Origin of the sequence: Bradyrhizobium sp. (assembly GCF_036735945.1) — a bacterium.
Lineage (GTDB): Bacteria > Pseudomonadota > Alphaproteobacteria > Rhizobiales > Xanthobacteraceae > Bradyrhizobium.
Genome location: NZ_DAINNI010000006.1, coordinates 57,672 through 105,421 on the forward strand (window position 1 = coordinate 57,672; position 47,750 = coordinate 105,421).

At 63.3% G+C, this 47,750-nt stretch carries 43 protein-coding genes (1 of these 43 only partly in view); 25 read left to right on the forward strand and 18 right to left on the reverse strand.

The features are described from left to right. Window positions 1–5 carry the 3' end of an acyltransferase gene (locus V7E26_RS03860; RefSeq protein ID WP_324413669.1) on the forward strand. Its footprint begins 577 nt before the window's first position, so only the last 5 of its 582 coding nucleotides appear in the window; the start codon falls outside the window, past its left edge; it ends in the stop codon at window positions 3–5. Window positions 6–12: 7 nt separating this feature from the next. After that, the gene (locus V7E26_RS03865; protein WP_324413671.1) at window positions 13–1,533 is read left to right on the forward strand and encodes a hypothetical protein; all 1,521 of its coding nucleotides are present in this window, start codon (window positions 13–15) and stop codon (window positions 1,531–1,533) included. Here V7E26_RS03865 and rfbA read toward each other — a convergent pair. Beyond that, window positions 1,530–2,408: a glucose-1-phosphate thymidylyltransferase RfbA gene (gene rfbA, locus V7E26_RS03870; protein WP_324413673.1), complete on the reverse strand. Its 879-nt coding sequence runs from the start codon at window positions 2,406–2,408 to the stop codon at window positions 1,530–1,532. The genes V7E26_RS03865 and rfbA overlap by 4 nt on opposite strands. 222 nt (window positions 2,409–2,630) lie before the next feature. On the opposite strand from rfbA, the gene V7E26_RS03875 reads away from it, so the two are divergent. The 4 genes from V7E26_RS03875 to V7E26_RS03890 are packed head-to-tail and all read left to right on the forward strand — an operon-like array spanning window position 2,631 to window position 6,448. Continuing rightward, window positions 2,631–3,641 (forward strand): hypothetical protein, encoded by a 1,011-nt coding sequence (locus tag V7E26_RS03875; protein WP_324413675.1) that lies wholly within the window; start codon window positions 2,631–2,633, stop codon window positions 3,639–3,641. 30 nt (window positions 3,642–3,671) lie between these two features. Next, window positions 3,672–4,643, forward strand: a complete 972-nt coding sequence (locus tag V7E26_RS03880; protein WP_324413677.1) for a Gfo/Idh/MocA family protein — start codon at window positions 3,672–3,674, stop codon at window positions 4,641–4,643. A gap of 6 nt (window positions 4,644–4,649) precedes the next feature. After that, entirely contained in the window at window positions 4,650–5,750 is a 1,101-nt protein-coding gene (locus V7E26_RS03885) for a DegT/DnrJ/EryC1/StrS family aminotransferase (RefSeq protein WP_324413680.1), read from the forward strand. After that, window positions 5,750–6,448 carry an NDP-hexose 2,3-dehydratase family protein gene (locus V7E26_RS03890; RefSeq protein WP_324413682.1) on the forward strand — a complete coding sequence of 233 codons (699 nt, stop codon included), beginning with the start codon at window positions 5,750–5,752 and terminating at the stop codon, window positions 6,446–6,448. Before V7E26_RS03885 ends, V7E26_RS03890 begins: the two co-directional genes overlap by 1 nt. Before the next feature lie 18 nt (window positions 6,449–6,466). Here V7E26_RS03890 and V7E26_RS03895 read toward each other — a convergent pair whose 3' ends face one another. The 6 genes from V7E26_RS03895 to V7E26_RS03920 form a co-directional block, all read right to left on the reverse strand. After that, on the reverse strand, window positions 6,467–7,264 hold the full coding sequence (locus V7E26_RS03895; protein ID WP_324413684.1) for a class I SAM-dependent methyltransferase: 798 nt from the start codon (window positions 7,262–7,264) through the stop codon (window positions 6,467–6,469). Then, the gene (locus tag V7E26_RS03900; protein WP_324413686.1) at window positions 7,261–8,454 is read right to left on the reverse strand and encodes a CgeB family protein; all 1,194 of its coding nucleotides are present in this window, start codon (window positions 8,452–8,454) and stop codon (window positions 7,261–7,263) included. The genes V7E26_RS03895 and V7E26_RS03900 overlap by 4 nt, the downstream gene beginning before the upstream one ends. 6 nt (window positions 8,455–8,460) lie before the next feature. Next, window positions 8,461–9,573 (reverse strand): dTDP-glucose 4,6-dehydratase, encoded by a 1,113-nt coding sequence (rfbB, locus tag V7E26_RS03905; protein ID WP_324413688.1) that lies wholly within the window; start codon window positions 9,571–9,573, stop codon window positions 8,461–8,463. 65 nt (window positions 9,574–9,638) lie between these two features. Continuing rightward, a complete protein-coding gene (locus tag V7E26_RS03910) occupies window positions 9,639–10,958 on the reverse strand; it encodes a hypothetical protein (protein WP_324413690.1) in 1,320 nt (439 codons plus the stop codon). Between the two features lie 189 nt (window positions 10,959–11,147). Then, window positions 11,148–12,104 carry an NAD-dependent epimerase/dehydratase family protein gene (locus tag V7E26_RS03915; RefSeq protein ID WP_324413692.1) on the reverse strand — a complete coding sequence of 319 codons (957 nt, stop codon included), beginning with the start codon at window positions 12,102–12,104 and terminating at the stop codon, window positions 11,148–11,150. Continuing rightward, window positions 12,094–12,615 carry a D-glycero-alpha-D-manno-heptose-1,7-bisphosphate 7-phosphatase gene (locus tag V7E26_RS03920; RefSeq protein ID WP_324413694.1) on the reverse strand — a complete coding sequence of 174 codons (522 nt, stop codon included), beginning with the start codon at window positions 12,613–12,615 and terminating at the stop codon, window positions 12,094–12,096. Before V7E26_RS03920 ends, V7E26_RS03915 begins: the two co-directional genes overlap by 11 nt. 280 nt (window positions 12,616–12,895) lie before the next feature. Here V7E26_RS03920 and V7E26_RS03925 point away from each other — a divergent pair, with 280 nt between their 5' ends. Genes V7E26_RS03925 through V7E26_RS03935 form a run of 3 tightly spaced genes read left to right on the forward strand, consistent with a single transcriptional unit; the run spans window position 12,896 to window position 15,531 of the window. Next, window positions 12,896–13,957, forward strand: coding sequence for a Gfo/Idh/MocA family protein (locus V7E26_RS03925; protein ID WP_324413696.1), 1,062 nt, complete (start codon window positions 12,896–12,898; stop codon window positions 13,955–13,957). Beyond that, on the forward strand, window positions 13,954–14,421 hold the full coding sequence (locus V7E26_RS03930; RefSeq protein WP_324413698.1) for an acyltransferase: 468 nt from the start codon (window positions 13,954–13,956) through the stop codon (window positions 14,419–14,421). Before V7E26_RS03925 ends, V7E26_RS03930 begins: the two co-directional genes overlap by 4 nt. Before the next feature lie 12 nt (window positions 14,422–14,433). Beyond that, complete coding sequence (locus V7E26_RS03935) at window positions 14,434–15,531, forward strand: DegT/DnrJ/EryC1/StrS family aminotransferase (RefSeq protein ID WP_324413700.1); 1,098 nt, start codon at window positions 14,434–14,436, stop codon at window positions 15,529–15,531. A 61-nt stretch (window positions 15,532–15,592) separates the two neighbouring features. On the opposite strand, the gene V7E26_RS03940 is transcribed toward V7E26_RS03935, so the two are convergent. Together V7E26_RS03940 and V7E26_RS03945 are read right to left on the reverse strand one after the other, a co-directional pair. Then, the gene (locus V7E26_RS03940) at window positions 15,593–17,254 is read right to left on the reverse strand and encodes a hypothetical protein (protein WP_324413701.1); all 1,662 of its coding nucleotides are present in this window, start codon (window positions 17,252–17,254) and stop codon (window positions 15,593–15,595) included. A 378-nt stretch (window positions 17,255–17,632) separates the two neighbouring features. Further along, on the reverse strand, window positions 17,633–18,859 hold the full coding sequence (locus tag V7E26_RS03945; protein WP_324413704.1) for a phenylacetate--CoA ligase family protein: 1,227 nt from the start codon (window positions 18,857–18,859) through the stop codon (window positions 17,633–17,635). 95 nt (window positions 18,860–18,954) lie between these two features. Here V7E26_RS03945 and V7E26_RS03950 point away from each other — a divergent pair, with 95 nt between their 5' ends. Next, window positions 18,955–20,115, forward strand: a complete 1,161-nt coding sequence (locus V7E26_RS03950; RefSeq protein WP_324413706.1) for an AGE family epimerase/isomerase — start codon at window positions 18,955–18,957, stop codon at window positions 20,113–20,115. Window positions 20,116–20,137: 22 nt separating this feature from the next. On the opposite strand, the gene V7E26_RS03955 is transcribed toward V7E26_RS03950, so the two are convergent. The 6 genes from V7E26_RS03955 to V7E26_RS03980 form a co-directional block, all read right to left on the reverse strand. Beyond that, complete coding sequence (locus V7E26_RS03955; RefSeq protein ID WP_324413708.1) at window positions 20,138–20,977, reverse strand: ABC transporter ATP-binding protein; 840 nt, start codon at window positions 20,975–20,977, stop codon at window positions 20,138–20,140. 188 nt (window positions 20,978–21,165) lie between these two features. Then, a complete protein-coding gene (locus tag V7E26_RS03960) occupies window positions 21,166–22,446 on the reverse strand; it encodes an ABC transporter substrate-binding protein (RefSeq protein ID WP_324413710.1) in 1,281 nt (426 codons plus the stop codon). Window positions 22,447–22,503: 57 nt separating this feature from the next. Beyond that, complete coding sequence (locus V7E26_RS03965; protein WP_324413712.1) at window positions 22,504–23,577, reverse strand: branched-chain amino acid ABC transporter permease; 1,074 nt, start codon at window positions 23,575–23,577, stop codon at window positions 22,504–22,506. 6 nt (window positions 23,578–23,583) lie between these two features. Beyond that, window positions 23,584–24,477, reverse strand: a complete 894-nt coding sequence (locus V7E26_RS03970; RefSeq protein ID WP_324413714.1) for a branched-chain amino acid ABC transporter permease — start codon at window positions 24,475–24,477, stop codon at window positions 23,584–23,586. A 70-nt stretch (window positions 24,478–24,547) separates the two neighbouring features. Further along, window positions 24,548–26,479, reverse strand: coding sequence for a long-chain fatty acid--CoA ligase (locus tag V7E26_RS03975; protein WP_324413716.1), 1,932 nt, complete (start codon window positions 26,477–26,479; stop codon window positions 24,548–24,550). After that, the gene (locus tag V7E26_RS03980; protein WP_324413718.1) at window positions 26,476–27,297 is read right to left on the reverse strand and encodes an ABC transporter ATP-binding protein; all 822 of its coding nucleotides are present in this window, start codon (window positions 27,295–27,297) and stop codon (window positions 26,476–26,478) included. The genes V7E26_RS03975 and V7E26_RS03980 overlap by 4 nt, the downstream gene beginning before the upstream one ends. A gap of 300 nt (window positions 27,298–27,597) precedes the next feature. Between V7E26_RS03980 and V7E26_RS03985 the strand changes: the two genes are divergently transcribed. From V7E26_RS03985 to V7E26_RS04005, 5 genes are all read left to right on the forward strand, one after another. Next, entirely contained in the window at window positions 27,598–28,272 is a 675-nt protein-coding gene (locus V7E26_RS03985; RefSeq protein WP_324413753.1) for a Crp/Fnr family transcriptional regulator, read from the forward strand. A 94-nt stretch (window positions 28,273–28,366) separates the two neighbouring features. Beyond that, window positions 28,367–29,452 (forward strand): GDP-mannose 4,6-dehydratase, encoded by a 1,086-nt coding sequence (gmd, locus tag V7E26_RS03990; RefSeq protein ID WP_324413720.1) that lies wholly within the window; start codon window positions 28,367–28,369, stop codon window positions 29,450–29,452. Next, a complete protein-coding gene (gene fcl / locus V7E26_RS03995) occupies window positions 29,433–30,386 on the forward strand; it encodes a GDP-L-fucose synthase (protein WP_324413722.1) in 954 nt (317 codons plus the stop codon). Before gmd ends, fcl begins: the two co-directional genes overlap by 20 nt. A 135-nt stretch (window positions 30,387–30,521) precedes the next feature. Then, on the forward strand, window positions 30,522–31,499 hold the full coding sequence (locus tag V7E26_RS04000; RefSeq protein WP_324413724.1) for a Bug family tripartite tricarboxylate transporter substrate binding protein: 978 nt from the start codon (window positions 30,522–30,524) through the stop codon (window positions 31,497–31,499). 493 nt (window positions 31,500–31,992) lie between these two features. Then, window positions 31,993–33,621 (forward strand): PQQ-dependent sugar dehydrogenase, encoded by a 1,629-nt coding sequence (locus tag V7E26_RS04005; RefSeq protein ID WP_324413726.1) that lies wholly within the window; start codon window positions 31,993–31,995, stop codon window positions 33,619–33,621. A 77-nt stretch (window positions 33,622–33,698) separates the two neighbouring features. Here the strand turns inward: V7E26_RS04005 and V7E26_RS04010 are convergent, their stop codons facing one another. Continuing rightward, window positions 33,699–34,544, reverse strand: a complete 846-nt coding sequence (locus tag V7E26_RS04010) for a uroporphyrinogen-III synthase (RefSeq protein ID WP_324413728.1) — start codon at window positions 34,542–34,544, stop codon at window positions 33,699–33,701. 140 nt (window positions 34,545–34,684) lie between these two features. Between V7E26_RS04010 and purU the strand changes: the two genes are divergently transcribed. Continuing rightward, entirely contained in the window at window positions 34,685–35,548 is an 864-nt protein-coding gene (purU, locus tag V7E26_RS04015; protein WP_324413730.1) for a formyltetrahydrofolate deformylase, read from the forward strand. A 17-nt stretch (window positions 35,549–35,565) separates the two neighbouring features. Here purU and V7E26_RS04020 read toward each other — a convergent pair whose 3' ends face one another. Continuing rightward, window positions 35,566–35,844, reverse strand: coding sequence for a hypothetical protein (locus V7E26_RS04020; protein WP_324413732.1), 279 nt, complete (start codon window positions 35,842–35,844; stop codon window positions 35,566–35,568). 367 nt (window positions 35,845–36,211) lie between these two features. On the opposite strand from V7E26_RS04020, the gene V7E26_RS04025 reads away from it, so the two are divergent. The 6 genes from V7E26_RS04025 to V7E26_RS04050 all read left to right on the forward strand — a co-directional run bounded on the left by V7E26_RS04025 (window position 36,212) and on the right by V7E26_RS04050 (window position 42,106). Further along, entirely contained in the window at window positions 36,212–37,384 is a 1,173-nt protein-coding gene (locus V7E26_RS04025) for an ABC transporter substrate-binding protein (RefSeq protein ID WP_324413734.1), read from the forward strand. A gap of 201 nt (window positions 37,385–37,585) precedes the next feature. Further along, window positions 37,586–38,455 carry a branched-chain amino acid ABC transporter permease gene (locus V7E26_RS04030; protein WP_324413736.1) on the forward strand — a complete coding sequence of 290 codons (870 nt, stop codon included), beginning with the start codon at window positions 37,586–37,588 and terminating at the stop codon, window positions 38,453–38,455. A 7-nt stretch (window positions 38,456–38,462) separates the two neighbouring features. Further along, window positions 38,463–39,494, forward strand: a complete 1,032-nt coding sequence (locus V7E26_RS04035; protein WP_324413738.1) for a branched-chain amino acid ABC transporter permease — start codon at window positions 38,463–38,465, stop codon at window positions 39,492–39,494. Beyond that, window positions 39,491–40,243: an ABC transporter ATP-binding protein gene (locus V7E26_RS04040; protein WP_324413741.1), complete on the forward strand. Its 753-nt coding sequence runs from the start codon at window positions 39,491–39,493 to the stop codon at window positions 40,241–40,243. Before V7E26_RS04035 ends, V7E26_RS04040 begins: the two co-directional genes overlap by 4 nt. Then, window positions 40,236–40,952 carry an ABC transporter ATP-binding protein gene (locus V7E26_RS04045; protein WP_324413743.1) on the forward strand — a complete coding sequence of 239 codons (717 nt, stop codon included), beginning with the start codon at window positions 40,236–40,238 and terminating at the stop codon, window positions 40,950–40,952. The genes V7E26_RS04040 and V7E26_RS04045 overlap by 8 nt, the downstream gene beginning before the upstream one ends. A gap of 35 nt (window positions 40,953–40,987) precedes the next feature. Then, a complete protein-coding gene (locus tag V7E26_RS04050; protein ID WP_324413745.1) occupies window positions 40,988–42,106 on the forward strand; it encodes a cobalamin-independent methionine synthase II family protein in 1,119 nt (372 codons plus the stop codon). 64 nt (window positions 42,107–42,170) lie between these two features. Here the strand turns inward: V7E26_RS04050 and V7E26_RS04055 are convergent, their stop codons facing one another. After that, entirely contained in the window at window positions 42,171–43,907 is a 1,737-nt protein-coding gene (locus V7E26_RS04055; protein ID WP_324413747.1) for a caspase family protein, read from the reverse strand. Window positions 43,908–44,094: 187 nt separating this feature from the next. Here V7E26_RS04055 and V7E26_RS04060 point away from each other — a divergent pair, with 187 nt between their 5' ends. The 3 genes from V7E26_RS04060 to V7E26_RS04070 form a co-directional block, all read left to right on the forward strand. Beyond that, window positions 44,095–45,447 carry a hypothetical protein gene (locus V7E26_RS04060; protein ID WP_324413754.1) on the forward strand — a complete coding sequence of 451 codons (1,353 nt, stop codon included), beginning with the start codon at window positions 44,095–44,097 and terminating at the stop codon, window positions 45,445–45,447. Between the two features lie 58 nt (window positions 45,448–45,505). Continuing rightward, window positions 45,506–46,702, forward strand: a complete 1,197-nt coding sequence (gene metK, locus V7E26_RS04065) for a methionine adenosyltransferase (protein ID WP_324413749.1) — start codon at window positions 45,506–45,508, stop codon at window positions 46,700–46,702. Window positions 46,703–46,903: 201 nt separating this feature from the next. Beyond that, window positions 46,904–47,750: adenosylhomocysteinase (locus V7E26_RS04070; RefSeq protein WP_324413751.1), on the forward strand; the 847-nt coding region annotated here is incomplete at its 3' end.

Consider the following 47,750-nt stretch of genomic DNA (forward strand, 5'->3'; position numbering starts at 1 on the left):
GATAGCGCAGCGATGGGTTCGGCCGCCAGCCGCGCAGGCAGACTTCTCGCCGGATGGTCGGCGAATTCCGTTCAACTGATATTGGGACTGGTCCAGCAGGTCGCGCTGGTGCCGGTCTTTCTGCATTTCTGGACCGGCGAGGTCCTGGCTGCCTGGCTCGTCATCTATGCCGTCGGCAGCCTCGTGCTGATCGCCGATGGCGGTCTGCAGTTTCGCGCGATCAACCGTTTCCTCGGCTTCAAGTCGGGCGCGGATGCCGACGGCCGGACGGCGCAATTCTACGCCGCGCTGCTGCGGGTCTACGTTTGCCTCGCTGTCGTCCTTGCCGTGCTCGTGCTGGCAGTCACCCGGCTGGTGTCGCCATCCGTCGTGCTGCGCTTTCAGGGAATTGCCGATTTCGACACCGCCTTTGTCGTGATGGCGGCTGGCATTGTGCTGACGCTGCCGTCGAATCTCGTGGTGGGTCTCTATCGTGCACGAGGCCTCTATGGCCGCGCGGTGTGGCTGCAGAATTGGGGCACGCTGGTCGGGCAAGTCGCGCAACTGGCCGCAATTGTCCTGACCGGAAGCCTTCTTGCCGTCGTCGTCGTTTACGTCGCGACGCAAATGCTGATCGCGGTTTACCTTGTGGCGTTTGATGCACGGCGCCAGTTTCCGTTCCTGCGGCGCGCAGGAGAAACTCCTTCCCCACGCTGGGCGATCAGGCAGTTCCGCCAGGGCGCGCCGTTCGGCATTGCTGCAGCCACGGAACTGGCGCTGCTCAATCTGCCGGTGCTGCTGGTGAGTGCGCTGGTGTCGGATCGCGTCGCCGTCGCGCAATGGGGCCTCACCCGGGTCGCTGCCGGGCTGCTGCGCGGCGTTTGCCTGCAGGCGACGCTTCCGCTTGCCGCCGAACTCGGTCATGACCACGCCGTCGGAGCGACCGACCGGTTGCGCGATCTCTACGCCCGCGGTTCGGTGTTCGTCGCCGTGCTGGCGAGCGTCATGGTGTCGGGCCTTCTGCCGTTCTGGCGGGATTTCTTCGAACTGTGGACCCACGGCGCCATTCCCCACGATCCGGCGCTGGCAATGACCCTTTTGCTCGGCACCGCTGCGGTCGCGCCGGCGATCCTGGCATTGAGCTACGCCAGCTACAGCAATCGTGGCGGCCTTCTGATCCGGGCGAAGGGCCTGCAACTTGGCGTCTTCCTGATCCTGTCGATGCTGCTGATCCCGCCGCTGGGGCCGCTCGGCGCCGCGATCGCCATCGTGGCGAGCGACCTGTCGATCCAGATCGGTTTTCTGACCTCCGTCGTCATGCGGCAGACGCTGCGGCATCCGCTGCGGCATGCGGTGTTCCTGGCGGCGCTGATGACCGCGACGGTGTTGTCCGGCTGTGCGATCGCGATCATCATACGCTCGCTGTTGCCGTGGACCGGTTTGGCGCGATTTTTTGCCGAATGTGCGTTGTGGCTGATCGTTGCCGCGCTGGCGGCAAGTCCGCTTGCCGTCGGGAGCATACGCGAGAGATTGATTGCGGCGATCCCGCGCTAGCCCGGCATCGCCGCCTGCCGGATCAGATACTGCCCGTAGGCGGTGTTCTTCATCGGCTCGGCCAGCCGCAGCAACTGCTCGGCGTCGATGAAGCCCTGGCTGAACGCGATCTCCTCGGGGCAGGCGATCTTCAATCCCTGGCGCTTTTCCACGACATGGATGAACTGCGACGCCTCGAGCAGCGATTCATGCGTGCCGGCGTCGAGCCAGGCGTAGCCGCGGCCGAAACGCTCGGCGTGAAGTTCTCCGCGTTCGAGATACCACTGGTTGACGTCGGTGATCTCGAGCTCGCCGCGCGGCGACGGCTTCATCTCCCGCACGACGTCGACGACGCGGTCGTCGTAGAAGTAGAGCCCGGTCACAGCGTAGTTGGATTTCGGTGCCTTCGGCTTTTCGACGATCCGCAGCGGCCGGTGAGCGGAATCGAACTCGATGACGCCGTAGCGCTCGGGGTCGTCGACCCAGCAGGCGAACACCGTCGCACCGCGGCTCTGCTGCGCGGAGCTGCGCAACAGCGCCCGCAGATTGTCGCCGTAGAAGATATTGTCGCCGAGGATCAGCGCAGACGATCCGCCGGCGAGAAAGTCCTGGCCGATCAGGAACGCTTCAGCGATGCCGCCGGGATGATCCTGGATGGCATAGGAAAGCTCGATCCCCCATTGGCGTCCGTCCCCGAGCAGGCGTCTGAACTGGTCGGTCTCTTCCGGGGTGGTGATGATCAGGAGCTCGCGCAGGCCGGCCATCATCAGCGTGGTCAGGGAATAATAGATCAGCGGCTTGTCGTAGATCGGCAATAGCTGCTTCGAGGTCGCGAGCGTCAGCGGATAGAGCCGCGTTCCACGGCCTCCTGCCAGTATGATTCCCTTGCGGTTCATGCGCCGAGCTCTTCGCGGTTGGCGGGGATTTTGCAGCCTCGTTAGCACGCGCCAAGCGGCCCTCAAAGCGACTTCCGCCTTTATAGCGGAAATATTTCAATGGCTTACGCCGGGCATGGCCGCGTTGCGCCGGCCATGCGGGTGCGATAGGAATGACGCCACGGCGGTTGACAACGCTCTGTCGACGACATCAAGCGCCATTTGCGACCTGCGACGGGGATCATGGCCAGCCGCGTTTACTGCACCTATTTCGATCACAATTATCTGCCGCGCGGGCTGGCGCTGTACCACTCGCTGCAGCAGCACGCGCCGGGCGCCGAACTTTGGGTGCTTTGCCTCAGCGAGGCCTGCCATCGCGCCCTGCTGCAGCTCACGCTTCCGCACCTCGTCCCGGTGCGGCTGGCGGATTTCGAAGCCGCCAATCCCGACGTCGCGGCGACCCGGCCATCCCGCAGCCAGATCGAGTATTACTTCACATGCTCGCCGGCCTGGCTTCTCTTCGTGCTGGAGAGCAATGCGGATGCCGAGTGGGCGACCTATCTCGACAGCGACCTGTTCTTCTTTGCATCGCCCGATCCGATCTATGAGGAAATGAAGGATGCGGCGTTTGGCATCATTCCGCACCGTTTCGCGCGTGGTCTGGAAGACCAGCGCCGGTTCGGAATCTACAATGTCGGCTGGGTGAGCGCGCGCAAGCGCGGAGACGGCATCGCCGCGCTGCGCTGGTGGCGCGAACGCTGCATCGAATGGTGCTACGACCGGGTCGAGGGCGATCGTTTCGCCGACCAGCGCTACCTCGACCGGATGCCCGAAGCGTTCAGCGGCGTTCACGTGATATCGCATCTCGGCGCCAACCTCGCGCCCTGGAACGTTGCCGGTTGCCGGCTGGAATGGAACGACGGCAGGGTCGAGATCGAACGACGCTATCCGCTGCTGTTCTTCCACTTTTACGGGGTCAAGCGCAGCGGTGATTACTACTTCAACAGCCACCGGGTCTATCACGCGCCATTTTCCGGCCTGATCAAGAAAAGACTGTACATGCCTTACGCGGCCGCGCTCGCCGAGGCCGAGCGGCTTTCGGTCTCTCTTTTGCCGGGGCAGCAGCCCGAAACGATCCGAAAGCCGGTGGCCGGCAATCTCGTTGACCGCCTGTTGAATGCGGTGCGCAAGGGGCGGATAACGGTCTACCGCTGGCTTGATATCGTCACCGGCCGCGCCATTGCCGTCCGCTAGCCTGATCGCCGCCTCGGGAGATCCTTGCGAATGCGACTTCTGATCCTCGGTTACTCCTCGATCGTCGAACGGCGCGTGCTGCCGGCCGCCGCGGAGGTCGGGCGCATCGAGACGATTTCGATTGCAAGCAAGAGCCGTCCCAGACCGGAGAACTGGCCGAAGCAGGGGCTGTTCTTCGACGACTATGAGGCCGCATTGCGCGGCAGCGACTGCGATCTCGTCTACCTGTCGCTGCCCAACGCGATGCATGAGCGCTGGGCCATGGCGGCACTGGCAGCCGCCAAGCATGTCATCGTCGACAAGCCGGCGATGATGACATTGGCGGCGAGCGAACGTGCCGTCGAGGAGGCGCGGCGGGTCAATCGCCTCGTCGCGGAGGCCACGGTGTTCGGCTATCACCCGCAGTTCGCAACGCTCGCCGAATTTGTCGCCGAAACCGGCCCAATGACGCAGGCCGCGGCGCAGTTCATCATTCCGCCGCTGCCGATCGGCAATTTTCGCAGCCATGCCGAATTCGGCGGCGGCTGCCTGCTCGATATGGGACCTTACGCCGCCGCCACGATGCGCATTCTCGGCGGCGACGGCATATCCGATGTGACGGCGCTGGCCGGCGGCCGGCATCCCGAAACCGGTGTCGATATGGGCTTTTCGATGCTCGCCCGGCTCGGCAATGGCGGCACGTTTTCCGGCCATTTCAGCTTCGAGGGCGAGTATCAGAATCGCTTGCTCGTTGTCGGCCGTTCCGGGTCCGTGTTAATAGAGCGCGTCTTCACTCCGCCCGCCGATCATCATGTCGAATGGCGCCGGCGCATCCGCAATGTCGATGATATCGTGACATTCGAACCCGCCGACGGCTTTGCCAATTTCCTGGAGGCGGTGACGTCGGCGATCGCCGGCGGCGACCACGAGCGCTTCCATCGCGATCTCGTCAGCGACGCCCGGTGCCGGGATATGATCGCGAAGGCGCTCGCATCAAGCAATCCGCCGCATCAGTCCGTGTGAGAGACAATGCCGATCAACGTGTGGGACTACCTGCGGGAATACGACGAACTGCGTGACGAGATACTCGGCGCGGTCGACAGGGTGTTTCGCTCGGGGCGGCTGGTGCTCGGGCAGGAGGGCGTCAAGTTCGAGCGCGAGATGGCCTTCTATCTCGGCGTTGCGGGTGGCGTCGGCGTCAACAGCGGCACCGATGCGATCTACATCGCGCTGGCCGCGCTGGGGGTCAAGGCCGGCGACGAGGTCATCACGGTGCCCAATACGGCGGTGCCGACGGTCTCGGCGATCCGTACGCTCGGGGCGACACCGGTCTTTGTCGACGTGCGCGAGGACGATTTCCTGATGGACGTCGGGCAGGTCGAGGCGGCGATCACGCCGCGAACGAGAGCGATCGTTCCGGTACATCTGTACGGCCAGTGCGTCGATCTCGATCCGCTGATGGCGATTGCCGAGCGGCACGGGCTGAAGGTGATGGAGGACTGCGCGCAGTCGCAGGGCGCGCTCTACAGGAATCATCAATCCGGCAGCGTCGGGCATGCCTCGGCGTTCTCGTTCTATCCGACCAAGGTGCTGGGCGCCTATGGCGACGGCGGCATGGTGTTGAGCAATGACGAGGCTGTGATCAAGCTGGCGCGCAGCCTGCGCTTCTACGGCATGGAGACCCAGTATTATTCCGAGCGCCACGGCTACAATTCGCGGCTCGACGAGGTGCAGGCCGCGATCCTGTCGCTCAAGCTGCCGCGCATCGAGGCCTGGATCGATCGGCGGCGGGAGATCGCGGCGCGGTACGATCGGGGTCTTGCCGGAACTGGCCTCGTGACGCCGCGCGAGAACGCCCATGGCCGTCACGCCTATTATGTCTACGTGGTGGAGCACCCGACCGACCGCGACGGCGTGCTGGAGCGGCTCGCTAAGCGCGACATCAACTGCAATGTTTCCTACCGCTGGCCGATCCACACCATGCGCGGCAGCGCCGACCTCGGCTATCGCGAGGGCCAGTTCCCGGTCGCGGAGCGCAAGGCGCAGCGGATTTTCTCGCTGCCGATGTATCCGCACCTGAAGGACGAGGAAGTCGACACCGTGATCGACGTGCTCAGGGATGTGATCTGATGGCCGAGCGCGCGCATCTCGACTGGTTTCGCGGCCGGCTCGCAGCCTCGGTTGCGATCGAGCCGAAGGATCCGGCGCCGATCCTGGCCTGGCGGGAGGAGCGTTGCCGCACGGTCCGGTTCAAGGCCGAGTTGATCGGGCTCGACGATGTCCGTGGCTGGTCGCGCGATGCCCACGGCAATGTGCGGCACCAGACCGGGCAGTTTTTCGGAGTCGAGGGCGTGCGCGTCGAAAGCGGCGCCCTGCGCGAGGTCGCCGCGTGGGACCAGCCGATCTACACCCAGCCGGAAGGCGGCGTTCTCGGCCTCGTCGCCCGCGAGACGGCGGCGAACGGCGTCCAGTTCCTGCTGTACGCCAAGGCCGAGCCGGGCAATATCGGCGTGCTCCAGCTCTCGCCCTCCGTTCAAAGCACATGGTCGAACATCCGCCGCGCACACGGCGGCAAGCTGTCGCCGATGCTCGAAGTGCTGACGGCCACGTCCGGCGTCCGCACCATCTATCGTGCCGAGCACAATGAAGAGGGCGGGCGGTTCTGGCGCAAGTCGAACGAGAATATCATCGTCTTCGTCGACGACGAGGGCGTGATCCAGTCCGACATGGCGATGTTCTGCTGGGCAAGCCTGAGCCAGATCAGGGAGCTCGCACTGATCGACAATTTGCTCAGCCCGTTCGTGAAGACGATCATCGCGCCGCTGTGAGGCGTGGCTTCCCGCCGATCAGCGGGCGGTATCCTTCGAAAACAGATAGGTCTCGGTCCGCGAGCGATGGCCCGTCACCTCGGAGACGTCGTAGGGGATGCAGGGCCATGCGCGCTGCAGCCGAAGCCCGGCGTCCCGGCACAGCGACATCAACTCGCGCTTGCCGAACACGATCTCGACGACGGGCGCGCCGTAGGCATATTTGCTCAGATAAGTTGTCTGATGATCGTCGAACACCGGCACGGTGTGCAGGATGCAGTACCGCCCGGCGACGCGCGCGGCTTCCCGGATTGCCGCCTGATGGTCGACGATATGCATCAGCGACACGCCGTTGAAGACGATGTCGAAGGCGTTGTCCGGGTAGGGCAGCCGGGTCGCGTCCGCGACCTCAAATGTCACGGATGGATAATTTGAACGGGCACACGCGATCATCGCGTCCGAATAGTCGATCCCGGCATAGTTGACGCCGGCGGACACGAGATCGGCAAAGACTTCCGAGTAATAGCCGCTGCCGCAGCCGACATCGAGCAGGCGCGGCGAGGCGATGCCGGTGGCGGCCACGGCCTCTGCGGCGACGGTGAAGTCGAGCCGCGGCTTGCCGTGCTTCATGTCGGCGATCAAGGCCTGATAGGCACGTTCCTGGCGGGCCACGGTCCGCGCCGCCAGCCAGCCATCGGACGACGCAGCCGCATGGCGCGCCGCCTCTACGCCGTCGAGCACCTTGTAGTCGGTCGAGGTCAGGATGTGTCGACGCAGGAGCGGCACGGCCTTGACGGCGCGCTTGCCGATCCGCCTGACGAAGCGCGGCAGCTTCATCGCGAGGACTTCAAGGTTTCGACAAAGCCAAGAATCTCGGCGGCGCGATGACGATAGGTATGCTGCGCCATGGTCCTGGCCTGTCCCGCAGCCGCTATGCCGGCGCGGCTGGCGGCGTCGCCGAGCGCGCGGCCGATCGCTTCAAGACAATCGTCGACCGAGCGCCACACCGCGACCTCGCGGTCCGGCGCGAACAGGGTGTGCAGATTGTCCTTGAAGTCGGTCAGCAGGAAAGCGCCGACGCCGGTTGCCTCGAACAGGCGCATGTTGCCGGCTTCCCGCCCGGCCATGTCGATATGCGAATTGAGCGTGATCTTCGAACGCCGCAGCGTCTGGTACATGTCGGCGCCCCACACTTCGCCCTGGAAGCAGCGATGCAGCGGCGAAGAGGCCGACAGAGCCTGCGGCGGGTTGCCGAACAGTTTCAGATCGTAACGCTCGGCAACGGTTTCGAGCAGCGCCATCCGCTGCTTGTGATCCGGCGACACCGTGCCGACAAAGGAGACGTCGATGTCCGTCGCGGGCGGCGGCGGCAGCGCTTCGAGAAGCGTGGGCTCGAACGCGAGATGATTGACTTCCGCGCGCACGCCGAGGCGGCGGAAGAACTCCACATTCGCCGAGAGTTGCGACATCATGAGGTCATAGACTGGCCAGTCGACGCCACGGGACGGCTCGATCCCGATCTGCCCGACCAGGATGGGATTGCCGATCGCCTTGATCCGCCGCATCAACCGCGGGTCGACGTGAAAGGTGTCCTGGTTGATCACGACGTCGGGCCTGAAATCCTCGATCTGGGCCAGCAGGATCGTCTCGGCCTGCGGGTCGAGGCTGGGGCTGAGGCCGACCTTGCGGGCGAGCGGGCGCAGCATCGGCTTCAGCGGGGCGACGGCACGCTGCAGCCAGCCCGGCAACGTGGTGCTCCCGCTGGTGGTTTCAGGCCCCGCCGCCTTGACTGCCATGCCGCGCTCGCGCGCCCACGCCGTCTGCAGCCAGGCATTGTTGACATGGATCTCCGCCGCCGAATGGCCGAGTGCCGAAAAATTCCGCGAATAGAAATCGGCGACGCCGAACAGGCTGGCGTTTCGCGCCGCCATCTGCGCCGCGTAGCCGGCGCTGCCAAGCCCGGGCTGGCGGCGGTACAGCCAGTTGAGGAAGCGTGGATAGTCCGCATTGAGGACGAGGATGCGCATGAATGGCTAGACCGCTCGCCGGAATCCGTAATTCTGTTCGATCCATGCCTTGTAGGCGCCGCTGGTGACATCGCGCCACCACGGCTCGTGGTCGAGATACCACTGCACGGTCTGCGGCAGTCCGGTCTCAAAGCCGACATCGAAATTGCGGCCGAACTCGCGAACGAACTTGGAAGCGTCGATCGCATAGCGGTGGTCGTGGCCGGGGCGATCCGTCACATAGCTGATGAGCGTCCGGCAGGAACTGGCCGCAGCGGCGGGGCAGGACGGAAAGCGCGTGGCGAGGGCAGGGTCGGCCGCGAAGGCGGCATCGATCGCATCGCAGATCAGGCTCACCACGTAGCGGTTGGTGCGCTCGTTACGGCCGCCGACATTGTAGGTTTCGCCGGTGCGGCCGTGCTCGATCACGTGCATCAGGGCGCTGCAGTGATCGGAAACGTGCAGCCAGTCGCGGATATTGGAGCCGTCGCCATAGATCGGAAGCGGCTTGCCTTCCAGCGCATGGATTATCATCAGCGGGATGAGCTTCTCGGGATGCTGATAGGGACCGTAATTGTTGGAGCAATTCGTAATCAGCGCCGGCATGCCGTAGGTCGCGACGAAGGCGCGGACCAGATGGTCGCTCGAGGCCTTGCTCGCCGCGTAGGGTGAGTTCGGACGATAGGGCGAGGATTCCGTGAAGGCCGGATCAGCCGGGCCGAGCGAGCCGTAGACCTCGTCGGTCGAGACGTGGAGGAACCGCGCGGTGTCGAGCTTCGCCGCCGCGCGCCAGTGATCGAGGGCCGTCTTCAGGAGCGTGAATGTGCCAAGCACGTTGGTTTGCAGGAAGGCCTCGGGATCGCTGATCGAACGGTCGACGTGGGATTCGGCGGCGAGGTGCGCCACGCGCGAAAATTTGTGCTGGTCGAACAGGCGCTGCATCAGCGCGGCGTCGCCAATGTCGCCCTTCACGAACCCAATGCTGCGATCGGCGATCAGCGGCTCCAGGCTGCGGACATTGGCCGCATAGGTCATGGCGTCAAGCACGGTGAGGCGGTCGGTCGGCCGCGCCGCTCTCCACGCATGGACCAGGTTCTGGCCGATAAAGCCCGCGCCACCCGTGATCAGAACGCTCTGCATCGACTATCCCGGTTCCCTGGCAGCTCAAACTGCGCGCAGCGCGATGCACCGGTCATGAGGGCACGTCACGAGGAGGTTGAAACGCGCTCGAATATCGAACGCGGCGTAACATACCATAGCAAGAAGAGGATACCGGCGCCATTGGTCAGCAGGGTCGTCGTGAGAGGGACGTTCAGCAAAATCTGGGGGAGGATGCCTCCGGACAACAGGATAAACTGTGGCGGCAGGCCGGACGAGAGGCGGTTGCCGACAGCGATCACCAAGCCGCATGCCAGTGCGGAAAGTGGCGCCAACCATAGGCCAACTGAGGCAATGCCTTCCGTCGCAAACAGCGACGCGTTGAATGCGCCTTGATCGTAGACCTTCATGAGAATCGATAGGGGTTCATTATAAGGGCAGTCGATAACGAGCTTCAGTACGTTGATCTGACAAAAATGCGTCAACGGGTGCGTCGAAAAGAAATTGTTGTACACTTCGAGCGCGACCGACGGCATGGCGACCATCCGGGTATTGACCAGGCCGAAGTATTGCGCTGCCCATTCAATGGGAATTATGTCTGCCTTGGCGAGGAATAGCGTTGCTACGCCGACCGATGTCGGTAACAACAACGACAAGATGACTGTGCTCCTCGCTTCAAACGTCCTGCACAAGAAGGCGAGAAACAGGAGCCAGAGCGGCGCAAAGAGCGCTAGTTTGCTTAGTGTTATGGGATAGAGCAGCAGCATCAGTAGAAGTGCGATGCCCGCCTGAAGAAATTTTCCACGCAGAATGAGGCCGGCAAATGCAAACGGCAATAGCGCGTTCGACGTCATGCCAATGGCATATCGCACCGCCGCGGGAAATGCGAGTTCTGCGCGAAGCCGGTACATCTCCGAAAAGCTGGCAAACCTGAAATTGTAGGAGGCGGCGGCCGCGATGAGAATTGCAGCGAAGATCAAGATGGCGGAAAGTAGCAGATCAAATCCTCTAACCGACAAGTCCAGCCGCGTCTTGATCGGTGCCGTGATAAACAGCGCTGGCGCGAGAAATGCCAGTGCAGATGCAAGGATGGAACCGATCGCCAGCGAATGATTGTACGAAAGCACTGAAAACTCAACCAGCCAAAGATACCCGAAGATCATCGTGTAGAAATAAAATCCAGCGAAATAGCCAAAGCTGAATCGACTGACTATGAAAACGGCTGATACGGCGATGATCGGTAGCGTGCGTAGTATTGCTATCGGGACGTTTGCCTTCTCAAACTCGATAATTCCAGGAAAGGAGGCCGCGGCGTAGCTCAGGGAAACGGCGCACGCCGCGATGTGCCAGCAAAGGAGCAAGGCCTGTCTGAGCCAGCGCTCCGGGCGTGAGGATATCGTCGTGAGATGGGCGTCCGAACCGCTCATGATGTGTTCTTGAAACTCGGCTGACCTCGATATGGGTTTCTGATGGCCTTTGGCGATGCTCCGCGGACTGGATGCGCTGAACGAGCCTCAAGGTTACGATTGGTCACTAGTTCGAGCCAGCCATTCGGCTGGCAACAGCATAGCGCGATTCGGCGAGATGATGGTCGGGAGCGCCTATCAGATGCAATCTCAGGACGGCTTCCACCCCAGCGCAAGCAGCTTGCTTGGTCGGGCGATGAGCGGCTTGCCGACCCGGTACCAGGTGTCACCCAGTCCGAAAGCCGCAAAGGATAGTTCGACCCACCGTTCGGGGACCGGCACCAGCCAGGGCGAGCGGCCCAGTACGGCGCGGCGTCGGGAAATGAGATCGGAAACGGTGAGCGGCGTGGGATCGGACACGATGAATGTCTCACCCTGCGCGCGAGGATCGGTCAGCACCATCACGACGGCCGAGCAAAAATTGTCGATCGAGAGCACCGATCTTTGCGCCTTCAGCGCGCCGAACGGCAATGGTATGGGGAGGCCGGCGATACGATGTATGATCGAGACGTTGCCCTTTTCGCCTTGTCCGTAGATCACGACGGGACGCAGGATCGTGAAACGGACGCCGGATGCGCGGACGGCTTGCTCGGCGGCCAATTTGGACCGGCCATAGGAATTGGCCGGCCTGGGGGGAGCCTCTTCCGTCAGCTCCTGTTCCGAGAAGGGGCCGCTCTGCGCGGCGATCGACGAAACGAAAACCAGGTGCTTGTGCTGGCGGCAAGCAGCTTTCGCCAGCGCGTCGGTGGCGCGGTGGTTGACCAGGTTGTATTGCTCGTCGTCGGAAAACCGGTGCGCGATACCGGCCAGATGGACGATGGCATCACATCGTTCCAGCAAGGCCTGCCAATCGAACGGCAAAGCCAGGTCGGGAAGAGGGGCTGCGACGACATTGGGATGATCGGGAGCAGAAGCGGTTCTGGAAGCCGCAATGACCCCATAACCTCGTGATGCGAGAAAGGCGACGAGATTGCGACCGATGAAACCATCGGCGCCGGTCACGAGCACGGTAGCAGCCATGAAACTCACCGAAGCGAAGCAACTGAACGCCCCTTTAAGTACACGCCAACTCGCGGTGCAAGGAAAATGGGGCGCGTCAGTCGCCAATGCTGCTGCGTGGCTGCAATGCCGATTTCACGAGATGGGCGAGGTTGCCCCCCGCGAACAGAATGCCTTGCACGCCGGCCGCCCGCGCAGCCTCCAGATCGGAGGCCTTGTCTCCGATGAGAATGCTGCGGCTGAGATCTACCGGGAAGCGCGCCAGCAGGTCGGTGATCATTCCGGGAGCCGGCTTTCGTCGAGGGCTGACCTTGCGATAGCGCTCGATCACGGCGTCGGGGTGATCGGGGCAATATTCGAAGGCGTCGATACGAGCGCCGATCGTGGCCAGATCCGCGGCCATCCAGGCGTGGAGGGCCTGCACATGCTGCTCCTCGAAAAAGCCGCGCGCCACACCTGACTGGTTGGTGACGACGAAGACCAGATATCCGGCATCGTTCGCAGCCTTCACGGCTTCGCGCGCGCCATCGATCCATTTCAGCCTGGTGATTTCGTAGACGTAACCGTCGTCTTCGTTGAGTACGCCGTCCCGGTCAAAGAAAATCGCTGGTCTCTTCATTCGTCGCCTGAAAGCACATCGTGGTCTGGAGTAAACTTGTCTTGCTCACGCCCGGCCGCTGCTTGAACATGCGCCTCGATTTCCGCTCATTTTCGGCCATTTCGCTTGATCCCGGCGCTTCACGGCCGCGCCGCCGCAGCTCATCGAGGGGTCTTGTCAACGCCTCCGGAAGGGGCGAAACCTAGCAGCCCGGCCGCGGATTTGGAAGGCTGCCTGCCTGAGGGTTGGCTGCGGGTGGCCGGGCGGTTAACGTGCCAGACGACAAGTTGAAGGGCGATCCATGATCAGATTCGGCCTGCTCGGATGCGGGCGTATCGCAAAGCGTCACGCCGACCTGCTGGGTGGCAATCATGTCGAAGGAGCCAGGCTGGTCGCGGTATGCGACCCTGTTCGCAAGCGTGCCGACGCGATCGCCTCGAAATTCGGGGTCCCCGCGGACTACGACATGGATGCGTTCCTCGCCCGCAACGACATCGACGCGGTGGCGGTGCTGACGCCGAGCGGGATGCATCCTGCCCATGTCATCGCCTGTGCGAGACACGGAAAGCACGCGGTCGTCGAAAAGCCGATGGCGCTGCGGCTTCAGGACGCCGATGACATGGTCCGCGCCTGTGACGAAGCCGGCGTCAAGCTGTTCGTCGTCAAGCAGAACCGGTTCAATGTCCCCGTGGTGAAGGCGCGCCAGGCGCTGGAGGCGGGGCGCTTCGGACGTCTCGTCCTCGGTACTGTCCGCGTGCGCTGGTGCCGCGATCAGGCCTATTACGACCAGGACGCCTGGCGCGGCACCTGGGCCTATGACGGCGGCGTGCTCTCCAACCAGGCCAGTCACCACATCGACATGCTGGAATGGTTTTTCGGCGACGTCGTCAGCGTGCATGCCCGTGCCGTCACGGCGCTGGCGAAGATCGAGGCCGAGGACACTGCGGTCGCAACGCTGAAATTTCGCAACGGCGCGCTTGGCATCATCGAGGCGACAACCGCGGCGCGCCCGACCGACCTCGAAGGCTCGCTGTCGATTCTGGGCGAGAAGGGAACCGTCGAGATCGCCGGCTTCGCCGTCAACCAGATCAGGCACTGGCGCTTTGTCGATGAACTTCCCTCGGACAAGGACGTGATCGAGAAGTTCTCGGTCAATCCGCCGAACGTCTACGGCTTCGGCCATCAGGCCTATTATCAGCATGTGATCGACTGTTTGGTGAACCAGCGCTCGGCGCTGGTTGATGGTCTCGAGGGGCGCAAGAGCCTGGAATTGATTTCGGCGCTCTATGAATCGATCGAGACCGGCGCGGAGGTGCCGCTGCGCTTTACGCCCCGGCTTGGCCGGCTGGGCGTCGTCTCGTGAACCGGCCCGAGATATTTCAGGCCCGCGTTCGCGACGTTGATTTCGGCACGGGCGTCAGGATCGTCGAGCCCTGCAATCTGTACGGCTGCAGGATCGGCGACGATTGCTTCGTCGGGCCGTTCACCGAAATCCAGAAGGACGTCGTGATCGGCGCTCGCACGCGGGTGCAGTCCCACAGCTTTATCTGCGAACTGGTCACGATCGGCGACGATTGTTTTGTCGGCCACGGCGTGATGTTCGTGAACGATACGTTTTCGACCGGCGGTCCGGCGCGGGGTAACCGGGATTTGTGGCGCAAGACTGTGATCGGCAGCCGCGTCTCGATCGGCTCGAACGCCACGATCATGCCGGTCAGCATCGTCGATGATGTCGTGATCGGCGCGGGGGCGGTGGTGACGAAGAACATCACGGTGCCGGGCAAATATGCCGGAAATCCGGCGCGCCGGTTGCCGGCGGACAGGTAGGAAGAGACGACGATGCCGGTGCCTTTTGCCGATCTGCAATTGCAGTATCAGACCATCAAGAGCGAGATCGACGGCGCGATATCTGACGTCATCCGTGACAACGCCTTCATTCGCGGAAGCTATGTCGAGGCCTTCGAACGGCAGTTCGCCGCGGCCGCTGACGTCGGGCATTGCGTGTCCTGCGCCAACGGCACCGACGCGCTGTATCTGGCCATGGCCGCGCTGAAGGTAAAACCCGGTGACGAGGTGATCACCACGGCGCATTCGTGGATCAGCACCTCGGCAATGATCACGCATGCCGGCGCCACCGTGGTGTTCTGCGATACCGATGGCTCCACGTTCACGATCGATCCGGCGGCGATCGAGGCCGCGATCACGCCGCGCACCGTGGGCATCATCCCGGTGCATCTGTATGGCCAGCCGGCGGACATGGACGCGATCATGGCGATCGCGCGCAGGCACAAGCTCTGGGTGATCGAGGACTGCGCGCAGGCGCACCTGGCGCGCTACAAGGGCCGGCAGGTCGGAACGTTCGGCGCAGCCGCGACCTATTCATTCTATCCCGGCAAGAATCTCGGCGCGATGGGCGACGCCGGCGCGGTCGTCACCAGCGACGGATCGCTCGCCGAACACATGACCATGCTGGCGCGGCACGGCGGCCTCGTGAAGCACCAGCATCACATCGAGGGCATCAACAGCCGGCTCGACGGCATGCAGGCGGCGATCCTGTCGGCCAAGCTGCCGCATTTGCCGGCCTGGACCGAGGCGCGCCAGAACGCGGCGAAGGTCTACGATGCCGGCCTCAACCAGGTCGAGGAGGTGACCGTGCCGCAGGTCGCGCCGGGCCGCAGCCACGTCTATCATCTCTATACGATCAGGCATCCGCGCCGTGACGCACTGGCCGCACATCTGAATGCCAATGGCGTGCAGACCGCGATCAACTACCCGACGGCGCTACCGTTCCTTGCGGCCTACCAGCGGTTCGGCCACCGCCCCGAGCAGTTTCCACATGCGTTCGGCGACCAGAGGAAAATCCTGTCGCTCCCGATGTTCGCGGAGATCACGAGGCAGCAGCAGGAAGAGGTGATCGGTCTCGTTCGCGACTTTTGAGGTAAAGCGTCAGGCGCGCAGCCCGCCGGCTCACGCTGGCGGGCCCACTTTCCTTGCCATGTTAGACGACGATCGTGAACGAATCCCATGCACTCCAGGCGGTGCCATCGAACGCGCGCACATACATGGTGTCGGTGCCAGGGACTGTGCCGCCCCGGATCCAGACGTTTGCAAGATCTGCGGCGTTGACATCAATTGCGGTGCCGGCGGCCCAGTGAGAATTTTCCGGTGTCCAGAAATAGCCGCTGTTGGCCGCGGAGTTTCCGTCCCAGAACTGGTACTGCGTAATGGCATCGCCATCGGCGTCGGAGGCTGCCGTCCAGTTCACGACCTTCGCCCACTCCGCGGCACCCAGCGTATGATTGTCGATCGTCGCGACCGGTGCCGTATTCGTAGATGAAAATGTGAAACTATCCCAACTGCTCCAAGCGGAGCCGTCGAAAGCCCGCACGTACATGGTTTCAGAACCTGTCGCCGAGCCCCCGCGAATCCAGAAATTACCCAGATCGGAGGCCGAGACGTCGATGGCAGTGCCGGACGCCCAATGCGAGTTGGCAGGAGACCAGAAGTATCCGCTGTTTGCACCGGAGCCTCCATCCCAGAACTGGTAGCTTACAATCGCATCGCCTTCGGCATCCGTGGTGCTGAGCCAGTTCTGCGGCTGGGCCCATTGATTTACGTGCACACTTTGGTCCGCGATGGTTGCGACCGGCGCGGTGTTCACCGTCGTCGTCAGGGTGAATGAATCCCAACTGCTCCACTCAAAGCCGTCGAATGCGCGCACCCATAGCGTCTCGGAGCCGACTGCGGAGCCGCCCCTGAGCCAGACGTCCGCGAGCTCGGAGGCGGACACGTCGAGAAGGGTATTCGCGGCCCAATGTGAGTTGGTTGGGGTCCAGAAATAGCCGCTGGTGGCCGAAGTGCCGCCGTCCCAGAACTGATAGCGCGTGATTGTATCGCCGTTCGCGTCGGACGCACTTATCCAACTGTCGAGTTGAGTCCATTGATCAAGGTGCGATGAATGATCGGCAATGGTGGCAACGGGCGTTGCGTTTGCCGTCGTCAAGGTGAAGCTATCCCAATTTCCCCAATTCGTTCCGTCGAAGGCGCGCACCCACAGCGTTTCGCTACCGGTCGCGCTGCCGCCCCGCACCCAGACGTTGGCGAGATCTTCCGCCGAAACTTCGACGGTCGTATTGGCGGACCAATGGGTGTTGTCGGGGGTCCAGAAATAGCCGCTGTTCGCGCCCGTACCGCCGTCCCAGAACTGATACTTGGTGGCAACGTCTCCGTTGGCATCCGAGTAGCTCAGCCAATTCGAGACCTGCGCCCATGTGTTGTTGTGGAGTGTCTGGTCATTAATCGTGGCAACGGGCGGGGTATTGGGTACCGTGGTGAAGGTGAATGAATCCCAATTGCTCCAGTCTGTACCGTCAAACGCGCGAACCCACAGCGTCTCGGAACCTCCGGCTGAACCTGCACGAAGCCACACATCGGAGATGTCCGCAGCTGCGACTTCAATCGTGGTGTTGGCAGCCCAATGCGTATTGGTTGAGGTCCAGAAATAGCCGCTGGATGCGCCTGTTCCGCCGTCCCAGAATTGGTACTTTACCGCTGGATTGCCGTCAGCATCGGTATAGCTGATCCAAGGCTGGACGCGCTGCCACTGATCGTGCAGCAGGCTGTGATCCGCGATGGAAACAATAGGCGCGTTGTTTGCCATGATATTTGCTCGCCAGTTGAAAAACAGAGGGTACCAATGATCAGCAGTGAAGTTCGCCAGCCTGTTGCAGTGTTGTTTGGTTGGAGACTAGAAATTTGAGGCCGCAATAATCGTGTACTTCGTCACATTCGTTGTGAGCAGGGTAGTGGGCGCTTTGTTTCAGGATCGTGTCGTCGCGCGCGGAAAAGGACTTCGTCGGCCGCAGCAGATTTGCAGACACACCGCGGATACGGTGTTGATCTTCAGGAGAGCTAAAAATCATCTAAATAATTGATTTTAATGATTAATTTGTAGATCGTCCGAAGACGAAAAGTCACGTCAGGACTGGCAATTGAGGCGATTTGGCAGAACGAACCCGAGGGCTCGCCGCGCAGGCCACTAGTTTCGCTCGTCCGCAATCACCTTGCCGTCATTCGGTAGCGAGCCGGCGGCGACCAGTTCGACATTGCCGCCGAGCTTCGTCACCGCGCGCAGGCTTGCCGCGAGTTCGTCCTGCAGCGTCGCGCCGGCCGACGCCGTTTCCGCCTTCAGCGTCATCAGGTCGCTCTCGCCGGATCGCGTGACGACGAGGCGTAGCCGTCCGAGGCCGGGATGGCGCTTGCCGATCTCGGCGATCTGCTCGGGCCGAACGAACATGCCCTTGACCTTGGTGGTCTGGTCGGCGCGGCCCATCCAGCCCTTGATGCGCATGTTGGTGCGGCCGCAGGGGCTCGCGCCGGGCAGCGCGGCGGTGAGATCGCCGAGCGCGAGCCTGATCCAGGGATGCTGCGGGTCGAGCGAGGTGACCACGATCTCGCCGACGTCGCCCGGCGCCACCGGATCGCCGGTGCCGGGGCGCACGATCTCCATGATCAGATCCTCGTTCACGACCATGCCCTCGCGGGCCGGGGTCTCGAACGCGACCATGCCGAGGTCGGCAGTGCCGAACGCCTGATAGGCGTCGACGCCGCGCGCCTTCACCTCGTCCTGCAGCGATTTCGGGAAAGCCGCGCCCGACACCAGCGCCCGCCTGATCGAGGAAACGTCGCGGCCTGCGCTCTCCGCGGCATCGAGCAGGATCTTGAGGAAGTCCGGCGTGCCGCTATAGCCGACCGGCCGATAGGCCTCGATCAGCTCGAACTGCTGCTCGGTATTGCCGGGCCCGGCCGGGATCACCGCGCAGCCGAGCGCCCGAGCCGAGGCATCGAAGATGAAGCCGCCCGGGGTCAAATGGTAGCTGAAGGTGTTGAGCACGACGTCGCCGGGCCGGAAGCCCGCCGCGAACAGCGCCCGGGCGCCGCGCCAGGGGTCGGCGCGAACAGGCTCGGGCTCGAAGATCGGCCCCGGCGAGGTGAACAAACGCCCGAACGACCCCAGGGGGCCCGCCACGAAGCCGCCAAAGGGCGGCGCGGCCTTGTGCAGGGCAGGGAGTTCCGACTTGCGCAGCACCGGCAGGCTCGCCAGCGCGCTCCGGCTGGTCACGGAGGCGGGATCGATGCCCTTCAGCCGCTCGGCATAGGCCGGCGCCGCCAGCGCCTTGCGCAGCACGTCCGGCAGCCGGGAAAACAGCTCAGCCTCGCGCTTGCCCGGCTCGCGCGTTTCAAGGTCGTCGTAGTGGTCGGTCATGGCTGAGCGTTCCGCGGATTGGGGCCGATTGCGCGTCGCCGGTGACGTGCTATCAGACGGCTTCTATCGGTGTTGTTCGTGTTCCAGGGGACGCAATGGCTGAAGGACATCCTGCTGCGGCCGAAGACGCTGCCGTTCCGGCTGACATCGTCGCCAGGCTGAAGCTCCGCATGATCGACCATTGCCTGCCGTTGTGGTCGACCGAGGGCTGGGACGACAAGGCGGGTGGCTTCGTCGACCGGCTCGGTCCCGATGGCCGTGCCGATGCGATGGCGCCACGCCGGGTTTTCGTGCAGGCGCGGCAGATCTACTGCTTCGCCAAGGCAGCGCAGATGGGCTGGTATCCCGAGGGTCGTGCGATCGCGCTGAAGGCGCTGGAGCATCTGCTGGCCAAGGCCAAGGCGCCCGATGGCAAACCAGGCTTCGTCCACGTGCTGGCCCCTGATGGCGCGGTGCTGGACCCGCAGCGGGATTCCTACGACCACGCCTTCGTCCTGCTCGCGCTTGCGACCGTCCATTGCCTCGATCGCGACGCGCAGGTCCGCGCCGAGATCGATGCGCTGTGCCACTTCATCGAGACCGACCTGCGCTCGCCGCACGGCGGGGTTCACGAAGGATTGCCGCCCTCGATGCCGCGGCGGCAGAACCCGCAGATGCATCTGTTCGAGGCAATGGTTGCCGCGTTCGACGCGACGCATGACCTCGTGTTCCAGAACCGGGCTGGCAATTTCTTCAGCCTGTTTCTGGCCAACCTCTACGACAAGCAGCGCCAGGTGCTGACCGAGTATTTCGAGGAGGACTGGTCGAAGATCGAGCCGGTCAGCGTGGAGCCGGGGCACCAGGCGGAGTGGGTGTGGCTCCTGAGGGGATTTGAGCGCATCACCGGCTGCCCAACGGGGCGCTACCGCGGCGAATTGCTGGCGACCGCGCTGCGCTACCGCGACGCGGCGACCGGCTGCCTGGTCGACGAGGGCGATGCGAACGGCAACATCCGGCGCCATACCCGCCGGCTGTGGCCGCAGACCGAAATGGCCAAGGCGTGGATCGCGCAGGCCGAGTCGGGCGAGGCGGAAGCGGCGGATGAGGCGCGCGCGGCGCTGGCGCGGCTCGAACGGCACTACCTCAGCCATCCCGTCGCAGGCGGCTGGCACGACCAGTTCGACCGCGACGGCAACTCGCTGGTTGCCACCATTCCTGCGTCCTCGTTCTATCATGTGCTCTGCGCGGTCACGGAAGCGGAGCAGGTGATCGGGTGACAGGGTGAGCATTTGAATTGGCTCACAGCCACCGCTTTCGCCGCTTGAAGCTCTTCAGGTTCTTGAAGCTCTTGCGCTGGTCGCCGGCGCCGCCGAGGTAGAATTCCTTGACGTCCTCATTGTCGCGCAACTCGTCGGCGGTGCCGTCAAGCACCACCTTGCCCTGTTCCATGATATAGCCGTGGCTCGCGACCGACAACGCGGCACGCGCGTTCTGCTCCACCAGCAAAATGGTGACGCCGAGGTCGCGGTTGATCTCCTTGATGATGGAGAACACTTCCTTGACCAGCAGCGGCGACAGGCCCATCGAGGGCTCGTCCATCAGGATCATCTTCGGGCGCGCCATCAGCGCGCGGCCGATCGCCAGCATCTGCTGCTCGCCGCCGGAGAGATAGCCGGCGAGCCCGGTGCGCTCCTTCAGTCGCGGGAAATACCTGAACACCATGTCGATGTCGGCGCCGATCTCGTTGTCGGTGCGGGTAAAGGCGCCGAGCTTCAGGTTCTCGATCGACGTCATGTCGGCGATGATGCGGCGCCCCTCCATCACCTGGAAGATGCCGCGGCGGACGATCTTGTCGGGATCGATGCCGTTGATGCGTTCGCCGTCAAACAGGATCTCGCCGCGGATGACGTCGCCGTCCTCGGTCTTGAGCAGGCCGGAGATCGCCTTCAGTGTCGTCGACTTGCCGGCGCCGTTGGCGCCCAGCAGCGCCACGATCGCGCCTTTCGGCACGTCGAGGCTGAGCCCGCGCAGCACCAGGATGACCTTGTCGTAGACGACCTCGATGTTGCGCACGCTGAGCAGCGGGGCGGCTTGCGTCGCCGATGACGCTGGACGGTTGATTGTGGTTGCTTCGGTCATGTTTCCGATCCTGGCGCTGTTGGTGGGGCGGGTCATCCGCTCCACCCACCGCCGTCATCACCCGCGAATGCGGGTGATCCAGTATTCCAGAGGCATCTGCGATCAATCGAGAAGCCGCGGCGTACTGGATCCCCGCTTTCGCGGGGATGACAGTTGAGTGTTGAGACGCCTACCGACGTCTCCAATCCTCACCAGCCCAGCCACTCGGGCTTGCGCGGCAGGTCGACGGTCTTCACCTTCTCGAGCTTGATGGTGCCGTTCTTGACGAGATCGTTGAGCGGGGCGTCGGTCGCGCCGGCAACCTTCATCCGGTAGAGATCGACCTTGAGCGTGCCGCGGTGATCCTTGTCGGTCCAGGTCGACGGATTGCAGACGCCGTCCATGCCGGCCGGCACCCAATCCTTCTTCTGGTAGAAGCCCTTCTTGACGTTCTCGCCGGTTGCACCGCCGTTCTTGGCGGCCCATTCGACGGCTTCCTTCATGTAGAGCGCGGTGCAGACGCCGGCGATGTAGTGCACGGGACGGTAGGCCGTGCCGGCGGCGTCCGACATCTTGGAGATATCGGTGACGGTCTTCATGCCGGGTGCGTTGCCGCCCCATGCGACCGCGGTACGGAGCGGAAACACCACGCCGTCGGCGGCGGCGCCGGCGGCCTTGGCGGCGTTCTCGTCCATGCCCCAGACGTTGCCGAGGAACTGCACGTCGACGCCCGCCGCCTTGCAGGCGTTGAGCACGGAGATGTTGGAGCCCGCGGTGTTGCCGAGATAGGCATAGTTCGCACCCGAGCTCTTCAGCGTCAGGCACTGCGCGCTGTAATCGCCTGGCGTCAGCGCGAACACGATCGGCGGCAGGACCTCGAAGCCGAGTTCATTGGCCATGGCTTCGCCGGCGGCCTTCGGCGCGTTCGGATAGGGATGGTTCGCGCCCATGTGGACGAACTTCGGCTTGCCGGGCTTACCCTTCGCCTTCCAGTCCTCGGCGGCCCAGGTCAGCATGGCGCGAACGGCATCCGAGTAGCTCGGACCGTAGAAGAAGTTGTAGGGCGCAGGCTTGGCCTTGCCGCCGGCACCGGTCGGGTCGGAGAGCGCCGCGGCGTAGGAGCCGGAGATATCCGGGATCTTGTCCTCGGCGAGGAAGCCGGTCAGCGCCTCGGTGTCGGCGGTGCCCCAGCCAAGGATGGCGGAGACCTTGTCGGCGCCCGACCATTTCTTGTACTGCGCGATGGCGCGCGGCACCTGATAGCCGTAATCGACGGTGTCGACATTGACCTTGGCGCCATTGATGCCGCCGTTCTTGTTGACCCATGCATAAGCGTCCGCGACGCCCTGTCCGAACGGCGTTCCGACGTCAGACGTGGCGCCGGAATAGTCGGCAAGGTGCCCGAGCGAGATCGGCGCCTGGGCCAGTGCCGCCGTGCTGCCCAGCAGCAGGGCAAGCGAAGCGGAGCTCAATAGAGTCTTCATCGTCATGGACATAATCCTCCGGTCGTTTCTCGAGGTCTTCTTGTTGTCCGTCCCGTTCCGACCTCAATGCGAGAACGGGTAGAGTTTCCAGTACGCCTTGATCTGGCGCCAGCGATGCGCAAGCCCGTCCGGCTCGAACACCAGAAACACGATGATGATGAGACCGATGGCCATCTCGCGCAGGAATGCGATGTTGTTCTTCAATGCCAGCATCTGATCGATCGGGCTGCCGCGCAATGCGACGCTGAGCCACTCCATCGATTCCGGCAGCAGCACCATGAACGCGGTGCCCATCAGCGTGCCCATGACCGAGCCGAGCCCGCCGATGATGATCATGGCCAGGAAGATGATCGAACGATCGATGCCGAAACCTTCGTTGGAGACTACCTGGTTGTAGTGCGCATAGAGCGCGCCGCCGACGCCGGCGAAGAACGCGGCGAGGCCGAACGACAGCGTGCGGTATTTGGTCAGGTTGATGCCCATGATCTCGGCGGACAAATAGTGATCGCGCACCGCGATCAGCGCGCGGCCGTCGCGCGAACGGATCAGGTTGGTCACCAGCAGGTAGCAGACCACGACATAGGCCAGCACGACGTAGAAGTACTTTTTGTCGCCGCGCATCGAATAGCCGAAGATCGAGAACGGCTCGGCGCTGGCCGGAACGCTGCCGCCGGTGAACCATTCGGCCCGCGCAAAGAAGTCGAGCAGGATGTACTGCGCCGCCAGCGTGGCGATCGCCAGATAAAGCCCCTTCAGCCGCGCGGCCGGCAGGCCGAAGATCAGGCCGACCGCGGCGGTCACGACGCCCGCCAGCGGAATGCAGAAGAAGACGGGAATGCCGAACCGGTTCGACAGATAGGCCGAGGTGAAGGCGCCGAAGCCGAAGAATGCGGCGTGGCCGATCGAGATCTGGCCGGTGAAGCCGACAACGATATTGAGGCCGAGGGCGGCGATGCCGAAGATGCCGATCTGGATCAGCAGGCTGAGGACGTAGGCGTTGACGACGTAAGGCGCAAAACACACCAGCACGATGCCCGCAATCATCGCGTTGCGGCTGGTCGCGGTCGGAAACACGGTGGTGTCAGCCGCATAGGTGGTGCGGAAATCGCCGGCGGGGATGAGGGTCTGGCCTGCCATGATTGCTTACACCCGCTCGATGTCTTTGGTGCCGAACAGGCCGTACGGCTTGATCATGAGGATGATGATGAGCGCATAGAATGGCGCGATCTCGTAGAGATTGCCCCAGTGCAGATATTCGCTGTCGAGAAAATGCGCGACGTTTTCCAGGAGTCCGATGATGATGCCGCCGAGCACGGCGCCGCCGACGCTGTCGAGGCCGCCGAGGATCGCCGCCGGAAACACTTTCACGCCATAGGCGGAGAGGCCGGCCGAGACGCCGTTGACGACGGCCACCACCACGCCTGCGACGGCGGAGACGGTCGCCGAGATCGCCCAGGCCATCGCGAACACGCTCTTTACGGAGATGCCGAGCGACTGCGCCACCTGCTGGTTGAAGGCGGTGGCGCGCATCGCGAGGCCGTATTTGGAGAGGCGGAAGAACCACGCCATGCCGATCATCATCGCGACCGAGACCGCAAGGCTCATCAGGTAAACCGTCTGCACCTGCAGGCCGAGGATGTCGACGTTCTGGGTCTGGAAGATGCGCGGGAACGGCTGCAGGTTGACGCCGAATATCCATTTCATCAGCGCCGAAAACACCGTCGACAGCGCGATCGTCACCATGATCACGGAAATGATCGGCTCGCCGATCATCGGCCGCAGGATGACGATCTGGATCGCAATGCCGAACAGGAACATGAAGACCAGCGTGATCGGCATGCCCAGATAGAACGGCACCTGGTATTTGGTGAGCAGCCACCAGCACACCCAGGCGCCGATCAGCAGCAATTCGCCCTGGGCGAAGTTCACCACCTGCGTCGCCTTGTAGATCAGCACAAACGACATCGCGACCACGCCGTACAGCGTGCCGACCACGAGGCCGTTGACGAGGAGCTGGATCAGAAGCTGGCTGTTCATGCGGCCCTCTCTCCCTGTCCCACACGAGGAGAGGGCGCATCAATGCGCGCCTTGTGTGACTGTATCGCCATCATTCCGCGGCCTCCGCCAGCGATGCTGACGCGCCGAGATCGACGACCCGCAGCGTGGTTCGGATGCGCTGGGTGGTGCCGTCCTGGAAGCGAATCACGGTGTCGACGGGGATGTCGCTGTTGCCGGCATAGATCGCGTCGATGATATCGGCGTATTTCTCGTTGATGACGCTGCGGCGGACCTTCCGGGTGCGGGTCAGTTCGCCGTCGTCGGCGTCGAGTTCCTTGTAGAGCAGGAGGAAGCGGGAGATGCGCTGTGCCGGCGGCAGCGACGCGTTGACGCTCTCGACCTCCTTGCGCAGGAGCGCATAGACTTCGGGGCGCGAGGACAGGTCGGTATAGGTCGTGAACGAGATGCGGTTTTTCTCCGCCCATTTCGAGATGATCGAGTAGCGGATGCAGATCATCGCCGCCAGCGTGTCGCGGCCGGCGCCGAGCACGACGGCCTCGGCGACATAGGGCGAGAACTTCAGCTTGTTTTCGAGGTATTGCGGCGAGAAACGCTCGCCGCGCGAAGTCTCCGCGAGGTCCTTGATGCGGTCGATGACAACGAGCTGGCCTTGACTGTTGAAATAGCCGGCGTCGCCGGAATGCATCCAGCCATCCTTGATGTCGGCGACCGAAGCCTCCGGATTCTTGTAGTAGCCGAGGAACGCATTGGGGTGGCGGACGACGATCTCGCCGACGCCGTTGACGTCGGGGTTGTCGATGCGGATTTCGATGTCATCGGCCATCGGCACGCCGGTGGTATCCGGATCGACCTTGCCTGTGGGATGCAGCGTATAGGCGCCGAGCAGTTCGGTCTGGCCATAGAGCGTGCGCAGCGGCACGCCCATCGCCTGGAAGAACTTGAAGGTATCGGGCCCGAGGGCTGCGCCGCCGGTCGCGGCCGAACGCAGCCGCGTGAAGCCGAGGCGGTCGCGCAGCGCGCGGAACAGGAGCTGATCGGCAAGCAGCGAACGCTTGCCCTCTGCCAGCGCCGAAAGTCCCGTCTTCATGCCGACGTCGAACAGCTTCTGCTTCAGCGGCGAGGAGTCCATCACGCCGGCGCGGACATCGGCGGCGATCGATTCCCAGAGCCGCGGCGCGAACAGCACGAAGGTCGGCGCGATCTCGCGGAAATCGTGCATCATGGTCTCGGGCTCTTCGACGAAGTTGACCTTCATCCGGCACAGCAGCCCTTTGCCGAGCGCATAGACCTGCTCCATGATCCATGGCAGCGGCAGCACCGAGACATATTCGTCGTCTGGCCCCTTCGGATCGAATGCCAGATAAGTCGCGCAATGTTTCAGGACCCGGCCGGCCGCCAGCATCGCCAGCTTGGGGTTCGCCGTGGTGCCTGACGTCGTGCAGAGGATCGCGACGTCCTCGCCGCCGGTGGCGTCGACCAGGCGGTCGTAGAGGCCGGGCTCGCGCGCGGCGCGCTCGCGCCCCATCGCGGCGAGCTTTTCCGCTTCCATCAGTCGCGGATCGTCGTATTTCCGCATGCCGCGCGGATCGGAATAGACGATGTGCTTGAGATTGGGCGCGCGATCGGCGAGCGCCAGCAGTTTGTCGACCTGCTCCTCATCCTCGGCGAATACCAGTCTGGCCTCGCCGTAGCTCAGGAGATAGGCCGCTTCCTCGTCCAGCACATCGCGATAGAGGCCGAGGCTCATGGCGCCGATGGCGTGGGCAGCGATTTCGGCCGCCACCCAGTCGGGACGGTTGTCGCCGATGATGCTGACAACGTCGCCGCGCCCGAGGCCGAGTTCGACCATGCCGAGCGCGAAATCATGCGTGCGCGTCTGGTAGTCGTTCCAGGTGAAGACGCGCCACAGCCCGAGATCCTTTTCGCGCAGGGCGATCTCGCCGCCATGCTCCTTCGCATTGAGGCGCAACAGTTTTGGAAAAGTATCCGCCTTGGCGGCGCGGCCGGCGTAATCCATCATGCCGCGCTCTCCCGCGGTGCCGGCGCATCGTCGGGATCGACCAGCGCCTCGTCCTCTTCGCCGAGATAGGCGCGTTTGACATGGGGGTCGGCGAGCACGGAAGCCGGATCGCCCTCGGCGATCTTGCGGCCGAAATCCAGCACCATGACGCGGTGGGAAATGTCCATCACCACGCCCATGTCATGCTCGATCATCATCACGGTCATGCCGAACTCTTCGTTGAGATCGACGATGTAGCGCGCCATGTCCTCCTTTTCCTCGAAGTTCATGCCGGCCATCGGCTCGTCGAGCAGGATCAGCTGCGGTTCCAGCGCCATCGCGCGGGCGAGTTCGACGCGCTTGCGCAGGCCGTAGGGCAGGGTGCCGGCAGTCGCCTTGCGCACCGACTGCAGGTCGAGGAAGTCGATGATCTCCTCCACCTTGTGGCGGTGTTCGAGTTCCTCGCGGCGCGCGCCGGTCAGCCAGTAGAGCGAGCCCGTAAGGAAGTTGTTCTTGAGCAGGTGGTGCCGCCCGACCATGATGTTGTCGAGCACGCTCATGTGGTGGAACAGCGCGAGATTCTGGAAGGTGCGGCCGATGCCGAGCCGGGGCCGCGCGTTCGGATTGAGCCCGGTGATGTCCTTGCCGCGATAGAACAGCTTTCCTTCGGTCGGCTTGTAGCGGCCCGAAATGCAATTGACGATCGAGGTCTTGCCGGCGCCGTTCGGGCCGATGATCGAGAACAATTCGCCCTCGTTCACGCCGAACGAGACTTCGGTCAGTGCCCGGACGCCGCCGAAGCGCAGCGACACGCCGCGCACTTCCAAGGTATGAGCCACTCATTCCCTCCAGATATGGCGCTTGAGCGGCGCTCTTTATCTATCGTTTGCAATGCGCGATCCTACATCGGCGATGCCGGGCAGGCCATCCGACTATGGATGCCAGCCGATGCTCCGCCGCACGCGCGGTAGTGTCGCACCTCGCCGCTGCGCACAGTTCGCGCGTGCCGAGGTGGCCCTCCTTAGGGCAATGCGATAGTTTGAAATGTCTTTTCCCTGACAATTGGTCGGGAAATTTTATCTGACGGCAATCTTGCTGCAGCGCAGCACGGGGTCGTGGAGACGACGGTCAATGCGGTCATGATTGCTGCGGAATACCTCAAGCGCATCGCGGCCTGGTCGCGCCAACTGAACGAGCGGGAGATCGAGGCCGCGCGTGCCGGCATAGTGGAGAAATCCTACCGCGCCAACGAATTCATTTTCATGCGTGGCGACGCCTTCGACTACTGGACCGGCATCGTGACGGGGCTGGCGCGGATGGGCACGGTGTCGAGCGGCGGCAAGGCTGCGACGTTCGCCGGCCTCACGGCAGGAGCCTGGTTTGGCGAAGGCTCGATGCTGAAGAGCGAACCGCGTCGCTACGATATGGTTGCGATCCGGGACACCAGGCTGGCGCTGATGGATCGGGCCACATTCTTCTGGCTGTTCGAGAACAGCGTCGCGTTCAACCGCTTTCTGGTCCGGCAACTTAACGAACGGCTCGGCCAGTTCATCGGTGCGGTGGAACATGGCCGCACGCTCGACGCCACCAGCCGCGTCGCGCGTTCCATCGCCTCGCTGTTCAACCCGATCCTCTATCCCGACATGACGCGCCATCTTGAGATCACGCAGGAAGAAATCGGAGCGCTGTCCGGTATTTCGCGGCAAAACGCCAACCAGTGCCTGAAGCGACTGGAGAAGGAGGGCCTGCTGCGGCTCGAATATGGCGGCGTCACCATTGTCGAACTCGAAAGGCTACGCAACCACGGCGACTAGCCTTCTAAGGGCCTGATTTCAAACGGCTTTGGCGATAGACTTGGCACTGGCGCGATGCTAATGGCCCTGCGCGGCGGCAGCGTTTGGAGAAGTTATGGCGGGTCAGGACTCTAAGCGGCGCGTGGCGCTGATCACCGGCGTCACCGGCCAGGACGGCGCTTATCTCGCCGAATATCTGCTCGGCCTCGGCTACGAGGTCCACGGCATCAAGCGCCGGTCGTCCTCGTTCAATACCGCCCGCATCGATCACCTGTACCAGGACCCGCACGCCCGCACCCGGCCGTTCCTGCTGCACTACGGCGACATGACGGACTCGACCAATTTGATCCGGCTGATGCAGCAGATCAGACCGACCGAGATCTATAACCTCGCCGCCCAGAGCCATGTCGGCGTCAGCTTCGAGAGCCCGGAATATACCGCCAATGCCGACGCCATCGGCGTGCTGCGGCTTCTGGAAGCGATCCGCATTCTCGGCATGGAGAAGCAGACGCGGTTCTATCAGGCCTCGACCTCCGAGCTCTATGGCCTGGCGCAGGAGGTGCCGCAGAAGGAGACCACGCCGTTCTACCCGCGTTCGCCCTACGGCGTCGCAAAACTCTACGGCTACTGGATCACGGTGAACTACCGCGAGGCCTACGGCATGTTTGCCTCGAACGGCATCCTGTTCAACCATGAGAGCCCGATCCGCGGCGAGACGTTCGTCACCCGCAAGATCACCCGCGGCGTCGCCCGCATCGAGGTCGGCCTCGACGAGGCGCTCTATCTCGGCAATCTCGAAGCCAGGCGCGACTGGGGCCATGCGCGGGATTATGTCGAGGGCATGCACATGATCCTGCAGGCCGACAAGCCCGATGATTTCGTGCTGGCGACCGGCGAGGCGCGTTCGGTCCGCGAACTGGTCGAACTGGCCTTTGCGGAAGTCGGGCGCAGCATCGAATGGCGCGGCAAGGGTGTCGACGAGACCGGGCTCGACAAGGCATCCGGCAAAACGCTGGTCAGGATCGATCCTGAGTATTTTCGCCCGACGGAAGTCGATCTTCTTGTCGGCGATGCCAGCAAGGCGCGCGAGCAACTGGGCTGGAAGCCCAAGACCTCCTTCAACAAGATGATCAAGGAGATGGTTGCGAACGACATCGAAGACGCACGGCGGGAGGCGGCGGGTGGCAGGCATTCCATTTGAGCTGAAAGGCAAGACCGTCTACGTCGCCGGCCATCGCGGCATGGTCGGCTCCGCGCTGGTGCGCCGGCTGGCGCGCGAAGATGTCGAACTGCTCACGGCCGCCCGCGACGAGGTCGATCTGCGCGATCAGGCCGCGGTCATCAAATGGTTCGCGGCCAGGCGACCGCAGGTGGTATTCCTCGCCGCCGCCAGGGTCGGCGGCATCGTCGCCAACAACACGCTGCGCGCCGAATTCCTCTACGACAATCTGGCGATTGCGACAAACGTGATCCATGCCGCACATGTCAATGCTGCCGAGAAGCTGATGTTTCTCGGCTCGTCCTGCATCTATCCCAGGCTGGCGCCGCAGCCGCTGCGCGAGGACTCGATGTTGACGGGGCCGCTGGAGCCGACCAACGAGCCCTATGCGATTGCGAAGATCGCCGGCATCAAGATGGTGGAGGCCTATCGCAGCCAGTACGGCGCCGACTTCATCAACGTGATGCCCACCAATCTCTACGGCCGCGGCGACAATTACCATCCCGAATACAGCCACGTCGTCGCCGCGCTGATCCGCCGCTTCCACGAGGCGAAACATTCCGGTGCAGGGCAGGTCGCGGTCTGGGGTACCGGCACGCCGCGGCGCGAATTCCTCTATGTCGACGACCTCGCGGATGCCTGTATCCATTTGATGAAGACCTATTCGGATCACGAACTGGTCAATATCGGCACCGGCGAGGACATCACGATCGCCGAATTCGCCCGCGTGGTGGCGGCGGCTGTCGGCTACAGCGGCGAGATCAGCTTCGATACCTCGCGCCCGGACGGCACGCCGCGCAAGCTGCTCGATGTCAGCCGGCTGGCGAAGCTCGGCTGGCGCGCCAGCACCGGGCTCGAGGACGGCATCCGGCTTGCCTATCAGGCGTTCCTGAGCGAGCAGGCGGCCAAGGCCTAGCTCAGCCCCGGCGAGTTTGCCGCGGCAACGTTTGCGTGGCTTGCGGCGAAAACCGGTACACATTTTTCTCCATCATGCTCTAGGATATCGGCGCCGAGCGGCCACAAGAGCCGCCGGCACAGCAGAGGAAGCATGATGAAATATCAGCGTCGCCAATTCCTGCAGCTCGTCGCGGGCGCGGCCGCAGTCCCGGCCATGTCCACCACCGCAAGCGCGCAGGCCTATCCCTTGCGTCCGGTTCGCCTCGTGATCGGCTATACGCCCGGCGGCTCGGCGGACCTCACCGCGCGCCTGATGGGGCAGTGGCTGTCGGAAAAGCTCGGACAGTCCTTCGTCATCGAGAACCGTCCCGGCGGCGGCACCAACATCGCGACCGAGCAGGTGCTGCGCGCCACGCCTGACGGCTACACGCTGCTGCTGGTCGCGCCGGCGAACGCGATCAACGCCACGCTCTACGACAAGCTGCCGTTCGATTTCATCAAGGAGATGGAGCCGATCGCGGGCATCATCCGCTTCCCCAACGTCGTGGTGGTGCATCCGTCGCTGCCGATCAAGACGATCCCCGAACTGATCGCCTACGCGAAGGCCAATCCGGGCAAGCTCAACATGGCATCATCAGGCAACGGGTCGACGATCCACATGTCGGGCGAGCTGTTCAAGATGACCACCGGCATCAACATGGTGCATGTGCCGTACCGCGGCGGCGCGCCGGCGCTGACCGACATGCTCTCCGGTCAGATGCAGGTCATGTTCGACAACATTCCGACCTGCGCCGAGCACGTCAAATCCGGCAAGCTGCGCGGGCTCGCGGTCACCAGCACGGTTCGTTCGGAAGTGCTGCCGGACCTGCCGCTGGTCGCCGACTTCCTGCCGGGCTATGAGGCGAGTGCCTGGTACGGGCTTGCCGCGCCAAAGGGCACGCCCGCCGACATCGTCGACCGGCTGAACAAGGCGGTGAATGAAATCCTCGCCGATCCCAAGGCCAAGGCGCGCTTTACCGAACTCGGCGCGATGCTGCTGCCGGGCTCCGCCGCCGACTTCGGCAAGCTGGTGGCGGATGAAACCGAGAAGTGGGGCAAGGTGGTCAAGTTCGCGGGCGCCAAGGTGGAGTAGAGGCCGGGATCAATCGAGCTGACGACAAGACAAGACTTTGCCCGCAGCTCCACTTGTGGGCAAAGGCGGACGTGGCTCGGCCGACTTGATATCTGCAACCGAACCTGCGTGCCGGCATTGCGCATACAATCGTTCTAGTCGTGGCCGATGAGACGGCTCGGTCGCGCCGGTGATTAGGTGATTGGCTTTGCACCGCACTGCGGGATCGAGGTGCAACGCGGTGCACCTCGATCCCGCGAGCAAAAGGTTGATCCGAGCTTGCATCATCCACGAGTCGAACCTGAGCAGGTTTCCGTCGCGGCGCCCCCGCTGCGCCGAAGGTTGATGAACGACGAATTTATCCACGCGATCCACATTGGGAATGGGAAATCCTGGCCTATTAAGCTTGCTAAGTTAGGTTAATTAAATACTCTCCTTGCCCCGCGGGCCAATTGCAAGTGTTGAGTTGTTCTAGCTATATTATTCCAAGTAATGGGGTAGCGAGGTGAGAGGTTTGAAATTTACCGCTTTGCGGAACGCGTTAGCTTTGCTCCTTTTTGCATTCGTTGTTTTCGAACTTGGCCTCGCCGCTCGCAAATACGATCCGTTCCCGTACCCACAACTTCGGTCCTTGATAAACAGCTTCGCTCGCAGCGAGTCCGTGGGTGTCCTTGCGAGCCAATATTCCAGTAACTCCAAGCAAGTGATGATGGACAGAAACATTGAGAGTGCACTTTTGCCTCTCAAGGTTAGGGGCTTGCGGGTCAGTGATCATTTCCCCGTCGCAAAGGCTGCTGGCGGCATCACGGCGATCGGAGGCAGCGTTGTCGTCCTCGACAGACTTGGCCACCTCTTCTTGAGTGCGCCCGACGGAACACATCTCGATCGACTAGAGTTTCCGGCGCTTCCCAACAACATCGCAGACTACCTGAAAACGCCGGGCGCCGTGATCGATGAAAAGCGATTCCGCGCCTATGACGTCGAGTATCTGCCGTCTTCGAAAATGCTCGCAGTATCGCACGAATATTTCGATCGTGAGTTGCGCAAGACGAGGATGGCGGTGTCCGTGGTAACAATAGATGCGATGGCTATCCGGCCGACCGCGCCGTGGAAGACCATTTTTCTGAGCGATCCGGAGCCTGATGGTTCGAACGAAGAATCGGGCGGCAGATTGGCTGTCGGCCCGTCTGATAAATTGTACCTGACCATCGGCAGCTACTTCGCAGACACGGCGAAGGTTTCTCAAGATCCAGCGTCTTCATTCGGGAAGATCATCGAAATCAACATCGGCGGCGGTAGCCACAAGGTCGTCAGCCTCGGGCACCGGAACCCCCAAGGCTTGACTGTTACAAGGAATGGCGCGCTTTTCGCGACGGAACATGGCCCAAAGGGCGGTGACGAACTCAATTTGATTACCGAGGGATCCAACTACGGCTGGCCAAACGTCTCGCTGGGTACCGCATACGAGGGGTACGACAGCGAATACCAAGTGAATGCGGGAGAACACACGAGTTACCAGAGTCCTGTGTTTGCGTGGGTGCCTTCGATAGGGCCATCGAATTTGATTGAGGTCCGGGGATTCGACAAAAGGTGGGATGGCGATCTGCTCGTGGCCTCGCTGAAGGCAAATTCGCTCTTTCGAATGCGGTTGGAAGGCACGAGAGTCGTGTATGCCGAACCTATCCCGTTAGGTCAGCGCATCCGAGACATTCTGCAGTTGAGAGACGGGACTATCGTGCTGTGGACTGACGATACGCAGCTATTGTTTGTCTCCGTCGATCGTGAGCGACTTGCTGGAAACGTACGGCTAACGAGGAAAGTAAACGAAAGCCTTCATGCTGCGTGCATGTATTGCCACCATTTTGGACCCACGACCCCTGCCGACTTCGCTCCGACTCTCAGTAATATCTTCTCGCGAAAGATAGGTTCGGACAATTTCCATTATTCGGAGGCACTGAGGAGCAAGGAAGGGCGCTGGACCGATAAATCACTTAAGGAATTTCTTTCCAATCCTGCGAACTTCGCGAATGGCACCGCCATGCCGCCTCTCAACATAAATCCTGAAACAATCAAGGAAATAGTCGAGGTCCTCGTGCAAATCGAGCACGCGTCAAATTCCTTTGCTCCGGAAGAGCGGCGATAAACGGCCGCTCGCCACATAGCCCGCTCGCCCCTTTCAGGGGCATGGCAGGCGTGGCGTTCGTTCGGTCGTCGCATTTCTCAGATGCCCGCGGCCGCGCGCGGCGGATTCCTTCCAAGCGTCGTCGCCATCGCCGATATCAGCGGCCGCATGAAGAACGCGTCTTCGGCGGGATAGATATCGGTGCGCAGGCCGTGGGACTTCAATTCCTCCGACACCGCCGGTCCGACCGACGCGATCGGGGTCCGGTCGAGCCCTTGCCGTAACCGGTCCTCGCAGCCGCGCGCGCGCGCGACCTCGATCAGCCGGCGGATCTGACCGAGATTGGTCAGCGCGATGGCGTCGATGCGGCCTTCCGCCATCTCGTCGATCGCCTTGATGATGTTGCCGTCAGCGGCCTGCGCGTCATAGGCGTAGGGCAGTACGGTATCCACCTCGGCGCCTTGCGCCTTGATCGCGCCGATCAGGGTGCCGTGATCCTTGTCCGGATAAAGCTGCAGGCCGAGGCGATGGCCCCTGAGGTCGAGGCGCGACAGCATCTCGGCGACGCCTTCGGAGGTCGGCTTCTCCGTCGTGATCTGCGGCTCCAGGCCGATTTCGCGCAGCGCTTTTCCGGGTTTGGGTCCACGGGTGAATTTGCGCGCCTTGCCGAATGAGGCCACGAAGGCCTGCTCGACGTCGAGCCGCCGCGCCACCTTCATCAGCCGGCGCAGGCCTTCGCCCGTCAGCAGCACGACGTCGTCGAACGGCGTTTCGATCGACCGCCTGATCCAGGCCTCGACCGGTGCCGGCTCGACCGCGTCGTGGATGGTGAACATCGGACATTGCAGCACGTCGGCGCCCTGCTCAGTGAGCAGGCGGGAAAACTGCGCTTTCTCGCGCGTTTCCAGGATCAGGATGCGGTAACCGTTCAATCTGTCGGCCATGTCGTCGCTCCAACGCAGATGCCGCGTGCTTTGTTCATCCTTCCCCCGGTTTCGGGATTGGCGCAAGCGCGGGCGCGGTGATAGAGCAGGGCCGAAAACAACCGCTTCGCCCTTTTGCCTGAATTGTAGTCAGCTTCGCCATGCCGCATCACCAATTCGTCCTGACCCTTTCCTGCCCCGATCGCCCCGGAATCGTTTCGGCGGTGTCGACCTTCCTGGCCCATAACGGTCAGAACATTCTGGACGCCCAGCAGTTCGACGATGTCGAGACCCAAAAGTTCTTCATGCGGGTGGTGTTCACCGCCGCCGATCTCGCCGTCGAATTGCAGGCATTGCAGACCGGCTTCACCGCGATTGCCGACCGATTCAGCATGGAATGGCAGATGCGCGACCGCGCCAACCACCGCCGGGTGATGCTGCTGGTCTCCAAATCGGATCATTGCCTCGTCGATATCCTCTATCGCTGGCGCACCGGCGAACTCGAGATGATCCCGACGGCCATTGTCTCCAACCATCCGCGCGAGACCTACGGCTCGCTCGATTTCGGCGAGATCCCGTTTCACTGTCTGCCGGTCACCAAGGAAACCAAGCACGAGCAGGAAGAGGCGGTCTGGAAGCTGGTGCAGGACACCAGGACCGATCTCGTGGTGCTGGCGCGCTACATGCAGATTCTCTCGGACGAGATGTCGGCGAAACTGTCGGGGCGCTGCATCAACATCCACCACTCGTTCCTGCCGGGCTTCAAGGGCGCGCGTCCCTACCACCAGGCTCATGAGCGCGGCGTCAAGCTGATCGGCGCCACCGCGCATTACGTCACACGCGACCTCGATGAAGGCCCGATCATCGACCAGGACGTCGAGCGCATCAGCCACCGCGATACGCCGGAAGATCTTTCCCGCAAGGGCCGCGACATCGAGCGCCGCGTGCTGGCCCGCGCCATGCGCCATCACCTCGAGGATCGCGTCATCCTGAACGGCCGCAAGACCGTGGTGTTCATGGATTGATAGCTATCGGCCCAGCGTCAGCGAGGCTGCGCCTGCGATGAAGTCCCGGGCTTTGCTTCCTCGCCGCGTTCGGCTGCCGGCAACAGGCGCTTCCGCTCGCGCTCCCTCATGTACTCGTCGTATTTCGCCGTCCCCGGACGGGGCGGCGCATCGGCAGGCAGCCCGCCGGCCCACGCCGGGATGGCGTCGCTGACACCGCCTGCGACTTTGTCATTGATGGTTCCGCAACCCGCCAGGCCGCCGCCGGCGAGGGCAACGGTGAGGATCGTGGCAATGTGGCGCGCGCTGATCGACATGGGCTGGAGGTTACAAGCTCACCCTTTCGGATGGATTTAGGGCGGCGCACGCCCAGGAACCAGTGCTGGGAACCAGTGCTGACGCTTCTTTGTTGACAGGACCATTTGATTTGTACAATCGTACAAATCACCGATCGATCGAAGACTTTGGTTCAGCCAACGTTGGATCTTATTATAGTACCGCATGGCTTTTTGCGATCCTGGCGTGTGTGAGGGGTCTTCACTGCGCCATTGGTCCGATTGACAACAGGGCGGCCAAGGACGCCATGTTGCCGCGCTACCTGGCCGAAAAACCGGGTTATGGTGAGAGATCAGGGGCCGGGGACTCGGCTCGAGACACAAGGCCGATCAGGGGGAGAGGATGCTCATGTCTATTCGCAGTCAATTGTTGCTGGCCGCAGGTTCCGTCGCCGCGATGCTGGCGTTTGCGCCGGCGCACGCCCAGGAGACCGTCAAGATCGGCCTGATCCTGCCGATGACCGGCGGTCAGGCCTCGACCGGCAAGCAGATCGACAACGCGGTCAAGCTCTACATGCAACAGAACGGCGACACCGTCGCCGGCAAGAAGATCGAGGTCATCCTCAAGGACGACGCGGCGGTTCCCGACAACACCAAGCGCCTGGCGCAGGAACTGATCGTCAACGACAAGGTCAATTTCATCGCCGGCTTCGGCGTGACCCCGGCTGCGCTTGCCGCCGCCCCGCTGGCGACGCAAGGCAAGGTTCCGGAAATCGTGATGGCGGCGGGCACCTCGATCATCACCGAGCGCTCGCCCTATATCGTGCGCACCTCGTTCACGCTGGCGCAGTCCTCGACCATCATCGGTGACTGGGCTGCCAAGAACGGCATCAAGAAGGTCGCGACGCTGACCTCCGACTATGCGCCCGGCAACGATGCGCTGACCTTCTTCAAGCAGAACTTCACCGCCGGTGGCGGGGAGATCGTCGAAGAGGTGAAGGTGCCGCTGCAAAATCCTGATTTCGCTCCATTTCTGCAGCGCATGAAGGACGCCAAGCCCGACGCCGTGTTCGTTTTCGTGCCGGCCGGGCAGGGCGGCAACTTCATGAAGCAATATGCCGAACGCGGCCTCGACAAGGCCGGCATCAAGGTGATCGGCCCCGGCGACGTGATGGACGACGACCTGCTCAACGGCATGGGCGATGCCGCGCTCGGCACGGTGACGGCGCATCTCTATTCCGCCGCGCATCCCTCGGCGGCCAACAAGGAATTCGTCGCCGCCTACAAGAAGGCGTTCGGGCAGCGCCCGGGCTTCATGGCGGTCGGCGGCTATGACGGCATCCGCCTGATCTACGAGGCGCTGAAGAAGACCGGCGGCAAGACCGACGGCGACGCGCTGATCGCGGCCATGAAGGGCATGAAGTGGGAGAGCCCGCGCGGCCCGATCTCGATTGATCCGGAAACCCGCGACATCGTGCAGAACATCTACATCCGCAAGGTCGAGAAGGTCGATGGCGAACTCTACAATGTCGAGTTCGCGACCTTCGAGGCGGTGAAGGATTCCGGCAAGACCAAGAAGTGACGCTGGCTTCGGCGTCATTCCGGGGCGCATCGCACCCTCCACGTCATGCCCGGGCAAAAGCGCGAAGCGCGTCTTCGCGCAGATGACCCGGGCATCCACGTCCTTCCGTGCGGCGAGAAAGACGTGGATGGCCGGGACAAGCCCGGCCATGACGACATCGCCAGTTCGTTGCCGTTCTCAAGCTTGGCTGACCTCGTCTGAATGACCACGCTGTTCACCATCCTGTTCGACGGTGTCGCCTACGGCATGCTGCTGTTCGTGCTGGCCTGCGGGCTGGCGGTGACGCTCGGCCTGATGAATTTCGTCAATCTGGCCCATGGCGCCTTCGCCATGGCCGGGGGCTATGTCTGCGCCGTGCTGGTGAATAATTCCGGCTGGCCGTTCTTCGCGGCGCTGCCGCTGGCCTTTGTCTCGGCCGCGGCGATCGGGGTGCTATTGGAGCGCACGCTCTACCGCCATCTCTACACCCGCAGCCATCTCGACCAGGTGCTGTTCACGATCGGCCTGACCTTCATGTCGGTGGCTGCCGTCGACTACATCATGGGATCGTCGCGGATCTTCATCAAATTGCCGGCGGCGCTGGAAGGCCAGTTCGATTTCTTCGGCGTCGGCATCGGTCGTTATCGCCTGATGATCATCGTGATCTGCGGCCTGCTTACAGTGGCGCTGCAATTGATCCTGTCGAAAACCCGGTTTGGCAGCCGTCTGCGCGCCGCGGTCGACGATCCCCGTGCCGCAAGCGGCCTCGGCATCAACGTGCCCCAGGTCTTCGCCTTCACCTTCGCCTTCGGCTGCGGACTGGCCGGTCTCGGCGGCGCGCTCAGCGCCGAAATCCTCGGGCTCGATCCGTATTTTCCGCTGAAGTTCATGATCTACTTCCTGATCGTGGTCACCGTCGGCGGCTCCTCCAGCATCACCGGGCCGTTCCTCGCTTCGCTCCTGCTCGGCATCGGCGATGTCGCCGGCAAATATTACGTGCCAAAGATGGGCCCATTCGTCATCTACACCATCATGATCGTGATCCTGATCTGGCGTCCGAACGGCCTGTTCGGCCGCGCCGCCGCGCGGTGAGGCTGCGATGACCGCCACCTCCGACGTCTCATCCCACGCTATGGCCCGCGCCCGCTGGCGCCCCGCCGAGATCGCGTTCTGGATTCTCGCGCTGTCCTGCGCGTTCCTGTTTCCGTCCCGTTACCTGATCATGACCGATATTCTGCGGCTGGCGTTGTTCACGCTGTCGCTCGACCTGATCCTCGGCTACGCCGGCATCGTCTCGTTGGGGCATGCGGCCTTCTTCGGTGTCGGCGCCTATTCGGCGGGCTTGTTGGCGCTGCATGGCATCGTCAACGAGCCGGTCATTGCGCTGGTCGTCGCGGGGCTCGTCGCCATGGTGCTCGGCTTCCTCACGAGTTTCCTCGTGATCCGCGGCGTCGACCTGACGCGGCTAATGGTTACGCTCGGCATCGCGCTGCTCTTGGAGGCGCTGGCCGAACGCTTCTCCAACATCACCGGCGGCACCGACGGCCTTCAAGGCATCGAGATGCAGCCGATCCTCGGCATGTTCGCCTTCGACATGTTCGGCAAGACCGGCTTCTTCTACTCGCTGATCGTGCTGTTCCTGCTGTTTCTGCTGGCGCGGCGGATCGTCAATTCGCCGTTTGGGCTGTCGCTGCGCGCGATCAAGAACAATCCGCTGCGGGCGTCCGCCATCGGCGTGCCCGTCAACCGCCGCCTGGTCGCGATCTATACGGTGGCGGCGTTCTATGCCGGCATTGCCGGCGCGCTGTTCACGCAAACCACGGCGCTGGCCTCGCTCGACGTGTTCGCCTTCGAGCGCTCCGCCGATCTGATGCTGGTGCTGGTGATCGGCGGCACCGGTTATCTCTATGGTGGACTGATCGGCGCCGTCGTCTTCAAGATGCTGCAGGAACTGTTTCAGACCATCACGCCGCAATACTGGCTGTTCTGGATCGGCCTCGTTCTGGTCGTGATGGTGCTGATCGGCCGCGAGCGCATCCATCGCTGGGTGCTGTGGGGGCCGAACCTCGTCATGCGTCAGGTCTTCGGACGCAAGGCGGGTGTCGCCGTTCCCGAGAGCGATGCGCCATGACGATCGCGCTCGAAACCAGGGGACTGGAGAAATCGTTCGGGGGCCTGCGGGTCACCCGTGATCTGTCGCTGAAGGTGGAGCAGGGCGCGCGCCACGCGCTGATCGGGCCGAATGGCGCGGGCAAGACCACCGTGATCAATCTCCTGACCGGCGTGCTGAAGCCCAATGGCGGGCGGATCCTGCTCGAGGGCAACGACATCACCGATCTCGCCGTTCACAAGCGGGTGCTGCGCGGACTGTCGCGCACCTTCCAGATCAATCAGCTCTATGCCGACCTGACCCCGCTGGAGACGGTGGGGCTTGCGGTCTCCGAACGGCTCGGCCGCGGCGGCGACTGGTGGCGGCGGATGGGCACGCGTGGCGACGTCAACGAGGAGATCGCGGACACGCTCGGGCGCTTTCATCTGCTCGACGTGATGAACGAGCCCACCGCGACGCTGCCCTATGGCAAGCAACGCCTGCTCGAAATTGCGGTTGCGATCGCGACCCGGCCACGTGTGCTGCTGCTCGACGAACCGGCCGCCGGCGTGCCCGAAAGCGAGCGGCACGACATTCTGGCGGCGGTCGCCGCGCTGCCGCGCGACGTCACGGTCTTGCTGATCGAGCACGACATGGATCTGGTGTTTTCCTTTGCCGACCGTATCTCGGTGCTGGTCAACGGCGCCATGCTGGTGGAGGGTCCGCCGGACCAGGTGGCGCGGGATCCGCAGGTGAAGGCGGTCTATCTCGGCGAGGCCGCCGATGCCTGATCTCCTTGCGATCGATGCCTTGCGCGCCGGCTACGGCGAAGCCGTCGTGCTGCCCTCGATGTCGCTGACCCTCGGCGAGGGGCAGGTGCTGGCGCTGCTCGGCCGCAACGGCACCGGCAAGACCACGCTGATCAATTCGATCGTCGGCATCACCCGCCGCTTCGGCGGCTCGATTGCGCTTGATGGGCTGGATGTCACCGCGATGCGCCCGGACCAGCGGGCGCGGGCCGGGATCGGCTGGGTGCCGCAGGAGCGCAACATCTTTCGCTCGCTGACCGTCGAGGAGAACATGACGGCGGTGGCCCAGCCCGGGCCCTGGACCGTGGAGAAGGTCTACGAGATGTTTCCGCGGCTGAAGGAGCGGCGCAACAATTTCGGCAACCAGCTTTCCGGCGGCGAGCAGCAGATGCTGGCGATCGGCCGCGCGCTCACCCTCAATCCAAAAGTCCTGCTGCTGGACGAGCCGACCGAGGGACTGGCGCCGATCATCGTTGAGGAATTGTTAAGGGCGCTCGGCACGATCACCCGCTCCGGTGGAATCTGCTCGATCATCGTCGAGCAGAATGCGCAAAAGATTCTGGGGCTGGCCGATCGGGTTGTGATATTGGAACGCGGCGCAATCGTGCATGATGCCGCCAGCAGCGCGCTGAAGGCCGATCCCGCCGTGCTCGAACGCTATCTCGGCGTCGCCGGCGCCGCCGCGCATTAGATTTGCCGCGCACTAGATTGATGGGAGTTGAGACCATGCAGAGAACCAAGCCCCCGTTCCGCGCCGACGAGGTCGGCAGCCTGTTGCGGCCGCCGCGCATCAAGGAGGCGCGCGCCAAATTGGAGAAGGGCGAGATCACGCCGGAGGATCTGCGCAAGGCCGAAGACCTCGAGATCGAGAAGGTCGTGCACCGGCAGGCCTCGGTCGGCCTGAAGCTCGCGACCGACGGCGAATTCCGCCGCTCCTGGTGGCATTTCGATTTCCTCGCCAAGCTGACGGGCTGCGAACTGTTCCACCCGGAAACCGGCATTCAGTTCGCGGGCGTCGAGACCCGCCATGACGCCGTCCGCGTCATCGGCAAGCTCGATTTCCCCGACGACCATCCGATGCTGGATCACTTCCGCTTCCTGAAGAAACACGCCGACAAGGCGCATGTCACGGCGAAGATGACGATCCCGTCGCCGGCGGTGCTGCATTTCCGTGGCGGCCGCAAGGCGATTTCGAAGGAGGTCTATCCCGATCTGGAGGAGTTCTTCCTCGATCTCGGCAAGACCTATCGCAAGGCGGTCAAGGCGTTCTACGACGCCGGCTGCCGATACCTGCAGTTCGACGATACCGTGTGGGCCTATCTCTGCTCGCAGGACGAACTGCAGAAGGCGCGGGACCGCGGCGACAATCCCGACGGCCTGCAGCAGACCTACGCCCGCATCATCAACTATGCGCTGGCCGATCGGCCGGCCGACATGGTTGTGACCACCCATGTCTGCCGCGGCAATTTCCGCTCGACCTGGATTTCCTCCGGCGGCTACGAGCCGGTCGCGGAGACCATGCTGGCCGGCACCAATTACGACGGCTATTTCCTGGAATATGATTCCGACCGCGCCGGTGGCTTCGAGCCGCTGCGCTATCTGCCCAAGGGCGACAAAGTGGTGGTGGTCGGCGTCATCACCTCGAAGTTCGGCGAGCTGGAGAAGAAGGACGACATCAAGCGCCGCCTCGAGGAAGCCGCCAAATTCGCGCCGCTCGAGCAGCTCGCGGTGTCGCCGCAATGCGGCTTTGCCTCCACCGAGGAGGGCAACATCCTCTCCGAGGAAGAGCAGTGGGCCAAGCTCAGCCTCGCGGTGGAAGTCGCGAACGAGGTGTGGGGGAAGTGACGCGCAGCGCCATCCCGGGGCGCGCGTGAGCGCGAACCCGGGATGACGGTGTGAAGTCACACCGTCACCTCTCCGCCAGATACACCTCGCCCAGCAGCGACGAATTCGACCACGGCACCTGCTTGCCCCTGGTCGCAGCGACGACTTCGGCGCGCACGCGCGTCAGCATCTGCTGTACCTCCAGCCCGGGTCTGCCGATGTGGCGCGTCAGCGCTGCCGAGAACGGGCTGTTGGCGCCTTCGCCATCGAGCGCGACCTGTCCTGGTGCGGTAGCGAAGGCGATCAGCGTGCCCGCGCCGCGCGTCGCGCCGGCGCCGAGCGTCGAGGGCGCGGCCAGCCCCGAGCCCACCTCGATATCGCGGGCAGGTCCCGCGGATGCCACTTTCGGCGCCATCGGATTGTTGCGGCAGGCGTCGAGGATCAGGATGTTGGTGCGGACCTGATCGTCGAGGCCGGCCATGATCGTATCCATGTCCATCATCGCTTCGGTGACGCCGCTGCCGGGGCGCAACTGGATGTCGACCGGCACCAGATAATTGCGGCCGTCGATCTGCACGCCGTGACCGGCGTAGTAGACTACCGCGACCTGCGCCCGTATGGCCTCGCGCAGGAAGTCGCGGATCGTCGCCTGCATGCCGGCGCGGTCGAGGTCGGTGCCTTCGGTTACCGCGAAGCCGATCTCGCGAAGGCTCTTCGCCATCGCGCGCGCATCGTTGGTCGGGTTGGGCAGCGCCTTGACATAGGCGTAGGCGCTGTTGCCGATCACCAGCGCCACCCGTCGGCTCGTGTCGGCGTGCCGGCGCTGCTCCGCGGCGGGTGGCGGCGGCGCCCTTGCCGCACCCGCCGGCTTGGCCGGGGCCGCGCTCGGCGCTGCGACCGCGTCCTTTGTCATCCGCGGAGAGGGCGGCGCGATCGCGTCGGATAATAGCGAGAGACGAACTTTTGCGGTTGCCTGATTGGCCTTGCTGCCGGCGTCCGAGGCCTTGCCTTCGAGCGCCGCGGCGTAATCCTGCCGGGCCCGGACCAGATCGCCCTTGGCCTCGTAGGCGAGGGCGCGCTGGCTGTAGGCCGAAATGAGCACGCTGCCGGGCGGCGTCATGATGTTGACCGGCGCCTTCGCCCTGGCCAGCCGGATCGCTTCGGAGGCATCGGCAATGGCGCGATCGAAATCGCCCTTCGCGCGCCAGATCACCGAGCGGCTGGTCAGCGGCTGCGGCAATTGCGGGTCGAGGCGGATCGCTTCGTTGATATCGGCCAGCGCGCCGTCGAGATCGCCGAGCGCCCGTTTCGATATGCCACGGTTCTGAAACGAGAAGGCGGACGGCGGACCATATTTGATCGATTGATCGTAGTCGGCGATCGCCTTGGCGTATTCGCCCTTGTCGCGCCAGGCGTTGCCGCGGTTATGAAAGAGGATGCCGCTCGGCGGCCCCATGCGTATGCCGTCGTTGAAGTCTGAAATCGCGATGTCGTACTCACCCTTGTCGTAATAGGCCGAGCCGCGCAGATTATAGGCGGCGACGCTCGCATGCAGGCGGATCGCATCGCTGGCATCCGTGATCACCTGCGCGTAGTTGCCCTTCTTGTTCCAGCCGACCGCGCGCCAGAAATAGATGGTCGCGAGTTTCTCGCCGGAAAACACCTTCAGCGCGATGATCTTGCTGCAGGCGTCGATCTGCTGATCGGCCGGCGTGGTGTCGGTGGTGCAGAGCGGCCCAAGCTGGCTGCGCGGCTGGGCGAGGGAGGGCGCCGACCATAGGGCGGCGGCGAGCAAGGCAAGTATCAGGATTGCGCGGCGCATCAGGTCCCCGTGATTGGCGGTCGCAAGTGGCGGATACTGCTTTGTTGCCTTCCGGAAAGCCGGGGTTCAAGGCCGCCGTCGGTGCTTCCGGGGCGCCCGTAATAGGGGTTTCCTTTGGTGGGAAGATCGTGGTAGGAAGCCCCCGTCACTTCGTGCTGCCCACCGATATTTCCCAATACCCCGCCCGATGAAGAACGATCAGATCCTCAGCCAGATCACCGAGTTCTGCCGCCACTCGGACATGGCGGAGACCACCTTCGGTCGCCGGGTGGTCAACGACGGCAAGCTGGTGCACCGGCTGCGCGAGGGCAAGCGCATCACGATCGACACGCTGGATCGCATCCAGGGCTATATCGCGGCGTCCACCGGCGTGCTGCCGCCGCCGCGCGGCCTCGACGTGCCGCCCGAAAAGCGCGATCCACGGGGCAATTTCCGCTTTTTCGAGAACCGCCAGAAATACCTGCTGTTCGTCCATACCTGCAGCGAAAAGCGGGTAATTGCCGAACGGGTAGGGCTGGAACTTGCCAGCCTGCACCCGCGGCCACCCGCGCTGCGGGTCTTCGACGCCGGCGTCGGCGACGGAACGGTGCTGGCGCGCGTGATGCGCACGATGCACGGCCGGTTTCCCCACATGCCGTTCTATATCGCCGGCAAAGAGCTCAGCCTGGAGGACGTCCGGCTGACCCTCGACAAGGTCCCTGACCGGCTGTTCGAACACCCGGCCACCGTGGTCGTCCTGACCAACATGCACTACGCGGAGGCGCCCTGGCTGACGCCGGCCTCGCCCGCGGCCGCCGCTGGGATGATCTGGCACGAGGTCGCCCTGCGAGGCGCTTCCTCGGGAGAATTCGAGACCCAGATCGCCGAGTTGGGACCGTTTCTGGAACAGAACTGGCGGGCCAATATCGGCCCCAAATCCGGCATGCCGATCTATGAGCGCCCGGTGGCGCTGGTGCTGTACCGGGAGGATCACCGGTTCCTGCTCGATTCGATCATCCCCCGTGCAGGCCGGACCGAAGCCAATTTCGACCTTGTGATCGCATCCCAGCCCTACCGTGCCAAATCCTCTGTGAATTTTCGCGCCAAGCGGATCATTGCACCGCTGGCCCGCAGCTTGCGGGCCGGCGGGCGTCTGATTGGAATTCACTCCCACGGTCACGATCCCGGCCTGGAAATCATCCAGTCGGTCTGGCCGGGGGAAAATCCTTTCGCCGTCAGCCGCCATGAGCTATTGCGCGCGGTGAAATATGAACTCGGATCGGCCGGGCGCGACCTGAACTTTAATGCCTACGCCGATAACCGTTCGATCTTTCGTTATGATATGGAAGCGCTGCCCAACGAGGTCACCGGCTCGATCGGAACCTCGACAGCCTTTGCAGCGTGGAATGCGGCGGTGTATGTCGCCCAGATCGAAGACGACCGGTTGACGGAAATGACTGAAAACAGCCGGGCCCTCGACGCTACGCGAGAGGTTCTGCGCAAGCACAACGGGCTTTGGTTTTACGACGAATCCTACGTCATTTCGCGCCGTCGCGACTGACATTCCGGGATAGATCACAGACAGCCGCCGGAAGGCCGGCGGAAACAAGGGGTTTTTGATGCGCGCGTCTTATTTGTTCACCAGCGAGTCGGTTTCCGAGGGGCATCCGGACAAGGTCTGCGACCGAATATCCGACGAGATCGTCGATCTGTTTTTCCGTGAGGGCCCGAAGGCCGGCATCGACCCCTGGGCGATCCGCGCGGCGTGCGAGACGCTCGCCACCACCAACAAGGTGGTCATCGCCGGTGAGACCCGCGGACCCAAATCCGTCACCAACGACCACATCGAAGCGGTCGTCCGCGAAGCGATCAAGGACATCGGTTACGAGCAGGAAGGCTTCCACTGGCAGAAGGCCGACATCGAAATCCTGCTGCATCCGCAGTCCGCCGACATCGCGCAGGGCGTCGACGCGCTGCAGCCCGGCACCAATAAGGAAGAAGGCGCCGGCGACCAGGGCATCATGTTCGGCTACGCCACCAACGAGACGCCGGACCTGATGCCGGCCCCGATCTTCTACGCCCACAAGATCCTGCGCCTGATCTCCGAAGCCCGCCACGCCGGCAAGGAGAAGGTGCTTGGCCCGGACTCCAAGAGCCAGGTCACCGTGCAGTATGAAAACGGCAAGCCGGTCGGCGTCCGCGAGATCGTGGTTTCGCATCAGCACCTCGTCGAGGACATGACCTCGAGCCAGGTTCGCGAAGTTGTCGAACCCTATGTGCGCGAGGCGCTGCCGGAGGGCTGGATCAACGGCAAGACCATCTGGCACATCAATCCGACCGGCAAGTTCTTCATCGGCGGTCCAGATGGCGATGCGGGCCTGACCGGCCGCAAGATCATCGTCGACACCTATGGTGGCGCGGCCCCGCATGGTGGCGGCGCATTCTCGGGCAAGGACCCGACCAAGGTGGATCGTTCGGCCGCCTATGCCGCGCGCTACGTCGCCAAGAACATCGTCGCCGCCGGTCTCGCGGACCGCTGCACGCTGCAACTCGCCTACGCGATCGGCGTGGCGCGGCCGCTGTCGATCTATATCGATACCCATGGCACCGGAAAGGTGCCTGAGGAACAGCTCGAGCAGGCGGCTGCGAAGGCGATGGATCTGACGCCGCGCGGCATCCGCACCCATCTCGACCTCAACCGTCCGATCTACGCGCGCACCTCGGCCTACGGCCATTTCGGCCGCACGCCCGACAATGAAGGCGGCTTCTCCTGGGAGAAGACCGACCTGGTCGAACCGCTCAAGCGCGCGCTCTGATGCTCCTGCCTCGCCCCGCTTGCGGGGTGAGGTCGCCGCGAAGCGGCGGGTGAGGGCGACTCTCCGCGGGCTCAGTGCGCGGATGCAGCCCCTCACCCGGACCCTCTCCCCGCAACAACGGGGCGAGGGGGAAGGCCGCGTCACATGGCGTTCGGCTCGCTTTGTTACTGACACGCTGGACCCACCGACTAGGAAAACAACATGAACGCCCCGACGAAGCCCGCCTTCACCGACTACATCGTCAAGGACATCTCGCTCGCCGATTTCGGCCGCAAGGAGATCTCGCTGGCAGAGACCGAAATGCCCGGCCTGATGGCGACGCGCGAGGAATACGGCCCGAAGCAGCCGTTGAAGGGTGCGCGCATCGCCGGCTCCCTGCACATGACGATCCAGACCGCTGTTCTCATCGAGACGCTGGCGGCGCTCGGCGCCGACATCCGCTGGGTGTCGTGCAACATCTATTCGACGCAGGACCATGCTGCGTCCGCGATCGCGGCGGCCGGCATTCCGGTGTTCGCCATCAAGGGCGAGACGCTCGCCGAATATTGGGACTACACCGCCAAGCTGTTCGACTGGCACGGCGGCGGCACGCCCAACATGATCCTCGATGACGGCGGCGACGCCACCATGCTGGTGCATGCCGGCTACCGTGCCGAGCACGGCGACACCGCCTTCCTCGACAAGCCGACTTCAGAGGAAGAGGAAATCTTCTACGCGCTCGTCAAGCGCCTGCTGAAGGAGAAGCCGAAGGGCTACTTCGCGGAGATCGCGAAGAACATCAAGGGCGTTTCGGAGGAGACCACCACGGGCGTCCATCGTCTTTACGAGATGGCGAACAAGGGCACGCTGCTGTTCCCGGCGATCAACGTCAACGACAGCGTCACCAAGTCGAAGTTCGACAATCTCTACGGCTGCCGAGAGTCGCTGGTCGACGGCATCCGTCGCGGCACCGACGTGATGATGTCCGGCAAGATCGCGATGGTCGCGGGCTTTGGCGACGTCGGCAAGGGCTCGGCGGCCTCGCTGCGCCAGGCCGGCTGCCGCGTCA

Excerpts from the sequence above, each read along its gene's own strand:
- V7E26_RS03920 (WP_324413694.1), bottom strand. The coding sequence starts at position 12,615 with ATGAAGAGACCAGCGATTTTCTTTGACCGGGACGGCGTACTCAACGAA.
- V7E26_RS03890 (WP_324413682.1), top strand. The coding sequence starts at position 5,750 with ATGGCCGAGCGCGCGCATCTCGACTGGTTTCGCGGCCGGCTCGCAGCC.
- V7E26_RS04040 (WP_324413741.1), top strand. The coding sequence starts at position 39,491 with ATGACGATCGCGCTCGAAACCAGGGGACTGGAGAAATCGTTCGGGGGC.
- V7E26_RS03975 (WP_324413716.1), bottom strand. The coding sequence starts at position 26,479 with ATGATGGATTACGCCGGCCGCGCCGCCAAGGCGGATACTTTTCCAAAA.
- V7E26_RS03935 (WP_324413700.1), top strand. The coding sequence starts at position 14,434 with ATGCCGGTGCCTTTTGCCGATCTGCAATTGCAGTATCAGACCATCAAG.
- V7E26_RS04025 (WP_324413734.1), top strand. The coding sequence starts at position 36,212 with ATGTCTATTCGCAGTCAATTGTTGCTGGCCGCAGGTTCCGTCGCCGCG.
- V7E26_RS03970 (WP_324413714.1), bottom strand. The coding sequence starts at position 24,477 with ATGAACAGCCAGCTTCTGATCCAGCTCCTCGTCAACGGCCTCGTGGTC.
- V7E26_RS03885 (WP_324413680.1), top strand. The coding sequence starts at position 4,650 with ATGCCGATCAACGTGTGGGACTACCTGCGGGAATACGACGAACTGCGT.
- V7E26_RS03925 (WP_324413696.1), top strand. The coding sequence starts at position 12,896 with ATGATCAGATTCGGCCTGCTCGGATGCGGGCGTATCGCAAAGCGTCAC.
- V7E26_RS03960 (WP_324413710.1), bottom strand. The coding sequence starts at position 22,446 with ATGACGATGAAGACTCTATTGAGCTCCGCTTCGCTTGCCCTGCTGCTG.
- V7E26_RS03950 (WP_324413706.1), top strand. The coding sequence starts at position 18,955 with ATGGCTGAAGGACATCCTGCTGCGGCCGAAGACGCTGCCGTTCCGGCT.
- V7E26_RS04010 (WP_324413728.1), bottom strand. The coding sequence starts at position 34,544 with ATGGCCGACAGATTGAACGGTTACCGCATCCTGATCCTGGAAACGCGC.
- V7E26_RS03940 (WP_324413701.1), bottom strand. The coding sequence starts at position 17,254 with ATGGCAAACAACGCGCCTATTGTTTCCATCGCGGATCACAGCCTGCTG.
- gmd (WP_324413720.1), top strand. The coding sequence starts at position 28,367 with ATGGCGGGTCAGGACTCTAAGCGGCGCGTGGCGCTGATCACCGGCGTC.
- metK (WP_324413749.1), top strand. The coding sequence starts at position 45,506 with ATGCGCGCGTCTTATTTGTTCACCAGCGAGTCGGTTTCCGAGGGGCAT.
- V7E26_RS03945 (WP_324413704.1), bottom strand. The coding sequence starts at position 18,859 with ATGACCGACCACTACGACGACCTTGAAACGCGCGAGCCGGGCAAGCGC.
- V7E26_RS04050 (WP_324413745.1), top strand. The coding sequence starts at position 40,988 with ATGCAGAGAACCAAGCCCCCGTTCCGCGCCGACGAGGTCGGCAGCCTG.
- V7E26_RS03875 (WP_324413675.1), top strand. The coding sequence starts at position 2,631 with ATGGCCAGCCGCGTTTACTGCACCTATTTCGATCACAATTATCTGCCG.
- V7E26_RS03965 (WP_324413712.1), bottom strand. The coding sequence starts at position 23,577 with ATGGCAGGCCAGACCCTCATCCCCGCCGGCGATTTCCGCACCACCTAT.
- V7E26_RS04060 (WP_324413754.1), top strand. The coding sequence starts at position 44,095 with ATGAAGAACGATCAGATCCTCAGCCAGATCACCGAGTTCTGCCGCCAC.
- V7E26_RS04035 (WP_324413738.1), top strand. The coding sequence starts at position 38,463 with ATGACCGCCACCTCCGACGTCTCATCCCACGCTATGGCCCGCGCCCGC.
- V7E26_RS03880 (WP_324413677.1), top strand. The coding sequence starts at position 3,672 with ATGCGACTTCTGATCCTCGGTTACTCCTCGATCGTCGAACGGCGCGTG.
- V7E26_RS03910 (WP_324413690.1), bottom strand. The coding sequence starts at position 10,958 with ATGAGCGGTTCGGACGCCCATCTCACGACGATATCCTCACGCCCGGAG.
- V7E26_RS04030 (WP_324413736.1), top strand. The coding sequence starts at position 37,586 with ATGACCACGCTGTTCACCATCCTGTTCGACGGTGTCGCCTACGGCATG.
- rfbA (WP_324413673.1), bottom strand. The coding sequence starts at position 2,408 with ATGAACCGCAAGGGAATCATACTGGCAGGAGGCCGTGGAACGCGGCTC.
- V7E26_RS04045 (WP_324413743.1), top strand. The coding sequence starts at position 40,236 with ATGCCTGATCTCCTTGCGATCGATGCCTTGCGCGCCGGCTACGGCGAA.
- V7E26_RS04055 (WP_324413747.1), bottom strand. The coding sequence starts at position 43,907 with ATGCGCCGCGCAATCCTGATACTTGCCTTGCTCGCCGCCGCCCTATGG.
- V7E26_RS04000 (WP_324413724.1), top strand. The coding sequence starts at position 30,522 with ATGAAATATCAGCGTCGCCAATTCCTGCAGCTCGTCGCGGGCGCGGCC.
- V7E26_RS03865 (WP_324413671.1), top strand. The coding sequence starts at position 13 with ATGGGTTCGGCCGCCAGCCGCGCAGGCAGACTTCTCGCCGGATGGTCG.
- V7E26_RS04020 (WP_324413732.1), bottom strand. The coding sequence starts at position 35,844 with ATGTCGATCAGCGCGCGCCACATTGCCACGATCCTCACCGTTGCCCTC.
- V7E26_RS03955 (WP_324413708.1), bottom strand. The coding sequence starts at position 20,977 with ATGACCGAAGCAACCACAATCAACCGTCCAGCGTCATCGGCGACGCAA.
- V7E26_RS03895 (WP_324413684.1), bottom strand. The coding sequence starts at position 7,264 with ATGAAGCTGCCGCGCTTCGTCAGGCGGATCGGCAAGCGCGCCGTCAAG.
- V7E26_RS03985 (WP_324413753.1), top strand. The coding sequence starts at position 27,598 with ATGATTGCTGCGGAATACCTCAAGCGCATCGCGGCCTGGTCGCGCCAA.
- rfbB (WP_324413688.1), bottom strand. The coding sequence starts at position 9,573 with ATGCAGAGCGTTCTGATCACGGGTGGCGCGGGCTTTATCGGCCAGAAC.
- V7E26_RS03900 (WP_324413686.1), bottom strand. The coding sequence starts at position 8,454 with ATGCGCATCCTCGTCCTCAATGCGGACTATCCACGCTTCCTCAACTGG.
- purU (WP_324413730.1), top strand. The coding sequence starts at position 34,685 with ATGCCGCATCACCAATTCGTCCTGACCCTTTCCTGCCCCGATCGCCCC.